The organism is Amycolatopsis sp. NPDC058986, assembly GCF_042741125.1.
GTDB lineage: Bacteria > Actinomycetota > Actinomycetes > Mycobacteriales > Pseudonocardiaceae > Amycolatopsis.
The window spans coordinates 1-57,671 of the sequence record NZ_JBHYJW010000007.1 but is presented as its reverse complement, the minus strand read 5'-3'; the positions used below and the strand labels follow the sequence as shown (position 1 = coordinate 57,671).

The 57,671-nt window shown below is 69.3% G+C and carries 49 protein-coding genes, 1 tRNA gene and 1 pseudogene (1 of these 51 running past the window's edge); 26 read left to right on the top strand and 25 right to left on the bottom strand.

Annotated elements, in window-relative coordinates; genetic code table 11:
• The 7 genes from ACFW0G_RS09000 to ACFW0G_RS08970 form a co-directional block, all read right to left on the bottom strand.
• A protein-coding gene (locus tag ACFW0G_RS09000) for a S1C family serine protease (protein WP_378324335.1) crosses the window boundary here: on the bottom strand, positions 1–606 show its 5' portion. It extends 864 nt beyond the left edge of the window; the window shows 606 of its 1,470 coding nt (coding positions 1–606); it begins with the start codon at positions 604–606; its stop codon lies off the left edge, out of view.
• Between the two features lie 73 nt (positions 607–679).
• Positions 680–1,762 (bottom strand): galactose-1-phosphate uridylyltransferase, encoded by a 1,083-nt coding sequence (galT, locus tag ACFW0G_RS08995; protein ID WP_378324334.1) that lies wholly within the window; start codon positions 1,760–1,762, stop codon positions 680–682.
• Entirely contained in the window at positions 1,759–2,559 is an 801-nt protein-coding gene (locus ACFW0G_RS08990; protein WP_378324333.1) for a DeoR/GlpR family DNA-binding transcription regulator, read from the bottom strand. The genes galT and ACFW0G_RS08990 overlap by 4 nt, the downstream gene beginning before the upstream one ends.
• 153 nt (positions 2,560–2,712) lie before the next feature.
• Positions 2,713–4,107 (bottom strand): sensor histidine kinase, encoded by a 1,395-nt coding sequence (locus ACFW0G_RS08985; RefSeq protein WP_378324509.1) that lies wholly within the window; start codon positions 4,105–4,107, stop codon positions 2,713–2,715.
• A 26-nt stretch (positions 4,108–4,133) separates the two neighbouring features.
• Positions 4,134–4,826, bottom strand: coding sequence for a response regulator transcription factor (locus ACFW0G_RS08980; protein ID WP_378324331.1), 693 nt, complete (start codon positions 4,824–4,826; stop codon positions 4,134–4,136).
• An 82-nt stretch (positions 4,827–4,908) separates the two neighbouring features.
• Positions 4,909–5,520 (bottom strand): trimeric intracellular cation channel family protein, encoded by a 612-nt coding sequence (locus ACFW0G_RS08975; RefSeq protein ID WP_378324329.1) that lies wholly within the window; start codon positions 5,518–5,520, stop codon positions 4,909–4,911.
• Position 5,521: 1 nt separating this feature from the next.
• On the bottom strand, positions 5,522–6,175 hold the full coding sequence (locus ACFW0G_RS08970) for a response regulator transcription factor (protein ID WP_247058120.1): 654 nt from the start codon (positions 6,173–6,175) through the stop codon (positions 5,522–5,524).
• A gap of 224 nt (positions 6,176–6,399) precedes the next feature.
• Between ACFW0G_RS08970 and ACFW0G_RS08965 the strand changes: the two genes are divergently transcribed.
• A tRNA-Arg gene (locus ACFW0G_RS08965) sits at positions 6,400–6,472 on the top strand.
• A 201-nt stretch (positions 6,473–6,673) separates the two neighbouring features.
• On the opposite strand, the gene ACFW0G_RS08960 is transcribed toward ACFW0G_RS08965, so the two are convergent.
• The 3 genes from ACFW0G_RS08960 to ACFW0G_RS08950 all read right to left on the bottom strand — a co-directional run bounded on the left by ACFW0G_RS08960 (position 6,674) and on the right by ACFW0G_RS08950 (position 11,956).
• Positions 6,674–8,437: an SWIM zinc finger domain-containing protein gene (locus tag ACFW0G_RS08960; RefSeq protein WP_378324327.1), complete on the bottom strand. Its 1,764-nt coding sequence runs from the start codon at positions 8,435–8,437 to the stop codon at positions 6,674–6,676.
• 493 nt (positions 8,438–8,930) lie between these two features.
• On the bottom strand, positions 8,931–9,944 hold the full coding sequence (locus tag ACFW0G_RS08955) for an SEC-C metal-binding domain-containing protein (protein WP_378324326.1): 1,014 nt from the start codon (positions 9,942–9,944) through the stop codon (positions 8,931–8,933).
• Positions 9,945–10,447: 503 nt separating this feature from the next.
• Positions 10,448–11,956, bottom strand: coding sequence for a hypothetical protein (locus ACFW0G_RS08950; protein ID WP_378324324.1), 1,509 nt, complete (start codon positions 11,954–11,956; stop codon positions 10,448–10,450).
• 152 nt (positions 11,957–12,108) lie between these two features.
• On the opposite strand from ACFW0G_RS08950, the gene ACFW0G_RS08945 reads away from it, so the two are divergent.
• From ACFW0G_RS08945 to ACFW0G_RS08925, 5 genes are all read left to right on the top strand, one after another.
• Positions 12,109–13,275: a TIGR02679 family protein gene (locus ACFW0G_RS08945; RefSeq protein WP_378324322.1), complete on the top strand. Its 1,167-nt coding sequence runs from the start codon at positions 12,109–12,111 to the stop codon at positions 13,273–13,275.
• A 53-nt stretch (positions 13,276–13,328) separates the two neighbouring features.
• Positions 13,329–14,867: a TIGR02677 family protein gene (locus ACFW0G_RS08940; RefSeq protein WP_378324321.1), complete on the top strand. Its 1,539-nt coding sequence runs from the start codon at positions 13,329–13,331 to the stop codon at positions 14,865–14,867.
• A complete protein-coding gene (locus ACFW0G_RS08935) occupies positions 14,864–16,108 on the top strand; it encodes a TIGR02678 family protein (protein ID WP_378324320.1) in 1,245 nt (414 codons plus the stop codon). Before ACFW0G_RS08940 ends, ACFW0G_RS08935 begins: the two co-directional genes overlap by 4 nt.
• A complete protein-coding gene (locus ACFW0G_RS08930) occupies positions 16,105–20,148 on the top strand; it encodes a TIGR02680 family protein (protein WP_378324319.1) in 4,044 nt (1,347 codons plus the stop codon). Before ACFW0G_RS08935 ends, ACFW0G_RS08930 begins: the two co-directional genes overlap by 4 nt.
• Positions 20,149–20,226: 78 nt before the next feature.
• On the top strand, positions 20,227–21,111 hold the full coding sequence (locus ACFW0G_RS08925) for a diiron oxygenase (RefSeq protein WP_378324318.1): 885 nt from the start codon (positions 20,227–20,229) through the stop codon (positions 21,109–21,111).
• On the opposite strand, the gene ACFW0G_RS08920 is transcribed toward ACFW0G_RS08925, so the two are convergent.
• The 4 genes from ACFW0G_RS08920 to ACFW0G_RS08905 all read right to left on the bottom strand — a co-directional run bounded on the left by ACFW0G_RS08920 (position 21,108) and on the right by ACFW0G_RS08905 (position 27,626).
• Positions 21,108–21,971 carry a class I SAM-dependent methyltransferase gene (locus ACFW0G_RS08920; protein ID WP_378324317.1) on the bottom strand — a complete coding sequence of 288 codons (864 nt, stop codon included), beginning with the start codon at positions 21,969–21,971 and terminating at the stop codon, positions 21,108–21,110. The genes ACFW0G_RS08925 and ACFW0G_RS08920 overlap by 4 nt on opposite strands.
• A 4-nt stretch (positions 21,972–21,975) precedes the next feature.
• Positions 21,976–24,768 (bottom strand): BTAD domain-containing putative transcriptional regulator, encoded by a 2,793-nt coding sequence (locus ACFW0G_RS08915; protein ID WP_378324316.1) that lies wholly within the window; start codon positions 24,766–24,768, stop codon positions 21,976–21,978.
• A 275-nt stretch (positions 24,769–25,043) separates the two neighbouring features.
• Positions 25,044–26,114 carry a glycosyltransferase family 4 protein gene (locus tag ACFW0G_RS08910; protein WP_378324315.1) on the bottom strand — a complete coding sequence of 357 codons (1,071 nt, stop codon included), beginning with the start codon at positions 26,112–26,114 and terminating at the stop codon, positions 25,044–25,046.
• A 72-nt stretch (positions 26,115–26,186) separates the two neighbouring features.
• Entirely contained in the window at positions 26,187–27,626 is a 1,440-nt protein-coding gene (locus ACFW0G_RS08905; RefSeq protein ID WP_378324314.1) for a serine/threonine-protein kinase, read from the bottom strand.
• Positions 27,627–27,860: 234 nt separating this feature from the next.
• On the opposite strand from ACFW0G_RS08905, the gene ACFW0G_RS08900 reads away from it, so the two are divergent.
• Genes ACFW0G_RS08900 through ACFW0G_RS08860 form a run of 9 tightly spaced genes read left to right on the top strand, consistent with a single transcriptional unit; the run spans position 27,861 to position 37,093 of the window.
• Positions 27,861–28,721, top strand: coding sequence for a TetR family transcriptional regulator C-terminal domain-containing protein (locus tag ACFW0G_RS08900; protein WP_378324313.1), 861 nt, complete (start codon positions 27,861–27,863; stop codon positions 28,719–28,721).
• Positions 28,722–28,723: 2 nt separating this feature from the next.
• On the top strand, positions 28,724–29,617 hold the full coding sequence (locus ACFW0G_RS08895; protein ID WP_378324312.1) for a 3-keto-5-aminohexanoate cleavage protein: 894 nt from the start codon (positions 28,724–28,726) through the stop codon (positions 29,615–29,617).
• The gene (locus tag ACFW0G_RS08890; RefSeq protein WP_378324311.1) at positions 29,610–30,554 is read left to right on the top strand and encodes a 3-hydroxyacyl-CoA dehydrogenase NAD-binding domain-containing protein; all 945 of its coding nucleotides are present in this window, start codon (positions 29,610–29,612) and stop codon (positions 30,552–30,554) included. The genes ACFW0G_RS08895 and ACFW0G_RS08890 overlap by 8 nt, the downstream gene beginning before the upstream one ends.
• Positions 30,547–30,981, top strand: coding sequence for a thioesterase family protein (locus tag ACFW0G_RS08885; RefSeq protein ID WP_378324310.1), 435 nt, complete (start codon positions 30,547–30,549; stop codon positions 30,979–30,981). The genes ACFW0G_RS08890 and ACFW0G_RS08885 overlap by 8 nt, the downstream gene beginning before the upstream one ends.
• A gap of 38 nt (positions 30,982–31,019) precedes the next feature.
• On the top strand, positions 31,020–32,603 hold the full coding sequence (locus ACFW0G_RS08880) for an ABC transporter substrate-binding protein (RefSeq protein WP_378324309.1): 1,584 nt from the start codon (positions 31,020–31,022) through the stop codon (positions 32,601–32,603).
• Complete coding sequence (locus ACFW0G_RS08875; RefSeq protein WP_378324308.1) at positions 32,600–33,556, top strand: ABC transporter permease; 957 nt, start codon at positions 32,600–32,602, stop codon at positions 33,554–33,556. The genes ACFW0G_RS08880 and ACFW0G_RS08875 overlap by 4 nt, the downstream gene beginning before the upstream one ends.
• Positions 33,553–34,446, top strand: a complete 894-nt coding sequence (locus tag ACFW0G_RS08870) for an ABC transporter permease (protein WP_378324307.1) — start codon at positions 33,553–33,555, stop codon at positions 34,444–34,446. The genes ACFW0G_RS08875 and ACFW0G_RS08870 overlap by 4 nt, the downstream gene beginning before the upstream one ends.
• Entirely contained in the window at positions 34,443–36,008 is a 1,566-nt protein-coding gene (locus ACFW0G_RS08865) for an ABC transporter ATP-binding protein (RefSeq protein ID WP_378324306.1), read from the top strand. The genes ACFW0G_RS08870 and ACFW0G_RS08865 overlap by 4 nt, the downstream gene beginning before the upstream one ends.
• Complete coding sequence (locus ACFW0G_RS08860) at positions 36,005–37,093, top strand: serine hydrolase domain-containing protein (RefSeq protein ID WP_378324304.1); 1,089 nt, start codon at positions 36,005–36,007, stop codon at positions 37,091–37,093. Before ACFW0G_RS08865 ends, ACFW0G_RS08860 begins: the two co-directional genes overlap by 4 nt.
• Positions 37,094–37,095: 2 nt before the next feature.
• On the opposite strand, the gene ACFW0G_RS08855 is transcribed toward ACFW0G_RS08860, so the two are convergent.
• Together ACFW0G_RS08855 and ACFW0G_RS08850 are read right to left on the bottom strand one after the other, a co-directional pair.
• A complete protein-coding gene (locus tag ACFW0G_RS08855; protein ID WP_378324303.1) occupies positions 37,096–38,037 on the bottom strand; it encodes an alpha/beta fold hydrolase in 942 nt (313 codons plus the stop codon).
• 91 nt (positions 38,038–38,128) lie between these two features.
• A complete protein-coding gene (locus ACFW0G_RS08850) occupies positions 38,129–38,968 on the bottom strand; it encodes a helix-turn-helix domain-containing protein (RefSeq protein ID WP_378324302.1) in 840 nt (279 codons plus the stop codon).
• A 175-nt stretch (positions 38,969–39,143) separates the two neighbouring features.
• Between ACFW0G_RS08850 and ACFW0G_RS08845 the strand changes: the two genes are divergently transcribed.
• Positions 39,144–39,404, top strand: coding sequence for a hypothetical protein (locus ACFW0G_RS08845; RefSeq protein ID WP_378324301.1), 261 nt, complete (start codon positions 39,144–39,146; stop codon positions 39,402–39,404).
• A 37-nt stretch (positions 39,405–39,441) separates the two neighbouring features.
• On the opposite strand, the gene ACFW0G_RS08840 is transcribed toward ACFW0G_RS08845, so the two are convergent.
• A complete protein-coding gene (locus tag ACFW0G_RS08840) occupies positions 39,442–40,227 on the bottom strand; it encodes an inositol monophosphatase family protein (protein WP_378324300.1) in 786 nt (261 codons plus the stop codon).
• A 74-nt stretch (positions 40,228–40,301) separates the two neighbouring features.
• Here ACFW0G_RS08840 and ACFW0G_RS08835 point away from each other — a divergent pair, with 74 nt between their 5' ends.
• Together ACFW0G_RS08835 and ACFW0G_RS08830 are read left to right on the top strand one after the other, a co-directional pair.
• Complete coding sequence (locus ACFW0G_RS08835; protein WP_378324299.1) at positions 40,302–41,003, top strand: creatininase family protein; 702 nt, start codon at positions 40,302–40,304, stop codon at positions 41,001–41,003.
• Positions 41,004–41,197: 194 nt separating this feature from the next.
• On the top strand, positions 41,198–41,878 hold the full coding sequence (locus ACFW0G_RS08830; RefSeq protein ID WP_378324298.1) for a DUF4232 domain-containing protein: 681 nt from the start codon (positions 41,198–41,200) through the stop codon (positions 41,876–41,878).
• Between the two features lie 91 nt (positions 41,879–41,969).
• Here the strand turns inward: ACFW0G_RS08830 and ACFW0G_RS08825 are convergent, their stop codons facing one another.
• Positions 41,970–42,956 (bottom strand): LysR substrate-binding domain-containing protein, encoded by a 987-nt coding sequence (locus ACFW0G_RS08825; RefSeq protein WP_378324297.1) that lies wholly within the window; start codon positions 42,954–42,956, stop codon positions 41,970–41,972.
• Positions 42,957–43,095: 139 nt separating this feature from the next.
• Here ACFW0G_RS08825 and ACFW0G_RS08820 point away from each other — a divergent pair, with 139 nt between their 5' ends.
• From ACFW0G_RS08820 to ACFW0G_RS08790, 7 genes are all read left to right on the top strand, one after another.
• A complete protein-coding gene (locus ACFW0G_RS08820; protein WP_378324296.1) occupies positions 43,096–44,349 on the top strand; it encodes a CaiB/BaiF CoA transferase family protein in 1,254 nt (417 codons plus the stop codon).
• 47 nt (positions 44,350–44,396) lie between these two features.
• The gene (locus ACFW0G_RS08815) at positions 44,397–45,704 is read left to right on the top strand and encodes an MFS transporter (protein WP_378324295.1); all 1,308 of its coding nucleotides are present in this window, start codon (positions 44,397–44,399) and stop codon (positions 45,702–45,704) included.
• The gene (locus tag ACFW0G_RS08810; protein WP_378324294.1) at positions 45,701–46,501 is read left to right on the top strand and encodes an enoyl-CoA hydratase family protein; all 801 of its coding nucleotides are present in this window, start codon (positions 45,701–45,703) and stop codon (positions 46,499–46,501) included. The genes ACFW0G_RS08815 and ACFW0G_RS08810 overlap by 4 nt, the downstream gene beginning before the upstream one ends.
• A gap of 10 nt (positions 46,502–46,511) precedes the next feature.
• Positions 46,512–47,321: an enoyl-CoA hydratase/isomerase family protein gene (locus tag ACFW0G_RS08805; RefSeq protein WP_378324293.1), complete on the top strand. Its 810-nt coding sequence runs from the start codon at positions 46,512–46,514 to the stop codon at positions 47,319–47,321.
• Positions 47,322–47,326: 5 nt separating this feature from the next.
• Entirely contained in the window at positions 47,327–48,403 is a 1,077-nt protein-coding gene (locus ACFW0G_RS08800) for an acyl-CoA dehydrogenase family protein (protein WP_378324291.1), read from the top strand.
• The gene (locus ACFW0G_RS08795) at positions 48,400–49,356 is read left to right on the top strand and encodes an acyl-CoA dehydrogenase family protein (protein WP_378324290.1); all 957 of its coding nucleotides are present in this window, start codon (positions 48,400–48,402) and stop codon (positions 49,354–49,356) included. The genes ACFW0G_RS08800 and ACFW0G_RS08795 overlap by 4 nt, the downstream gene beginning before the upstream one ends.
• A gap of 331 nt (positions 49,357–49,687) precedes the next feature.
• Entirely contained in the window at positions 49,688–50,095 is a 408-nt protein-coding gene (locus tag ACFW0G_RS08790; RefSeq protein WP_378324288.1) for a hypothetical protein, read from the top strand.
• Between the two features lie 34 nt (positions 50,096–50,129).
• Here the strand turns inward: ACFW0G_RS08790 and ribA are convergent, their stop codons facing one another.
• From ribA to ACFW0G_RS08765, 5 genes and pseudogenes are all read right to left on the bottom strand, one after another.
• The gene (gene ribA / locus ACFW0G_RS08785; RefSeq protein ID WP_378324287.1) at positions 50,130–51,740 is read right to left on the bottom strand and encodes a GTP cyclohydrolase II; all 1,611 of its coding nucleotides are present in this window, start codon (positions 51,738–51,740) and stop codon (positions 50,130–50,132) included.
• 5 nt (positions 51,741–51,745) lie between these two features.
• Positions 51,746–52,561 (bottom strand): methyltransferase domain-containing protein, encoded by an 816-nt coding sequence (locus ACFW0G_RS08780; protein ID WP_378324508.1) that lies wholly within the window; start codon positions 52,559–52,561, stop codon positions 51,746–51,748.
• A 12-nt stretch (positions 52,562–52,573) separates the two neighbouring features.
• A pseudogene (locus tag ACFW0G_RS08775) lies at positions 52,574–53,629 on the bottom strand (glycosyltransferase family 4 protein); the annotation flags it as partial.
• Between the two features lie 8 nt (positions 53,630–53,637).
• Positions 53,638–54,036, bottom strand: coding sequence for a 6-pyruvoyl tetrahydropterin synthase family protein (locus tag ACFW0G_RS08770; RefSeq protein WP_378324286.1), 399 nt, complete (start codon positions 54,034–54,036; stop codon positions 53,638–53,640).
• 28 nt (positions 54,037–54,064) lie between these two features.
• Positions 54,065–55,033, bottom strand: coding sequence for a zinc-binding alcohol dehydrogenase (locus ACFW0G_RS08765; RefSeq protein ID WP_378324284.1), 969 nt, complete (start codon positions 55,031–55,033; stop codon positions 54,065–54,067).
• Positions 55,034–55,086: 53 nt separating this feature from the next.
• On the opposite strand from ACFW0G_RS08765, the gene ACFW0G_RS08760 reads away from it, so the two are divergent.
• Positions 55,087–55,794: a CDP-alcohol phosphatidyltransferase family protein gene (locus ACFW0G_RS08760; RefSeq protein ID WP_378324283.1), complete on the top strand. Its 708-nt coding sequence runs from the start codon at positions 55,087–55,089 to the stop codon at positions 55,792–55,794.
• Here the strand turns inward: ACFW0G_RS08760 and ligD are convergent.
• Together ligD and ACFW0G_RS08750 are read right to left on the bottom strand one after the other, a co-directional pair.
• Positions 55,791–56,744, bottom strand: coding sequence for a non-homologous end-joining DNA ligase (gene ligD / locus ACFW0G_RS08755; protein WP_378324282.1), 954 nt, complete (start codon positions 56,742–56,744; stop codon positions 55,791–55,793). The two genes, ACFW0G_RS08760 and ligD, sit on opposite strands and share 4 nt — an antisense overlap.
• A 55-nt stretch (positions 56,745–56,799) precedes the next feature.
• Positions 56,800–57,387, bottom strand: a complete 588-nt coding sequence (locus ACFW0G_RS08750; protein ID WP_378324507.1) for a phosphatase PAP2 family protein — start codon at positions 57,385–57,387, stop codon at positions 56,800–56,802.
• Positions 57,388–57,671: the final 284 nt, after the last annotated feature.

Here is a 57,671-nt window from a genome sequence, read left to right as displayed (position 1 = left end):
CTGGAGTTCGACCACGCTCGGCGAGAGCTTCTTCGCGACGGACTCGACCGAGCCGGCGGGGGCGGCCGCGGTCTGCTGCGCGGGCTTCGGCGCGTCGAGCGCGTTGACGGCGGGCCCCTTGTTGGTGCCCGAGGTCAGGTAGCCGACGGTGCCGCCCGCGACGCCGCCCACCAGCAACGCGATGGCCGCGACTCCGGCAAGCAGCTTGCCCGAACCGGACTTCGCGCGCCGCGGCGCGGCCGGGACGTTGTAGATGGAGGTGTCCCCCGGCAGCCCGTGGGCACTGGGCGGAGCGTAAGGGTTGGGCGGTGGAGTGGTACCTGGCTGCGCGTACGTGCCCTGGGGCGTCTGGGCTCCCTGGGCCGACCACGGGCTCGGCGCGCCGTACGCGGGGTCGGCACCAGTCACCGTGTGGTACTGCGGCTCGCTGGGCTGGGTGTACTCCGCAGGGGCCGGGTACTGCGCCGCGGGACCGGGGTCGGCGGCCGCGCCTGGCTGGGCTGTGGCCCCGGACCAACCGCTCTGACCGGTTTCCGGCTGCGGCTGACCACCAGCGGCATGACTCTGAGCAGCGGGGTCGTGCGCACTGGGGTCTTTCTCGGTCATGTCCTCACCTTGCGCGACGGTCCTGAGAGGTTCCTGAGTCGAACCTGTGCATCGCTGGTGAGTATGCCCCGGGCTACCCGGCCTCGCGAAGCCTTTGGGCGATCTGCTCCGGTGTCGCGTCGTTCACCCACACGGCCATCCCGGATTCCGAGCCGGCGAGGTACTTCAGCTTGTCCTTGGCCCGCAGCACCGAGAACAGCTCCAGGTGCAGCCAGCTCAGGTCGCGGTCGCGGTGCACGGGCGCCTGGTGCCACGCGGCGATGTAGGGCAGCGGCCGGTCGTAGAGCGCGTCGCAGCGACGCAGGACGTCCAGGTACACCAAGGCGAAATCGTCCCGCTCCGCCTCGCTGAGCGCGGGAATGTCCGGCACCTGCCGGTGCGGCACCAGCTGGACCTGCACCGGCCACCGCGCGGCCGGTGGCACGAACGCCGTCCAGTGCTCCCCCCGCGCGACGATCCGCGCGCCGGAGTCCCGTTCCGCGGCAAGGACGTCGCCGAGCACCGGACGGCCGTGTTCGGCCTGGTAGGCGCGGGCGACGTCGAGCATCCGCGACGTGCGGGGCGTGACGAACGGGTAGCCGTAGATCTGCCCGTGCGGGTGATGCAGCGTGACGCCGATTTCCTCGCCGCGGTTCTCGAACGGGAAGACCTGCTCGACGCCGGGGAGCCCGGACAGCTCGGCGGTGCGGTCCGCCCAGGTGTCGACCACCGCGCGGACCTGCTTGGCGGTCAGGCGCGCGAACGAGCCGTCGTGGTCGCTGGTGAAGCAGACGACCTCGCAGCGGCCGCGGCCGGGCGCCACCGGCACCAGCCCCGCACCATCCACAGTGGACGCTTCGCCGAGGACGTTCTGCGCGAACGACGGAAAGCGGTTCTCGAACACCACGACGTCGTAGTCGGCTTCGGGGATCTCGCTCGGTTTCCCCGGCTTGCTCGGGCACAGCGGGCACAGATCCGCGGGCGGCTTGTAGGTGCGCGTCTGCCGGTGCGCGGCCATGGCGACCCATTCGCCGGTCAGCGGATCGCGCCGGATCTCCGACGCGGCGGCCACCGGGGCGAGGTCGCGGGTGTCCTCGGCGACCCGCTCGGGCGCGCCCGGCCGGTCGAAGTAAATGATTTCCCGGCCGTCGGCCAGGTGCCTCACGGTGCGTTTCACGCTTCTTCTGCCTCGGCCGTCCCCGCCGTCTCGGCGATCATGAGTTCTCCCGCGCGTTCGGCGAGAATTTCCCTTGCCTGGTCGGGAAGATCGTCGTCGCTGACGACGACGTCGGCTTCGTCGAGCCCGGCGATGGTGGAGATCCCGACGATGCCCCACTTGGTGTGGTCGGCGAGCACCACCAGCTTGCGCCCCGCCTCGACGAGCGCCCGGTCGGTCTCGCTCTCGGTGAGGTTGGGCGTGGTGAAGCCGGGGCCGTCGGCCATCCCGTGCACGCCGAGGAAGACGACGTCGAGGTGCAGCGACCGCAGGCTGTGCACGGCGACCGGGCCGACCAGCGCGTCCGACGGCGTCCGCACGCCGCCGGTGAGCACCACGGTGCGGTCCTGCTGGCTGGCCCCGCGCAGCACGTCCGCGACCTGGATGGAGTTGGTGACGATGGTGAGCCCTGGGACGTGATCGAGTGCCCGCGCCAGCGTCCACGTCGTGGTGCCCGCCGAGATCCCGATCGCGGTCCCCGGCCGGACGAGGCTCGCCGCGAGTTCGGCGATCGCTTCCTTCTGTGTGCGCTGCCGCACGGACTTGGCCTCGAACCCGGGCTCGTCCGTGCTCTTGCCCATCACCGACGTCGCGCCGCCGTAGACCTTCTCGACCAGGCCACGCCCGGCGAGCACGTCGAGATCGCGGCGCACCGTCATATCGGATACGCCCAGCCTCGTCACGAGGTCACTCACCCGGACCGCGCCGGTCCGGCGAGCCTCCTCGAGGATCACCGCCTGTCGCTGCCGCGCCAGCACTGCAACTCCGTCCTCAACGCACTGTCCTGAATCGACTGCGTTCCCCGCATGAACGCCCCAACCACACAAAATCCTACACGATTCAACACAGGATTCGCAGGGGTTGCCAACGCGTTGAGCCACGAATGGCTGCCGTCCGTAACGGTGACAGGGTCAGCCCGGCGCTCCGGGCAGGCGGATCGTCAGCAGCGCGCCACCCTCCGGCGCTCGCGACGCGTAGACGGTACCGCCGTGGCGTTCGGCGGAATGCTTGACAATCGCCAGGCCGAGGCCCGAACCGGGCAGCGTCCGCGCCTCCGACGAACGGTAGAACCGGTCGAACACCTTGGGCAGGTCCTCGTCGGCGATCCCAGGACCGGAGTCGGCCACCTCGACGACCGCGGTGCCGTCGCCGAGCGGATAGAGCCGGACTCGCACGGTCGACCCGGACGGCGAGAACTTGACCGCGTTGTCCAGCAGGTTGAGCACTGCCCGCTCGAGCGCGCTGTTGTCCCCGGTGAGCACCCACGGCTGCAGCGCGACGTCGAACTCGATCTCGCCCGCACGGCGCCGCGCCCGGTCGAGGGCGCGTTCGATGACATCCACCATCTCGACCCGTTCGAACTGCTCCTGCGGGACGTCCTGCCGGGCCAGTTCGACCAGGTCCCCGATGAGCTGGGTCAGCTCGTCGATCTGCCCGCGAATGTCGGCTTCGATGTCCGCGCGGTCCTCGTCCGACAGCGCCCGTGCCCCGGACCGGCTCGCCGCCAGCAGCAGCTCCAGGTTGGTGCGCAAGGAAGTAAGCGGTGTCCGCAGCTCGTGCCCCGCGTCGGCGACCAGCTGGCGTTGCCGTTCCTGCGACTCCGCGACCGTGCCGAGCATGGTGTTGAAGCTCTGCGTGAGCCGGGCCAGCTCGTCGTCACCGCTGACCGGGATCGGCCGCAGATCCCCGGTGCGCGCGACGCGTTCGGTGGCCGTCGTCAGCCGATCCACCGGCCGCAGCCCCGCACGGGCCACCGCGGTCCCGGCGGCCGCGGCCACCAGGATCCCGGCGCCGCCGATGAGGAACAGCACGACCGCGAGCTCGTTGAGCGCGCGTTTCGTCGGCGCCATCGACTGCGCCAGCACCATCGCCTGGCCGTGTCCCGACGGCAGCGCGACGACCCGGCTGTCGGTGGCGACGTCGGTCCGGATCGAACTCGCCCGATCGCCGGCGGCGACCTCGATCTCGGTGCTCCCGTACGGCGGCGCGACGCCCGCCTGCGGGTAGGTCAGGGTGATTTCCTTGCCGATGTTCAGCTGCCCGATCTGCAGGTCCGCGCTCGCCAGGAAGGCGCCGGGAACCTGCTTGAGCTGCGTCTGCACCTGCGGCGACTGGACCGCCGCACTGGCGCGGGCGACCAGGTTGTCGTCGAGCTGCTGGTAGAGGTTGCTCTGCACGACCAAATAGGCGCCGAGTGACACCAGCGCCACGGCGCCCGCCACACAGGCGGCGGCCAGCAACGTCACTCGTCCGCGCAGCGAAAACCGGCGGGTCCCCCAGCGCGTACCGCGCGGATCGTCCTCCATCACGTCGATGGTCGGGACGGCACCGGTCACGGCGGGGTTTCCCTCAGCACGTAGCCCACTCCCCGAACCGTGTGGATCAGCCTCGGCTCGTTCTCCGCCTCCGTCTTGCGGCGCAAATAACCGACGTAGACCTCGAGAGCGTTGCCCGAGGTCGGGAAGTCGTATCCCCATACTTCCTCCAGGATCCGGCCGCGGGTGAGGACGTGCTTCGGATAGGAGAGGAAGAGCTCCAGCAGCGCGAACTCGGTGCGGGTAAGACTGATCTCGCGGTCGCCGCGGCGGACCTCGCGGGTGCCCGGATCGAGCGTGAGATCGGCGAACGAAAGCACTTCGGAGGCCTGGTCGCCCTGACCTTCCGGGAGGGCGCGGCGCAGCAGCGCGCGCAGCCTGGCGAGCAGCTCCTCGAGGGCGAACGGCTTGGGGAGGTAGTCGTCGGCGCCGGCGTCGAGACCGGACACCCGGTCGGACACTGTGTCGCGCGCGGTCAGCACCAGGATCGGCAGGTCGTCCCCGGTGCTTCGCAGCCGGCGTGCCACCTCGAGCCCGTCGAGGCGGGGCATCATCACGTCCAGCACCATCGCGTCCGGCCGGTTGGCGACGATCGTCTCGAGGGCCTGCGCACCGTCGCTGGCGAGTTCGACCTGGTAGCCGTTGAACTCCAAGGACCGCCGGAGGGATTCACGGACGGCGCGGTCGTCGTCCACCACAAGGATGCGCATGGCGACAGTCTTACTCAGCGTGCTGAGACTCGCCTAAGAACACACACAGAACCCACAAAGGATTTTCCCGCTCCGGATCGTCTCAGCCCTCTCCGGACCCGCGTGCTACCGGGGCGTTCCACCGCCGCCACAACGCCAGCATCCGGATCGCGACCACCACCGCGGCCGCCACGACGGTCACCGGCCCGGGCGGCAGTAACAAAGCGTGACCGACCCCGACGAGCGCCGCACCGGCCAGCGCGGCCACGGCGTAGATCTCCTTACGCAGCACGAGAGGGATTTCCCGGAGCAGCAGATCCCGCAACGCGCCGCCACCGATTCCCGTCGTCATCCCGATCAGACACGCCGCGTACACGGTCGCCCCGCCCGCCAACGCGATCGTCGTCCCCGCCGTCGCGAACACCCCGAGCCCGATCGCGTCGGCGAGCAGTACGGCGCGCCGCAGCCTCGCGACCTGTGGATGGAACGCGAACACGATCAACGCCGTCGCCGCGCACACCGCGAGGTAGGGCCACTTGCGCAACGTCGTCGGCGGATGGATCCCCAGCAGGACGTCCCGGATGATCCCACCGCCGAGCGCCGTCGTCAGCCCCACCACGACCACGCCGAAGACGTCCAGCCGCGCCCGCACCGCGGCGAGCGCTCCGGACGCCGCGAACGCGACGAGCCCCAGGAACTCGAGCGCGGTGAGCACGCTACTGGTCGAGCAGGCCGCCCCGGTAGGCCAGCAACGCGGCCTGGACCCGGTTGGCCGCGCCGATCTTGGACAACACGGCCGAGACGTACCCCTTGACCGTCGCCTCGGAGAGGTGCAACCGGCCACCGATCTCGGCGTTGGAAAGCCCTTGCCCGATCAACGCGACCACCTCACGCTCCCGTTCGGACAACGAGGCCAGCAGCTTACGCGCCGGCTGGGCCGCTCGCTGCTCGTCGCGATGCGACTGGACCATCCGCGCCGCGACCCCCGGGTCGAGCACCGCGCCGCCCTTGGCCAGGTCACGCACGGCCCGCAGCAACGCCGCCGGGTCGATGTCCTTGAGCAGGAAGCCGTTGGCGCCGAGCCGCAGCGCGAGGCTCACGTACTCGTCGATGTCGAACGTGGTCAGCATCGCCACGGTCGGCGGATCCGGCAGCGCCAGGATCGCCCGCAACGCCCGGATCCCGTCGTCCGGCGCGCGCATCTTGATGTCCAGCAATGCCACGTCCGGGTGATACCGCCGCGCTACCTCGACCGCCGATCTACCGTCGCTCGCCTCGCCCACGATCTCGATGTCCTGCGCGCCCGACATCATGGCGCGCAGCCCCGAACGAACTAGTTCCTCGTCGTCGGCGAACATGAGCTTGATCAACGAAGCCCTCCGGCAGCCGGTGGAGCGATTTCCGCATCCCGTTAACGAAGGTTACCTACTGTTGTTCAGCAACCCGACACCAGACACGACCGAGTGACAGACTGCGCCAACCAGCTCAGACGCCCCCACCACCCACACGGGTGACAACCTACGTATGGCCACCCTTCACCCGCCCCCTGCACCACGTCCGCCCCGGGCCCGCTAGAGTGAGGTCGGCAGCACATGCCCTCGTAGCTCAGGGGATAGAGCACCGCTCTCCTAAAGCGGGTGTCGCAGGTTCGAATCCTGCCGGGGGCACCCAACAGCAGCACAGCGCACATTTCGATCAAACGGTCAACGTTCCTGGTCGGGGCGTGGTCCACGAATGGTCCACTTTGCCGGACGGCCACGCGTGCGGCGATGCGAGATGACAGACCGCCAAACCCGTCCGTATCGGGCGGCCAGCAGGCTCAGATCACCTTATTCCGGAGAAGCCGTACACCGCGATGGGCTGTCGAGTCACGGCAGTCCCGCACGGTCGAGCTCCTCTCGGAGGGCTCGTTTGGGCTTGTGCGTGGCGCGAAGTGCGGTCATATGAGCCTTGAAGTCCGCCGTGCGGCCGACACGTTTGAACAGGGGACGGGCCTCCGTCAAGTACTCGGCTGCGCGGGCATACCAGGCACGGTCCTGCCAGCCGATGGCTTGATTGGCCGCCGCGAGCAGAACGGGAATGGCATCCGAGGGATGCTTGGCGGCGCGCTTACGGGCCAGACGGAGCCAGAGTTCGTCGGAGCAGCCGCCCGCGTTCGCGGCCTGCCATGCCCCGTCGAGGTCCTGTTCCCACAGCAGGACTTCCACCAGTCGCGAGCGGCCGGGCAGGCTAAGCCGGGACTTCGTGAAACGGGCCTGGAGCGGCGCGTCCTTGGCCAAGCGATCAAGCGCTTTCCGACGCCAGGCGGCGAATTCATCAGCAGCCGCCGTGGCGAGCGCGATGTAGTTGTCCAGGCTGGGATGGTTACGGAAGTTGCCCCACAGCAGCTTCGCGGCCTCGGCGGGTCGACCGGCGCGGACGTGGCACTCCGCCGCCAGAGACCGTAGGTCCGGATCCGCTGGGAAGTCCGCGACGCCGCGGGTCAGCCACTCCAGAGCTTCGTCGTCGCGGTCGTCGTGGCACAGACGTAGCGCGATCCGGAAGACATCATGGGCACTGGACACGTCTTGCGCCAGGACATCGATGAGGGCGTCCGTGCCACCCTCCGACTCGGCGACGTGTTCCAGGAGAACACGCTCGACGTACCCGGCCTCGACCGCATAAGCCTCCCGTACCAGCACGCCATAGCGGGCGAGGCCTGTCGCGCCCAGCACGCCGGCATAGGCGGGGAGAGCATCGAGGAAGGCTCCGTGGTCGCTGGCCAGTGCCGTGTCCACCAGATATTGCGCGAGTTGTTCCTGGTCGGGCTCGCCCGCCTCGCATGCGGCGAGGTGAATCTCCGCCGCACGGCCCAGCAATTCGCTCGCGTCGCCGCCGACTTCCTCGAGTTCGTCAGCCACGTCGTCAAGCAGTTCGAAGGCGAATTCGACGAGGCCACGAGCAGTATCCGCGAAGCCGTACCCGACCAGGTCCGCGATCTCGTCCAGGACCTTCACGACTTCATGGAAGTAGGCTTGCTCCTCGCGTTCATCGAGGTAATCCGGAACTTCGATAGCTTCTTCGAGACGCTCACGAAGTGGCTGATCGTCGAACGCTCCTTGCGCACCTGCCGCGCTCTCGAGCCGAGCACGAAGCAAGGGGTTGGTATCGGCGGCCTTCAACAGCTCCGCTACCAGCCAGGACGTTTCCTGGGTATGCAGAAACCTCTCGAGCTGCTGCTGCGGCATAAGCTCCGGGCTCGGCCTGACGGACTCGGCACCGCCGTCGAGCCAGGCCAGAGCCGTCGCGACACAATGCTTGCAGAACATCCCCTTCTCCCCGTACGGGCAGGTGCACGAGCCGCCAAGGCGGCCACGGCCGACGGCGAGGCGGACCCGGTAGAGACGGCTGCCAGCCACCGTGGCCGTCACGGTTTTCCCGTCGGCTTTGATCTTCTGCACATGCCCGCCGGCGAAGTAGGCCTGGCCACGTTGGTACGACCGCGAATCCGTCGCGACCCGAACGGAGTATTCGTTCAGCACTGCAACCACTAGGAATTTCTCCTGGAGATCTTCGAGCAGGACGAGGGGCAGGCGTTCTTCCCTGATCACCCAGCCCGTGCTGGGCGTCGAGGCTACCAGCGCCGGATCCACGGACTTGACGCCGGAGTGCTTTCCAGTTCAGTCACATAGTCCTGAATAGACACCCGCCAGGGAAGGGCCTAGTGACGGGTGATCCCAGAAGTCCGTCGTGCACAAGCCGCTCCAGCCGAAGTCGCCACGCCAACGAGCCCCTGCCGCGGCGTGTCGAGATAAGCCGGTGGCAGGCTGCTGGCAACCGGCTCTTGGCGCGGATTCGGGGCGGAGTACTCGCCTGCCTCGCTTGCCAGGGCACAGCCCATCAACTCCGCATCGTCACGGCGCGCCAAGCGGGTCACGGTGCCGTCGGCCGACAGCTATTCGTACCAACACTCGAACCAAACGGCTCTGACGTGGGCGGGAGCACAGCGCCCGGTGATCGGCCAAAGCAGCGGTTTTGCTTCTTCCTCCGACTCATATTCGACTGTCCGGTCGCGGATTTGTCCATCCCTCGCCGTGCTGTCCGGGCAGGGACGAAGCTCCACAAAGCGTGCCGAACCTGGCTACGTCATGCCGAGTCCGCAGTGAAACCGGGGGTGCCACAGCATTTCTTGTACTTGCGCGCCGATCCGCACCAGCACGGGTCATTTCTCCCCGGCGGCCAGGCGATACCTTCACCGTTGACGCGGGACACCATCGCGAGCCGCTGGTGCGTCTCCGCGCTGTCCGGCTCAACCCCCGTGCGCTCGGCGTGAGCGTACACATCATCAACGTTGAGCGGCACGACGGCGAGGTCGAAGGCGGCGTCGGCAGCTCGCAGCGCGGTCTCGACCATGCGGCGATGGACGAGGTGGGGGTCCTCGGAGTCCCTCCACTCGGCGAATACCTCAGGAAAAGCGGCCAACGCACGGTCGAACTCCGCGCGCGGCCAGTAGGGAAACGTCTCCGGGAGTGAGCCTGGCCGAAATGTGCGCAGGATCGCGTTCTCATCTTGCAACCGCGCGGTTTCCTGCTGCATCTCGGCAAGGTGCTCGTAGGTCCACAGCTGGTCGGCCTTCTTGCCGGGATGGGTTCGCTCGTACCGTTCGAACCAGACCCGATCCCAGTCATCCGGTGTTTCGCCACTGACCTTGCGCACCCTGGAACGCGATTTCAGCAACTGTTCCAATGACGGATCGCCCTCGAGCTGCCGGGAACCCACGACCGCGCCGTAACAGCGAATCACCCCGGCGGTGAACCAGCGGAGGGCGCCGGGCGAATCGCCCTGGTCTATCAGCAAATCGCCGACGCTCTGATACACATCGGGGTCCTTTGGATGGCTGGCCCACAACCCGGCCAGTACCTCGCGCGCACGATCAGCGTCCTCGTGCTCGAACAGAAAATCGGCATAAGCTGTCCGCGCGTCACCGTGTACAGAACCACCGTCCGAGATCGCCGTCAGGTACAACCGCTCGGCACGCTGGACATCGCCGGCGCGCGACCATTGATACGCCGCTTCGACCAGTAACTGTGCCCGCTCGTCCGGCACCTGCTCGGCCAGGTCCTCGAACTTCCGCGCCTCGTCTGCCGCAGCTTCCACCACGCCTGCCACTCTACGACACCGGGCAGTGACAGCGATGCGTGACTGGCCGGAACTTCCTCTTCACAGCCCTACTTGGGTAAAGCGCAGCAGGCATCGGCTTACGTCGACGCTCTTCTTTCAGACGCTCGTAGCGTTTGACGAAAGCCGCCACGCCACTATTTCGAGCATTGACCGCCTTGAGGTCGACGAGCAGGGTGACCGCGCTGTCGTAGCCCTCGGGACACTTGGTCCCGATCAGGGCATTCACCCTGTTCACACGCCTCGGACCTGCTTTTCTCAAGGCGAGCATACTGAGCCGCGACTTTGCGGACTTCCCGTCCTTCTCGTTCAGCCCGCCGCTTCGAAGCCAACTCCCACAGCTCAATAACATATAGAAAGGCATCGAAGTAGCGCTCCATTACGGTCGGAGGGTTACCGCGAAAATCGCCCCAGTGGTACTCGCTGACGAACCTTGTCGCGGTGATGTCGGCCTGGGGCGGCAACTCGCGGAGTTCTGCCGACGATCACCGAGTTCCTGATCCACCGCGAGGAATTCGCAGTACATCGGCAGGCTCCTTCTCAAGCCGGTTCAAGTAGAGGCGCGTCACTTCCTCGGCCAGGAGGTTCCGGCGGACGAAGTAGCGGCCGAGTGAGGTCAGTTCGGCACGGGCGTCCAGGATGGGGAGGACAGCCCACGACGGCTCGCCGAGCAGTGCAGCCATCTGGACGGTCGTCCGTTCGTGGTCGGTGTCAGGAGGCAAGGCAACTGTTGCGGCGCCCGCTTCGACCGCGGCCAGCAGACCGGTGCGGACGGCCGCGCCGGTCAGGGCGATGAGGGTTTCGGAGACGTCGGGGTCGTGGTGCTCGTCGATGAGATCATCGATCAGATCTTCGAGGCCGATCGGTGCTTCGGCGCGGTACATCTCCCCCAGAGCGCGGGGACCCCATGGGCGGAGGAACGCTTCGAGTTCGCGGGTACCCTCGTCACGTTCGTCCAGCTGGGCCGGGCCGGCAACCGCGACGTCGACGACTTCCTGCCAGAGGCGCAAGGTTTCCTCAGCGTCGGCCGTGCCCGCCACAACCCGTTCCAGCGCGGTGAACGCCGGTCCGGGGACTACCTGGGTGCGGTGCAAGCGCAGGACTTCCACGTCCAGGGCCAGCCGCCAAGCGCGGGTCAGCGGCACCTGGTCGCGAGGGTCACGAAGGCGCTCACGGGGGTTGATGCCCAGCGTCTCGGCGAACGACCGAGTGTCGGCAGGGGACGGGAAGCCCTGCTTCGTCACCTTGCGGCCCTCGACTGCCCACTGTCCACAAGAGACCAACCTGCGCAGCAACGCCGATTCGCGAGCAGAAACAGCGAGCTGGTTGGTCGGTGGCAGCGAGACCGGTGGGTTGGCCGGGCATGGTTCCGCCGCCGGCTCGTCGCGGCGGAACTCGGGCGGGATAGGGGCGTCCGGCGGGAGTGCGGCGACGACGGAGTCCCTGGCGACGAATCGAGCCGTCGCGAGTTCCGGCGTCTGATCGAGTAACGAGCCGAGGACGGCACGGCGCCGCGGCCGGACCGACCGGTTGAACTTCTCGAGCCAAGCATCGGCCGCGTCGTCGTCATCGATATCGACCCCGGCTGCGAGCATCGCGGTGTAGATCCGTTTGGCCAGTCGCCACCTCGATTCGTCCGCCATCGCTGCGGGGAACCTCGCGGTGGCCCGATCCAGTTCCTTGCGCAGCGTCATGATGCGCGTGCTGGCCGGATGGAACCGATCGGTCGCGTCGAGGAAGTCGATCAGCACTTGCAACGCTGCCGGACCGTGCGCGCTCAGGCCGTACCGGTCCGTCAGCCGTGGCGCGGCGGTGTCGATCAGCAGCCGATGCGCGTCACCGGTCCGCCACAACGTCGGGTCAGCACAGTTCAGCCAAGTGTCCCGGGCGTCGAGCAACAGCTCCAAACAGGTGATGACGTCGTCCGTGCCTTGGTCATCGGCGAGCCACACCCGGATATCCCGGACCATCTTGACGACAGCGCGATCAGCCATGGGCGCAGGAGGCCCCCATACAGTCGAATTTGCCTGCCTTTACGCCCTGTAGGAGGGCTTGCCGTTCGACGCCGGATTTCACTCCTGATCCGGGGAGCACTCCTATGATGTGACCCATTGTGGAACCTGTTGATCGACTCTCGCGTGGTTTGATGCCGTTGTGGCGGGCCGTGCATGGCAGGTTGTCGTCCGGGCTGCCGGTGAGCAGGGTCAAGATCGGGCCGCTCGACGACGACCAGCGGGCTGCGGTCGCGGATCTGCTCGGGTTGGAGCGGCTGCCCGGTGAGTACGCCAGCATCGCGCTGGACAAGCTTGACCAGGCGCTTCGTGAGGTGACCGGGCTGGAGACCCGGGACGTCGTCGCAAAGCTCGTAGGCCCGGTCGGCAATCGCGCTGGGGAGAGGCGGCGGGCTGCGGCGGAGCGGGAAGAGCTGTGGGCGTGGCTGGCAGAGCATCCGGTGGTGGTGGCGCAACCGGCACTGATGGATTGGGTAGCTGCAGTACGTCGAGCCGGACTTGTCGATAAGTCGATAGTGCGGACGCGTGAGGAGCTGAGCACGGCGTTGCGGGTGTTGGGTGAGTTGCCTGCGGCTGGGGTGCCGCTGCCGGTGTTCGCCGACGCGGTGCTGGGTGAGACGCACGCGCTGGATGAGGGCACGAGGTGCGCGGGCCTCGTCACCAGGGCGTTGGCCGCGATTTACGACGTCACGCCGCCGGTGGACGCGCCCGAGCGACGGGCGTTGTGGGAGCGGGCCGGGATCGCGGATGACGAGTTGTCCTCGACGGTGCTCGCCGCTGGGCTCCGCCTGCCTGGCGACGACACAGCGAGCCGGATTCTACGGGCGTGCGCGGAATCCGGGACGGCCGCTGTGCTGACATTGCAGCAGCTCAGGGCTGCCAAGAGCATAGAAGCGCCCGAACAAGTGTGGGTGTTCGAGAATCCGAGTGTGCTGGCGCTCGCGCTCGACAGGTTCAGTACCGGGTGTCCGCCGATGATCTGCACCTCAGGCTGGCCCAGTAGCACGGGGATTCTGCTGCTCAGGCGCCTCGGAGAGGCCGGTGCCCAGCTGCTTTACCACGGCGACTTCGACGGGGAGGGGCTGCGGATCGCGGCAAACGTCGTGGCCAGGACCGGGGCGGTACCGTGGCGGATGGCCAGCGCCGACTACCTCGCCGCGGTCGGGGACGGTCCGCCGGTCGGGCGGGTCACGCCGGCGCCATGGGACGCCGAGTTGGCTGGGCACCTGGTCAGGGTGGGTAAGACGGTTCCGGAGGAGCGTGTCGCGTCGGCGTTGCTCGACGAAATGGCCCAAGCCTGAAACTGTCGGTGCCGACCCGTACCGTGGTCGGCGACCAGACTGTGGGAGGCAGGATGGACCCGATCCGTGTTCCGCCCGAGATGTTCCGCTTCACCAGCGGCGACCGGGCCGAGCTGTACGTGTCGGTGCTGCATGCCTTCGGCGAGGCCAACGAGCGGCTCGAAACCGCGCTGGGGCTCGACGACGTCCGCGCGCGGTTGAGGTCGGTGGGCTGGCTCGACGCGTTGGAGGACGACGACCTCGCCAGGGCGCTCGACCAGCTCCGCGACTGGAACCTCGTCGACGTCATCCAGAATCACTCCGAGAACTACCGTACGGCGACCGAGTACGAGCGGCGTAACCTTCAGTATTCCCTTACGCGGCAAGGTGAAGCGGCGTTCGCCGGGGTGGTTCACGCGCTGAGTGTGCTGGCCTCGACGGGTGCGTTGCAGACGGCGGTGCTCGACGCGATCTCCGATCGGCTCGGCGATCTCGTGCGCGAGTTGGACGGCGGGTCGGATCGGCGTGTTTTCAGCACGCTGACCGAGTTGGAGGGGCATCTCGAAGCGTTACGCGGGAACACCAAGCAGTTCAACGGCGAATTGCAGCGGCTCCTGCGTGCGGACGGTGCGAATCTGGCCACCTTCCACGAGGTCAAGGCCTCGACGGTCACCTATCTCCAGGAGTTCCTGACCAACCTCGAACACCGCACGCACGGGATCGCGGTCCGGATCCGGCAGGTCGAGGAACACGGGGTCGGGCTGATGCATCAGCGTGCGCTGCTCGGTGCCGATCTTCCTCAGCTGTCCGGCACGGATCCGGGGCCGGAGTGGCTGGCGCATCGCCGGGCCCGCTGGGAGGGGCTGCGGGCCTGGTTCCTGCCGTCGGACGGCGCGCAACCGCGGGCCGAGCAGCTGCATCTCGTGGCGCGGCGGGCGATCATCACGCTGCTCCAGGTGCTCGACCGGATCACCGAATCCCGGCGGCGGGCGAGCAGTGCGGTCGCCGATTTCCGTGAGCTGGCAAGGTGGTTCACCGTCGTGCCTGCCCAGGACGACCTGCATCGGTTGTGGTCGACCATGTTCGGGCTGAGTTCGGCGCGGCACGCGCATCTCGCCCATCCCGATCCCGAGCTGGTCAGCTCGACGTCGTCGTGGCGGGACGCGCCGCCGGTCGAGGTGTCGCCTTTGCTGCGCACAGCGGGGAAAACCGAGCGGTTCGCCCGCACGGGGCGGGTGCGTGACGTCGCCGCGGTCCGCGCGGCCAGGGCGGAGCAGGCGCGTGCTGAGCGGGCGGAACTGGAAGCCGCGTGGGACATGCTCGACACCGGCGGCGCGGTCCGGCTCTCCGCGTTCGCCCGGCTCGATCACGCGGTGTTCGAGCGGTTGCTCGATCTGCTGGGCAGGGCGCTCGGCAACGCGCCGGAGCGCAATGGCGTGCGGCGGGGCACGACGTCCGACGGGCGGATCGAGATTCTGTTGTGGCCGCCTCAGGACGGCGCGGTGGCCAGGCTGACGACGCCACGGGGGCAGTTTCACGGTCCTGATTACGAACTCGAGATCCGGGCCGACGGTGGGCGTCGAATACAGCGCGCGAGTGGGGGCCGGTCATGAGCCAGCTCGCCAACCAGCTGGTGATCGCTGAGAAGGAGGAGGTCGCCCGCGGCATCCGGCAGTTGCTCGCCACGCCGTTGGTCACCGAGCGAGGCCAGCCCGAGGCGTTCGAGCTGGTCCGGCGCCGGCGCGAGCCGATCCGGCAGTGGTTCGACTACTACTGCGGCTGGACGCTGACCGTCGAACCGCGCCTCGGCTACGCCCGGCTGGTCAAGGTTCGTGTCGCCACCGATCCCGGTCGTCCCGCTCGCCGGCTCCGGTCGGGTCGAGCGCCGTTCGATCGGCGGCGGTACGTGCTGTTGTGTGTGGTAGCGGCCGAGTTGCTCGCGACGCCGGTGACCACCATCGGTCTGCTGGCCAAGCGGGTCAGCCTGGCCGCCGGCTCCGATGAGGTCGTCGCGGCCTTCGACACGTCGAGCCGCGGTGAGCGGATGGCGTTCGTCGATGTCCTTCGGCTGCTGGAGTCCTACGGTGTGATCGAGGTGGTCGACGGCACGACCGAGGCGTTCGTGGAATCGGCGGACGCCAAGGTGCTGTACCAGATCGACGCGACGTTGCTGCTCCGTCTGCTCGCCGCCCCGGTCGGACCGTCCCGCCTGGCGGTGCCGACCGACGAAGTGGCGCTGCGCTTCGAAGAACTCGTCGCCGCGGTGTCGCGCGAGCGTCGCTACGGCCTCGCTTCGGGTGCGCATGACGATACGGCGAAGCGCTCCGAGGTCCAGCGGAATCTGTGGCTCAGACACTCGGTGTTCCGGCGCCTGGTCGACGACCCGGTTCTCTACTTCGACGACCTCTCCGCCGACGAGTGCGCCTACCTCTCCTCCCCTACCGGACGCCAGCTTCTTCGCCGCGCCGCCGAACAAGGTGGCTTCGCACTGGAAGAGCGCGCAGAGGGCGTACTGCTCGTCGACGTCGACGGCATCGCGACCGACACGCGATTCCCGGACGACGCGAGCAACGCCAAGGTCGCCGCCCTTCTGCTGCTCGATGCGTTGACCGGGCCGATGACGTTCGAACAACTGCAGGCGGCCGCTGCGGAGCTACTCGAACGCTTTCCGCGCTGGGCCAAGAGTTACCGCGGCGAGGACGGCGTACGGCAGCTCACTACCGACGCGCTGGCAGTGCTGACGGCGTTCGGCCTGGCGCAGCTGTCTTCCGGTCTTGTTCGCCCCCTTCCGGCCGCGGCGCGCTACGCCGTGCGCGACGCCAGAACCTCCGACGCCGAGGAGAATCCGTCATGACAGTGACCGAACTTCCTCGCCCCGCGCACGACGGCGAGACCGCCCCACCGGCGCCTCGCTGGGTACCCACCCGCGCCGGAATTCTCAATGTCTGGCGCTACTACGACGAGGTCTTCGAGTTCCACCAAGGACGTCTGCTGCTCCGCGGTCCCAACGGGAGCGGCAAATCGAAGGCGCTCGAACTGTTGTTGCCGTTCCTCTTCGACGCGAACCTGCGGGCCAACCGCCTGTCGACGTTCGGCACCGGTGAACGCACCATGCACTGGAACCTCATGGGCGAAGGCGCTTCCGGTACGACACGCGTCGGCTACGTGTGGCTGGAGTTCCGGTTTCCCGGGCGCTGGTTCAGCTGCGGGGCGCGGCTGCAGGCGAGTTCGCACACCACGACAGTGCATCCGGATTACTTCACCACCGAGCAGCGCATCGGCATGCCGGATGGGCTCAGTCTGGTCAACGACGCCGGTCAACCGCTGACGAAGAAGGCACTGGAGGAACAGCTCGGCTCCCACGGGACAGGGCACGCGAACGCCAGTGACTACCGCGCGGAAGTCCGGTCGACGCTCTTCCCCACCTTGACCGAGCAACGTTTCGACGCCTTGATCACCGCGTTGCTCCAGCTGCGAACGCCCAAGCTGTCGCAGCGGCTCGACCCCGCGTTGTTGTCGACGTTGCTCTCACGCGCACTTCCTCCCTTGGGACAGCAGGAAATCGCCGAACTCGCCGAGGGGTTCGAACGGCTGGACAAGCAACGCGAACGACTTGCAACACTGGAAGAAGAGGTCACGGCCACCCGGACATTGGCGTCGCGGCAACGGACCTATGCCCAACGCGTGCTGCGAGCGAGCGCGGCCGAAGTGACCTCGGCAACCAACGAACTGGAGAAACTGTCCAAAGCCGCGCGACAGTCCGCCGAGCAGTACGAAATCGTTGCCCGGCAAAAGGAAGACGCCGAGCATCGCATCGAAACCCTCGCGCAAGAAATCAGCACGGCCGAGGCCAGGAAGACCGGGCTGACCGAAAGTGAGGCCTACAAACAAGGTCAGGAGCTGGATCGGCTGCGGCAGCGTACGGCCGAAGCGCGAGCGCAGGCCGGGAAGATCCGGGACGACGCGGGCAAGAAACGAACCTATGCCGACCGTGACGAGCAGGATCGCCACGACGCCGAACGGACCGCACACCGGCAAGCCGAGATCGTCCGGACGCAGGAAATCGAGACACGCCAAGCCGCTGCCCGCGCCGGTCTGACAAGCGTGCACGGCGAAATCACGGCGCACCTGGACACCGAGCCGGGTTCCGCGCGGCCCTTGCTGCGCGCGGCGGTGCGTGGCAAGGAGGAGCAGCTGCACACGGTCGGCGAAGCCCTCGACAACCACGAGCGCGCGATCGAGCGACGTCAGGAGGCGGAGGAGGACCTCGACAGCGCGAGGTCGGCGTACTCCGCGGCGCAGGAACAGCTCGACGCCGCAGCACGCGATCGGGACGCCGCGCTGAACGACCTGAGCATCCGGCTGGTGGAGTGGGCGGAGGCCTGCGCTGAGCTGGTGTTCCCCGAGCCCACGGTCCTGCTCGACCACCTCGAATCCGAAACCGCGCTGCTCACCGCGGTGGATGCGGTCGCATCGCCGATCCTGGAAGAGATCACCCGCCAGGAAACGACCCGGACGACGGCATTGGCCGCGGCTCGCGAACAGCGGGATCACCTCATCGCCGAGGTGGATCGGCTGCGCACCGAGGAAGATCTCCCGCCAGCCGCGCCGCCGACCCGCACGACCGACCGGGAAGCGATGACGGGCGCACCGTTGTGGCGTTTGGTCGACTTCGCGGCGGCAACGCCCGAGAGCGCGTACGCGGGGATCGAAGCCGCACTCGAAGCATCCGGTCTGTTGGACGCCTGGGTGGGGCCGCGCGGAGACGTCCCGGGCCACGACATCTTCGCAGAGCCCGAGGCGTTGGGCCCGGTGGCCGGTCGATCACTCGCTGACGTCCTCGTGGCCGAAGCCGATGCGGAAGTCCAGGCTCCGGTCGTACGCAGACTATTGGAAGCGGTGGCCTTCGGCGACCGGTTGCCGCCGGAAGAATCCGCGGCCATCGGCGCGGATGGCACGTGGCGTCTCGGCAATCTCGCTGGGAGCTGGCAGAAGGACCATCCGGCCTACATCGGCGCGCTCGCGCGCCGACGCGCCCGCGAACGCCGCATCCACGAGCTGAGGGCCCAGATCTCCGAACGCGAGGCGGACATGGCGCGGCTCGAAACCGAACTCGCCGCCCTCGCCACGCGTCGGCAGGTGATCAAGGCCGAGCGGGCGGCAAGGCCCAGCTACGCGGTACTCGACGCTGCCACCCAGCAGATGACCAGGGCGGAACTCGAACTGGGGACGGCCGACCGGATCGTGCGTCAGCGCGTCGAAATCGTGTCGGCGCGGGAAAAGGACGTGGCTCGGACGCTGCTCGGTTTGATCGGCCTGGCGGCCGAACATGGTGTGCCCACCGAGCGGGCAGCCTTGGCGACACTGGCGACATCCGTCAGCACGTTCGCCGATCAGGCCGAGAACTGGTTGGAGCAGCACGACAAACTCCTCACCGCCCGGCAAACACTGGCTTCGTTGACAGCCCAGGCACAACGGTCGGTGGACCACGCGGTTCAACGCGAGGGCGAAGCGCGGGAAGCCGAAGAAGAGCACCGGAAACTGGTCGCCATGCTCGAGGCGATCGACAGCACGTTCGGCGTCGACTACCGAGAAGTTCTTGCCGAAATCGAAGGACTTCGCACCAAGATCACGGAACTCGGCGACGAACAAAAACGAACCACGGGCAAGGTGACCGAACTCGCGACGCAGCTCGGCAGGCTGGAAACTCAGCGGGCAAACGACGCGAAGGTCCACGAAGAGGCGTCGGCCCATCGAGACAATACAGCCCAGCGGTTCCGCCGCTTGGCCGCCGGAACTTTCCCGGCGGACAGCGGAATCGCCGACCTCACGAAGTTCGAGGCCACCCTGGGGTCGGGCGACGGTGTCCGTGCCGCGCTGGACGCGGCGCGGCTGGTCGCGGCCGCCTGGCCGTCGGTGCCCCACAGCGCCAGCAACATCGGGGACGCGCTGCACCGGCTGTCCGAGTCCGTGCACACCTGCCGGGACGCGCTGAGTTCCCGCGCCGACCTCGACCTCGAAACCGACGAGGACGTCCAGGTTTTCACCGCGGTGGTGGACGGTCTCCGGGTCGGCGCCGCGGAACTGCTGAACATCCTCCGCACCGAAGCCGACCAAAGCCGCGACGAGATCACCGAGCGGGAACGAGAACTGTTCGACCAGACGTTGACCGGGGACACCCGCCGGCATCTCGCCGCGCGGATCCGCCAGGCCAACGAGCTGGTCGACGGCATGAACGCACGCTTGGAAAAGGTCCGCACCGCCTCGAAAGTCGCGGTACGGCTGGTCTGGCAGGTCGCGCCGGATCTGCCACCGGGGACGAAAGCCGCCCGGGATCTGCTGCTCAAGGATCCGGTGCGCCTGACCGACGCCGATCGCGAGTCCCTGCACCGGTTCTTCCGCGACCGGATCGAACAGGCCAAGGCCGACGACACCGCGACCAGCTGGGAACAACAGCTCGCCCAGGTCTTCGACTACACGGCATGGCATCGCTTCGTGGTGAAGGTCGACCGCGCGAACGGCGACGGCTGGCAACTGCTGACCCGCAAACTGCACGGCGCGCTTTCCGGTGGTGAGAAGGCCATCGCACTGCACCTGCCGCTCTTCGCCGCGGTCGCGGCGCACTACCAGGCCGCGCCGGAAGCACCGCGCGTCATCCTGCTCGACGAGGTGTTCGTCGGCGTCGACAGCACGAACCGGGGCCAGGTGTTCGCCTTGCTGTCGGCACTCGACCTCGACCTGATGCTCACCTCCGACCACGAGTGGTGCGTCTACTCGGAGCTGAGCGGGATCGGCATCCACCAGCTCATCACCGGCGCCGACGGCGACGACGCCGTGACCACCGCCCGCTTCACCTGGGACGGCCACGATCTCCTGCCCGCGGAACCGGACTGAGTGAGCCGCGGTCGAACAGCGGGTGACGTTTACCCGGGCCGCCCGGAGCCGGGAGCGCGGCGCGCTAGCGTGGAGCGTATGGATCGGGATGCGACAGCGCGGCGGTTGTTGAAGTCGTCGGCAGCGCGGAGTTACGACCCCGCGGTGGACATCGACTGGGACGCGCCCTTGGTCGAGGGCAAGCTGTACCACCTGGAGCACCGGATCTCGTTGTACGGCACGGCACTGTGGGACCGGATGTCCGCGGTGCAGCGAGCGGAGCTGGCCAAACAGGAGATGATCACGTTCCTGTCCGTGGTCATTCACGCCGAGTTGAGCCTGATGCGCACCATTCTCCGCACGGTCCAAGAAGGCGAACCCGCGACGGACCCCGCGTTGTACGCGCTGACCGAGGTCGCCGACGAATGTCGTCATTCGACCATGTTCGCGAAGGGGATTTCGCGGTTCGGTGGCAAGGTGGTGCCCCAGTCGAAACTGACGACGCGGCTGTTGAACGTCGTGTCCGCGCTGGTGCCGTTGGGGCCGGTCTTCTGGGCGAGCGCGCTGTTCTTCGAGGAGCCCGTGGACCGGCTGCAGCGCGAAACCATGGACGACGAACGGGTCCAGCCGTTGCTGCGGATGATGAACCGGATCCACGTCCTGGAGGAGGCACGGCACGTCGCCTACGCGCGCGAGGCGATGGTGCGCACGATGACCGAAGCCGGGTGGCTGTCGCGGAAGCTGAACCGGTTCGGCGTCGCGTTGCTCGCGTGGTCGATGAGCCGGGCGTTCATCCGGCCGGAGACGTACCGGCGAGTGGGGTTGAACCCGAAGGAGGCATACCAAGCGGCGTTGACGAATCCGCACTATCACGAGTCATTGCGGTGGATGTCGCGCCAACTGGTCGGCTTCTGCCGGGAAAACGGGTTCATCAAGGGACACTTCACGACGGCCTTGTGGCGACGCTCCCATCTGCTCGGTTAGCTCGTCTTCGCGTGCACGAAGCCGCCGAATGTCCACACTGGACCTTGGACCGTGCCGTCCGCTCGCTGCAGATACCGGCTTTGCGCGGTGGGGATGTCCAGGTCTTCCACGAGACGAAGTCCTTGCGCGGTCAGGAATTCCGCCGCCTTACCGCGCCGGATTCCCCACAGCCACGGTTCACCCCTTGACGCCACCTCTTGAGCGGCGGCGAGCGCGTCGGGTGTCAGGCCCGTTCCCTCGATGACTTCGCGCCAGCAGTAGTCGAAGACGACCGAACTCTCCGGCGCCTGCGCGGACAACCACCGGAGCGTCGCCTCGACACCGGTTTCCTCCAGATACTGCGTCACGCCCGACCACACGACCACCGTGCGCGCCGTGGGGTCGTAGCCACCGCGTGCCAGCGTCGCGGCGAGATCGTCGTGGTTGAAGTCGATCGTCAGATAGTGCACATTGGACACTCGTGGCAGCGCCCGGACGCGAGCGCGTTTGCGGGCCGAGATGTCCGGCTGGTCCACCTCGAACACTGTTGTCCCGGCGAGTATTTCCCGCAGGCGATGCGCCCGGGAATCGAAGCCGGCGCCCAGCAGGACGAGCTGGGTGGCGCCCGCCGCGACCTCCGCGCGGACAACGTCGTCCATGTACTTGGTGCGAATGACCTCGAACCACAGCGCCCCCGGCCAGGAACGCCGGAGCGCCCGGAGGACCATGCCACGCAGGCCGGGCACTTTGATCATCGCGGGACCGAGAGGCCACCACGGAATCAGCCGCGCCGCCAGGACGTCGGGCCCCCGGAGTTCCGGCTCGGTGACCACCGCGCCCGCCGCTCGCAACAACGCCGCGGTCTCCGCGGTCGAACTCACCGGCTCAGCTCCTCTTCCCGTCGAGCGCTTCCAGTTGCACGCCGACCCCGTGCTGCTCAGGCACCCCGAGTTTGCCGAACAGCGTGAAAGCCTGCCCCCAGCGTCGCCTGGCCTCGGCAAAGTCGCCGCGGTCGTGGTGCGTGTGCGCGAGGCCGTTGTACGCGTGCGCTTCCTCGTAGCGGTTCGCGGTCTCTTCGGCGACGGTCAACGCCTCCGAGTACGCCGCGAAGGCATGGTCGTACTCACCCCGCCGCCGGCGAATCTCGGCGAGAGTGCGCAAGGCGCGGTTTTCGATATTGCGGTTTCGGTTCGCCCTGGCCAGTTCGAGCGCCCGCAGGCATTTCGTGAGGGCTTCGTCGTGGTCGCCCCGCAGCGAATCGACTTCGGCGAGCCCACGCAAGGAATAGCCTTCGATGGTGGTGTTCCCGATGGAACGAGCCACCGAGATCGCCTGTTCGTAGGCGTCGACGGATTCGGCGATCCGGCCCATGTGGTGGTACACCTCGCCGATTCCCCGCAGCGCGTAACCCTCCAATACCGGGTCGTCAGTGTCCTTGCCCGCCTCGAGGGTCCGCCAGAGCACGGTGCGCGCCTCCTCCAGCGAACCCAGCCGAGTACAGACCAGGCCGAGTGCGTGCAGGGCGCGTCCTTCGACACGGCGGTCGCGCAGGTCGACCGCGAGACGCACGCCCTCGTCGCAGTCGGCGAGCGCCTCCTGGTACCGGCCGAGCCACCAGTTGATGTAACCCCGGCTGGCGAGCGAATCCGCCTGGTAACCAAGATCGTTCGCCCTGCGTGCCGCAGCGAGACCCTGCGTGTGCAGGATCAGCGCGTCGTTGTGGTTGCCGATGATGTGGAAGAACCGCCACAACGTCGCGGACAGGTGGAAGGTGTGCGAAGGCCAGCCGTGGACGGCGGCGTGCCCGGCGACCGAAAGCAGATTCGCGCGTTCGGCCTTCAGCCAGCTCAGCGCGCGATCGTAGGTGAAGAGGTGGTTGTCCTGGGACACCGGCGGTTTCAGGCGCGGACGATGCGCTCGCTCGGTAGGCGCCACGACGTCCATGGCCGTCGCGGCGGTGAGCAGGTAGTGGTCGAACAGCCGGGTCAGGGCCGCGCGCCGATCGGTTTCACCGTCGGTGTCCGCCGCGAGCCGCGCCGCGTAGGTGCGCAGCAGATCGTGGAAGCGGTACCGGCCGGGGCCCGGCTGCTCCAGCAGATGCGCGTCGACGAGATCCTCGAGGATGTCTTCACTGGCCATCGGACGTTGCTCGGTCAACGCGCCCGCGGCGGTCGGATCGATGTCCGTGCCCGGAGTCAGTCCCAGTGCCCGGAAGAAGCCCTGGTGATCGGGCTTGAGCTGGGCATACGACAACGTGAAGGCCGTCGCGACGCTGCGGTTGTCGGTCCGCAGTTCGGTGAGGCGGTGGCGTTGATCGCGCAGCCGGGAAGCGAGGTGTTCGACTGTCCACGATGGACGGTGCCGGAGACGCGCGGCGGCGATCCGCAACGCGAGGGGGAGGAAGCCGCAGAGCTGGAGCACGTCGTCGGTCGCCGCCGGTTCGGCCAGCGGCCGGTCGTCCCCGACGACTCGCAGGAACAGCTCCCGCGCGTCCGCGGCAGGCAGGATATCGACGGTGATCGGATCCGCGTCCAGGTCGGTGAGACGCCGCCGGCTGGTGACGATGGTCAGGCACTCCGGCGCGCCCGGCAGCAGGGGCCGCAGCTGGGCGGCGTCCACCGCGTTGTCCAGCACGATCAGCGCGCGCCGCTTCGCCAGCTGCGCCCGCCACAACGCGGCCCGGTCCTCCAGCTCGATCGGGATGCGTTCGTTCGCGACCCCCAAGGCGCGAAGCAGCTTCTCGAGCGCGGCGGACGGCGTGAGCGGTTGCTGTCCTGGCGTGTGGGCGTGCAGGTCGATGAACAGCTGCGCGTCCGGGAAACGCTCGATGAGCCGACGCGCGGCGTGCACGGCCAGGGTGGTTTTCCCGACGCCTGCCATGCCGTCGAGCGCGGAGATCACCATGGTGGTGCCCGTCCGGTCCCCGGCCGCTTCGAGGATCCTGCCGAGTTCGGCGTCCCGTCCGGTGAAGTAGCTGGCGTCGCGCGGCAAATCGCACCGCGGTACCCAGCTCTCCGGGGCCGCGAGGGCCGGGTCGTCGGCCAGGATCCGCGCGCGAAGGCGGCGGAGGCCGGGGCCCGGCTCGACGCCGAGTTCCTCGCGCAGGGCGCCTTGAGCGCGTTCGTACGCGAGGATCGCCTGCGCCGGCGCTCCCGCCCGGTGCAGGGCGAGCATCAGCTGTTCGGTGAGCCTTTCCCGGAGCGGGTTCTCGTTCGCCCATTCGGCCAGCTCGCCGGTGAGCCCGCGGTGCCTGCCCAAGCCGAGTTCCAGCTCGACGCAGTGCTCGAACGCCGCCAGCCGCTCTTCGCCCAGTCCTGCGAGCTGGGGTTCCAATGCGGGACATCCCAAGCCCGCGAGCGCCGGACCGCGCCACAGCTCGAGAGCGCGCCGGAATCCGGCTACCGCGTCCGATGGCCGGGATTCCGCCGCGTCCTTTCGCGCTCGTTCGACCATTTGCTGGAATGCGGCGGCGTCCAAATGCGCGCCGGCGTCCAGCCGATAACCCGACACCGCCGAAACGATCGTCGTATCGTCGAACGGCAGGGAACGCCGCAAATCCGAAACCGCGTTGCGCACCTGTTTCTCGGCGGTCGCGGGAGGATCCGTCTCCCACACCGCGTTCACCAGTTCATCGAGCGGAACCGCGCGGCCGTATCCCAGCAACAGAGCGGCGAGCACCTTTTGCTGCTTCGGCCCGCCCAACGGCAGTACCCGTTCCCCATCACGCACTTCAAGTGGGCCAAGGACCCCGAATCTCACGCACCCTCCCCCGCGTTTCCGCCGGTAGCGACGTTATCACGCACAGCAAGGCGTCTTCGAGGACGAAATGAGGACGGGGTGGGCGACACTGCGCCCGCAGTGTCCGCGGGAAGGGATTCCCGCGGCCTGGGGGAAGCCTGTCGCCGGACCGCCTCGCAGGGAGGGAGAGGTACGGTCCGGCGGCGGTTTCACAGTTATGTGGTCAACGCCGTGGGGCGCGCGGGGCGGCGGGACAGGGGAACGACGACTTCGGGCGGCGCGGTCTGGAGGCGGGCCAGGACGTCGGCGAGCCGACCAGCCGTGGCGGGCCACGTCGGTAGCGAGCAGCCGCGTGCGAGGGCGTCGGTCCGGAGGGACCGGCGGAGTTCGGGATCCAGCGCCCAGCGACGGAGGGCCATGGCGAGCGCGGCGACGTCGTCGGGCGGGATCAGCAGCCCGGGGAAGTCCGCGACATCGGCCGCGGGTGAGGTGTCGGTGGCCAGCACGGGAATGCCGCGAACCAGGGCGTCGGTGACGACGGTCGCCTGCGTCGGCAGGACGACGAGGTCGGCGGCGTCGTAGACCGCCGCGAGGCCGGGCGGGGAGAGCAGCCGGGAGCGGTGGTCGAGGGACCGCCGGAGCGCGGACACGAACGCCGGATCGTCCCCCGGCGAACCGACGAAGTCACAGGTCAGACGCAGGTCACGCACGGAATTGAGCGCCCGCGCCAGCACGTCCTGACCATTGCCCTCCACCAATGGCGACACGCACACCAGGTGCGACACGCCGTCGGTGCCGACCGCGAGCGGCGCGCGATCGGTGCCGGGGCGGGCGACGTGGACACGGGCCGGGTCGAGGTCGTGGCGGTCGATCAGATGGTGCGCCAGGCCGGGACCGGTGGCCACCACGGTGCTGACCATGCGCAGGGTTTCCCGTTCGGACGCGTCGAGTTCCAGCGCCCGCGAGTGGTCCGGACCAGCACCGTCGGCCAGCGGCGAGTGCACCAGGACGACCAGCCGCAGACGGCGCGAATGCGGGACGACGACCTCGGGGACGGCGCTGGCGATCTGGCCGTCCAGCAGCACGACCGTGCCATCGGGCAGGGCGGACAACGAGCGGGACAGCCGGGTCGCCGAGGCTATCGGCAGTTCCAGCACCGGCAGGCCCGCGGCGGGCAGGTACTGGCACAGCCGCCGGTTGTAGCGACCGGGGTCCCCCTCGGCGCCGGGCAGCACGAAGACCACCGGGTCCGGCGATCTCCCAGCCGTCGATACGGAGTTGAGCACCACTGCCTCCTCCTGCCGCTGCCACTGGGGGATACGGCTCGGCGGGCCCGCCGGTTCAACGGCGGTGAGGAATCAGCCCTGCGAGTCCAGCATCCACATCCCGTCCTTCTGAACGAGCGTGAGCGTGTCGCGTTCCTGTGTGTTCCCGCCCGACTTGTAGACGTAGCTGACGTCGACGGTCACGGTCGAGCCGTTCACCGTGATGTTGGACGCGGTGACGGATTGGAACTGGCTCCACCACTGTGCGTACGCGGCGAAGGTTTTACTTCGCGCGTCCTTGAATCTCTGGGTCAGCCGCGCGTACCCCGCTTCGAGGTTCCCGGGCAGCAGCCCGTAGTAGGCCGCGACCGCCTGAGCCGGAGTCTCCGCGGCTGGCGGCGGCGCGGAGGAGGACGACGACGTCGATGGCGTCGGTGTGGAGGACGACGGTGTCGTGGGCGGCGGCGGAGCCGCCGAAGGCGTCGTGGCCGGGGTCGGCGACTGCGACGTGAGGGGCGGCGGCGCGGCGGTGGTCTCCGGGGCTGATTTGTGCCGAGTCACGAGGATCACGACGATGACGGCGACAATGAGCAGCAACGCTCCGGCGCCGACGGCAATCAGCCCACGGCGGTTCCGCGACGGGGGCGCGGGAGCCACGGGGACGGTGGGCTCGGCGGCGTCGGCCACGGGAGGACCGGCGGGCAGCGTCGCGGCGGGGACCGCGACCAGCGCCTTCAGCTCGCGCTCGACCTCGCCCATCGACGGCCGCTCGGCCGGATCGGTCGCCAGCATCCGCAGCAGCAGCGGGGTGAGCCGTTCGGTCTTCGTGGGCGGCACGATGTCGCCGCTGGACGCGCGGTAGAGCAGCGCGATCTGGTTGTCCGATTCGCCGTAGGGCGGGGTGCCCTCGACGGCCGCGTAGAGCGTGGCGCCGAACGAGAAGACGTCGGAGGCGAAGCTCGCGTCCTCGCCCCGCGCGACCTCGGGCGAGAGGAACGCCGGCGTGCCGAGGATGTCCCCGGTCGCGGTGAGCTTGACGTCGCCCGCCGCGCGCGAGATGCCGAAGTCGCTGATCTTCGCGGTGCCGTCCGGGCCGACCAGGATGTTGCCCGGCTTCACGTCCCGGTGCACGATCCCGGCGCGGTGCGCCGCGGCCAGCGCCGAGCTGACCTGCGCGCCGACGTTGACAGCGTCGTCCACGGAGAGCGGTCCGTCCTCGAGCTTCTGCGCGAGGCTGGTCGACGTCAGGTGCTCCATGATCAGCCAGGGCCGATCTTCCTCGTCGAGGACGGCGAACACGGTGATGGCGTGCGGGTGCGTCAGCCGCGCGGCGATCCGCGCCTCCCGCATGGCCCGCTGCTTCGCCTCGTCGGTGCGCTTCTCGTCGTGGTCGTCGGGGAGCACCAGCTCCTTGATCGCAACGGTCCGGCCGAGCGTCTCGTCCTTCGCCCGCCAGACGGTGCCCATGGCTCCGCCACCGATCGGCTCGAGCAACCGGTACCGATCACCGATCCGGCGATTCTCCACGAACATCCACCATCCTGGCCAAAGATCGAGCGTGACCGACCCAGCATGCCAGGACACGGACCGCGACGATCAGCGCGACGGACCGCGAAGGCCGGCGGTCCGCCCTGTCTTGCGAGTCGACTGATCTGTCAGTCAGTTTTCAGCCGCAAGATCGTTGTCTCTCAACAAAATCCGTGTTCAGACGTCTCCTTTCGGGCGATTCCTTGCGATTATCGCAACCCCAGGTTACCGTCTCCTGGCATGGACGAGACGGACGAGTTGCGAGCCAGGGTTCGCGAGCTGGTCAGGTCCATGCCGGGAGCCCAGCGGGAGTTCGCCGCCGCCATCGGGCTCGACGAGACGAAGCTGTCCAAGGCGCTGACCGGCACCCGCCGGTTCTCGCCGCACGAACTGGTCCGCGTCGCCGAGTACTGCGGCGTCACGGTCAACTGGCTGCTCAACGGCAGCGACGACGCGAAGACCGTCACCGCGGTCCCCTCGCCCGCCGCCGGCTCCGCGAGCGACCCCGAACACCTCACCCAGTCCGAACCCCGCCGCCGCATCCTCGAAACCGCCTGGCAGCTGATCGCCGAACGCGGCTACCACCGCGTCCGGATCGCCGACATCGCCAAGGCCTGCGGCACCAGCACCGCCACCATCCACTACCACTTCCCCAGCAAGACCGAGGTCCTCAACGAGGCGCTCCGGCGCAACGTCAAGCTCGCCTTCGACCGCCAGGTCGCCGAGCTGCACACCATCGACGACGCCCACGAGCGGCTGCTCCGGCTCGTCGAACTGCAACTGCCCGCCGACGGCGTCCTGCGCGCCGAATGGTCGGTGTGGCTGCAGGTGTGGAACGAGGTCTCGCTCGACCCCGCACTCCGTTCCCTCTACACCGATTCCTACGACCGCTGGCTCCGGACGATCGCGATGACCATCCGGACCGGCCAGGAGCAGGGCGTGTTCCGCGACGTCGACCCGGACGACGCGACGACCCGGCTCACCGCCCTGATCGACGGCCTCGGCATACAAGTGCTGACCGGACGCCCCGGCAGCACCGTCGCCACCATGCGCCGTCATCTCAACGACTTCATCGCCGCCACGATCGTCGGAGGAGCTTGACCGTGAACCACGAGGTGATCGTCACCTGCGCCCTGACCGGCGCGGGAGACACCGTCGGCCGGAGCCCGCACGTCCCGGTCACGCCCGCGCAGATCGCCGCGAGCGCCGTCGAGGCGGCCAACGCCGGTGCCGCGGTGGTGCACATCCACGTCCGCGACGTCGACACCGGGGCGCCCTCCCGTGACGTCGCGCTGTACCGGGAAGCGGTCCGGCTGGTCAAAGAGTCCGATGTGGACGTCGTGGTCAACCTGACCGCGGGCATGGGCGGCGACCTGGTCATCGACCAGGAGGACCCGCTCAAACCGGTCGACGGCACCGATCTGGTCAACGCGATGGATCGCCTGCCGCACGTCGAGGAACTGCTGCCGGACATCTGCACGCTCGACTGCGGATCGCTCAATTTCGGCGAGGGCAGCCAGTTATATGTGTCCACTCCGGACATGCTCCGCGCCGGGGCGAAACGCATCCAGGAACTCGGCGTGAAACCCGAACTGGAGATCTTCGACACCGGACATCTGTGGTTTGCTTCCAAAATGGTCGAAGAGGGCCTGATCGACGCGCCGCCGTTGTTCCAGCTGTGCATGGGAATCCCGTACGGCGCTCCCGCCGATCCCGGTCTGTTGCAGGCGATGGTGCGGATGCTGCCCGACGGCGCGCAATGGGCGTCGTTCGCGATCGGCCGCGACCAGATGCCATGGGTGGCGCAGTCGGTCCTGCTCGGCGGGCACGTCCGCGTCGGACTGGAGGACAATCTGTACCTCGCCAAGGGCGTCAAGGCGACCAACGGGCAGCTCGTCGAACGAGCCGTCGGGATCGTGCAGGACCTCGGCGCGACAGTCGTGAGCCCCGCGCGGGCCAGGGAAATCCTCGGACTCAAGGAGCGCGCCCGTGTCTGATACGTCTACTGTGGACACTGTCGCGTGCGTCGGCGCAGGGGTCATCGGCGGCGGCTGGGTCGCGCACTTCCTCGCCCGGGGATTCCGGGTCCGCGCCTGGGATCCGGCACCGGACGCGGCGGCCAAGCTCACCCGGCTGGTCGACGCCGCCTGGCCCGCCCTCACCCAGCTCGGCCTCGCCGACGGCGCGAGCCGCGACAACCTCACGGTGACACCCACCCTGGCCGAAGCCGTCGACGGAGCGGGCTTCGTCCAGGAGAGCGCGCCGGAAGACCTTGCGCTCAAACAGAAACTCCTCGCCGACATCGACGCCGTGACCCCGGCCGACGTCGTCATCGCCTCCTCGACCTCGGGCTACGGGATGACGGAAATGCAGGTCGCCGCCGCGACACCGGAACGCCTGGTGGTCGGGCATCCGTTCAACCCGCCCTATCTCATCCCGCTCGTCGAGGTCGTGGGTGGGTCGCTGACAGCTTCCTGGGCCGTCGAGCAGGCGTCCGAGTTCTACCGCCGGGTCGGGAAAACCGTGATCACCATGGACCGCGAGGTGCCGGGGTTCATCGCCAACCGCCTCCAGGAGGCGCTGTGGCGCGAGGCGCTGCACATGGTCGCGAACGGCGAGGCGACGGTCGAGCAGATCGACACCGCCATCACCGACGGCCCCGGGCTTCGCTGGCCCGCGCAGGGACCGTGTCTGACGTTCCACCTCGCCGGTGGCGAGGGCGGGATGGCCCACATGCTCGACCACTTCGGACCGTCGCTGAAATCGCCGTGGACCCGTCTCGACGCACCCGAACTGACGCCCGAACTGCGCGACGCGATGGTCGACGGCTGTCTCGACGAAGCCGACGGGCGGTCGATCGCCGATCTCGTCGCCGAGCGCGACCGCGCGATCATCGCCGTCCAGCGTGCCGTCAAGGAGAGCCGCGATGGCTGAACTGTCCTATCGCGACACTGTCCGTCCGGAGTGGATCGACTACAACGGACACTTATCCGAGCCGTATTACGTGCTGGTGTTCGGCGACGCGACCACCAACCTGATGGACGTCGTCGGGATCGACGAGAGATACCGCGCCGAGACGGACTCCTCGCTGTACACGGTGGAAGCCCACATCCGCTATCTCGCCGAGGTCGGGCCGGAGTCCGAATTGGACGTCACCACGTCCGTCCTCGACATCGGCGCCCGCAAGACACGGATCTGCCACGAGATGCGGGTCGGCGGCGCGCTGGTCGCCACCGAGGAGATCCTCGCCGTGCACGTCACCGGAAGCAGAGCCTCGCCGTTCCCCGACCCGGTCGTCGAACGGCTCGAGCAGTACCGCGCTACGAAGGTCCCGGACTACGCGGGGCGCGCCATCGCCTGATCCCGAACACACCGCCCCCGCCACCGGAAGTCCCCACCATGGAAGAGCGATGTAGGCCGAATCCCCTGTCCCGGCGCCGGTTCCTGTCCGCCACCCTCGGCGGAGCCGCTCTCGGCGGCGCCGCGCTCCTGCTGGCCGGCTGCGGCACCACCTTCGCCGCGTCGGCCCCCACCGGGCCGCCCCGCCGAGGCGGCACGCTGCGCGTCGGCGTCACCGGCGGCGGTGCCGCCGACACCCTCGATCCGCACAGCCCGGCAACCAACCCGGACATCGCGCGGGTCATCAACCTGTACGACCCGCTGCTGATCCGCGACCACGATTACCGGCTCCAGCCGGTCATAGCCGAGTCCGTCACCGCGTCAGCGGACGGCCGGACCTGGACGGCGGTGCTGCGCGACGGCGTCCGTTTCCATGACGGCCGCCCGGTCACTCCGGCCGACGTCGTCGCGACGTTCAAGCGGATCACCGACCCCAAGTCGCCGAAGAGCGGCGCGACGTCGTTGTCGATGCTCGCCGAAGTGGTCCCGACCGGCGACAGGACCGTCGAATTCAGGCTCAGCGCACCGAATGCGGGCTTCGACGACCTGCTCGGCCAGTACTCGCTCGGGATCGTCCCGGCGGACTTCGACCTGAAAAGACCGATCGGCACCGGCCCGTTCAAACTGGCCCAGTTCACGCCGGGCCTGCAAAGTACCTTCACCCGCAACGAACACTACTGGCGTCCGGGCGAGCCCTATGTGGACGAACTGGTGCTCATCAACTTCACCGACGACGACGCACGGATCAACGCGTTGCTTTCGTCCCAAGTGGACGCGATCGACCAGGTACCGGTGGCACTCGTCGACGTCCTGCGCAGCGATCCGCGTATCCGCGTGCTCACCGCGGAAACCGGCAGCTGGCTCCCGTTCACCATGCGGGTCGACCGGCCGCCGTTCGACGACGTCCGCGTACGCCAGGCGCTGCGTCTCGTGGTCGACCGCGAACAGATGATCAATCAAGTCCTCAGTGGACAAGGAAAACTCGGCAACGACCTCTACGCGCCGTTCGATCCCGGATACGCCGGCGAACTCCCGCAACGCAAGCAGGACATCGAGACCGCGCGGAGGCTGCTCGCCGAGGCAGGACACCGGAATCTCGACATCGAACTCGTCACCGCGCCGATCCAGGCCGGTGCGGTCGAGGCCGCACAGGTGTTCCAGCAGCAGGCGAAGCAGGCCGGGATCACCGTCCGGATCCGGAAAATCGACACCACCACGTTCTACGGAGACAACTACCTGTCCTGGGATTTCGCGCAGGACTTCTGGTACACGCGGAACTACCTCCCACAGGTCGCCAACGGCTCGCTGCCGAAGTCGCCGTACAACGAAACGCACTGGCACGACCCCGAATTCGCCGAGCTGATCAGCCAGGCGAGCAAGACCATGGACACCGCGGAACGGACGAGGCTGCTCAAACAGGCACAGAAGATCGAATACGAACGCGGTGGCCTGATCGTGTGGGCCTTCGAAAACCGCGTCGACGCGCATCAGTTCTACGTCTCCGGCATCGTCCCGGATCGGACCGGGATTTCGCTGGGTGGCTACCAGTTCCGGCAGGCCTGGATCGGGAAGGAAACAGCGTGAGCAAGCTGATCCTCCGCAGGCTCCTGGTGAGCGTCGTCGTGTTGTGGCTCGTCTCGCTGCTGGTGTTCGTCGCGACACTGCTGCTACCCGGCGACCCCGCCCGCGCGATTCTCGGCCAGCAGGCCACACCCGAGCGGATCGCCGCTCTGCAACACCAGCTGCATCTCGACGACCCGGTCTGGAAGCGCTATCTCGATTGGCTCGGCGGTCTTTTCACCGGCGACCTCGGCACCTCGACGTCCACGCAGGGCCCGGTGACCGCGCTGCTCGGTGACCGGATTTCGGCCACGCTGGTACTGCTGATTCTCGCAGCGGTTCTGGCCGTCCCGATCGGGCTCGCGCTCGGCACGTGGAGTTCGGTGCGCCGCGGCCGTGCGACCGACCAGACGATCTCCGGGGTCAGCCTGGTGATCGCCGCACTGCCCGAGTTCGTCATCGGCGTCGCGTTGATCCTGTTGTTCTCCACCACGGTGTTCAAGCTCTTCCCCTCCGTCACCCTCGCCACACCCGGCGAAGCCGTCTGGCGGCATCCGGAGCAACTCGTTCTGCCGGTGGCGACGCTGGTGCTCGTGGTGACGCCCTACATCACCCGCATGATGCGGGCGACGATGAACGAAGTGCTCGACAGCGGTTACGTCGAGATGGCACGGCTCAAGGGCGTCCCGGAGCGGGTCGTGCTGCTGCGGCACGCCTTCCCGCACGCCATCGGACCGGTCGCCCAGGTCGTCGCGATCCAGCTGGCCTGGCTGGCCGGTGGCGTCGTCGTGGTCGAATTCCTGTTCCGCTACCCGGGAATCGGCCAGGCGCTGATCGACGCGGTGGCCAAACGGGACGTCGCCGTCGTGCAGGCGGTCACCCTCCTCATCGCCGCGGTGTACATCGTGGTGAACCTGCTCGCCGACGTCGTCGGCATCCTCGCCAACCCCAAGCTGCGCACGGAGGCAGGCCGATGACCGCCGTCGAAATCCCCCGCGCCGTCACCGAAGAGGATCCGCCGACACGGCCCTCGGGGCTGTTCCGGACGGCATGGACGTTCCCCCAGGCCAAGATCGGCGCGATCCTCACCGCGCTGGTGGTACTCGTCGCCGTACTCGGGCCGTGGCTCGGCCCGCTCATCACCGGGCACGAACCGACCGAGTTCGCGGGTAAGCCGTTCAAGCCCGTGGGGATCGCCGGGACGGACGGGCTCGGCCGCGACGTCCTCAGCCGTTTCCTCGCCGGTGGCACAACGTTGCTGCTCTACGCCGTACTGGCGACAGCACTCGGGATCGTGCTGGGCGCGCTACTCGGTATGGTCGCGGGCTATCGCGGCGGGCTGCCCGACAGCCTGCTCATGCGCGGCAACGACGTCCTGCTGTCGTTCCCGCAGCTGGTCATCGCGCTGCTCGCGATTGCGGTGATCGGCCCGAAGGGCTGGCTCCTGGTGCTGATCATCGGCCTGACCCACGCGCCACGCACCGCACGGGTCGCCCGCCAGGCCACCGTCGCCGTGCGCGGCCACGACTACATCCGCGCCGCCGAGATGTACGCGGTGCCGCGTGGGCGGATCCTGCTGCGCGAGATCCTGCCGAACATCACCGGCCCGCTGATGGTGGAGGTCGGGCTGCGGCTGACGTATTCGATCGGATACATCGCGTCGCTGTCGTTCCTCGGCCTCGGCATCCAGCCGCCGACGGCGGACTGGGGCCTGATGATCAACGAGAACCGCATCGCGCTGATCGTCCAGCCCTGGGGCGTGGTCCTGCCGGTGCTGGCGATCGCGCTGCTCGCCGTCGGCACCAACCTGCTCGCCGATTCGCTCGCCTCGGCCGCGGCCGGACGCACCCGGGAGACCCGCTCATGACCCACGCGCTGGAAGTGTCCGGGCTTTCGGTGGAAACCCATACCGGACAAGGAATTCTCGACGACGTCTCGTACGCGATCGCGCCCGGCGAGGTGCTGGCATTGGTCGGCGAATCCGGCTCGGGCAAGACGACGGCGGGGCTCGCCGCACTGGGGCACTTCCGGCGCGGACTCGTGTCCACCGGCGGCAAGGTCCTGCTCCGCCATCGCGACGACGAGCCCATCGACGTCCTCGCGTCGACGCCTCAGGAACAGCGGAAGCTGCGTGGCAGCGCGGTCGCCTACATCCCGCAAGATCCGGCACTGTCACTCAACCCCGCGCTGCGCGTCGGCACGCAGATCGCCGAAGTCCTGGAGACACACGGATTCCCAGGTTCGATCGACGACCGCATCGGCGAAGTGCTCACCGAGGTCGGACTCCCCTCGGACCAGAACTACCGCCGCCGGTATCCGCATCAGCTCTCCGGCGGACAGCAACAGCGGGTCGGCATCGCGATGGCGTTCGCCTGCCGCCCCAGCGTCGTGGTGCTGGACGAGCCGACCACCGGCCTCGACGTGATGACGCAGACCCTCGTGCTCTCGACCGTCCGCGAACTCACCACCCAGCACGGCGTCGCAGCGCTCTACATCACCCATGACCTCGCCGTGGTCGCCGAAATCGCCGACCGCGTCGCGGTGATGTACCGCGGCGACCTCGTCGAGACCGGCTCGGCGGAGCAGATCCTCCGCCGCCCGGAACACCCCTACACCCGACGGCTGATCGACGCCGTTCCGGACCTCGACGCGCCGGGTGGCGACGCGACACCCGCTGGAAAAGCGGCGCTCGCCGCGAAGGGCGTGACCGTCTCTTATGGACAGCACCGGGTACTTCGCGGCGTCGACATCTCGGTGTCGCGCGGCGAGTGCCTGATGCTGCTCGGCGAATCGGGGTCGGGGAAAACCACGCTGTCCCAATGCATTGCCGGGCTGATCCCGCAGTTCACCGGCACGGTGGCACTCGACGGCGTCGCCCTCGCCGGTTCGACACGGCAACGCAGCGACGACGAGCGCCGCCGCATCCAGTACGTGTTCCAGAGCCCGTTCTCCTCGCTCAACCCACGCCGCAGCGTCGCGAAGTCGATCGAAGTCCCGTTGACCCGGCTGACGACGTTGTCCCGCGCGCAACGCCGTGAACGCGTCGCCGAGATGCTGGACCGGGTCCGGCTCGGCCACGCGGTCGCGAATCGGCTGCCGGACCAGCTCAGCGGCGGCGAACGCCAGCGCGCGGCCATCGCGCGGGCGCTGGTGACCACCCCGGACGTGCTGGTGTGCGACGAGGTGACCTCGGCGCTCGACGTGTCCGTGCAGGCGACGATCGTCGAGCTGCTGGGCGAACTGCGGCGGGAACTCGGGATGGCGATGCTGTTCGTGACCCACAACATCGCGTTGGCACGCGAAGTCGCCGACCGGATCGCGGTGCTGCGCGGCGGCGAGATCGTCGAACTGGGCGACGTCGACACGGTGCTGACGCGGCCGTCGCACCCATACACGCGTGAACTCCTGACGAACACCCCGCGGCTGTGAACCCCGTACAGGGCGAGATCCGCCCAGGCTTCGAGGCGGTGCGCGAGGCGTTCGGCGACATCCTGGCCGGGACGTCGGGCGGAGCGGCGTTCAGCGTCGTCCGCGACGGCGAGGTGCTCGCCGAACTGTGGGGCGGTTCGGCGCGCCCCGGCGTGGCTTGGACGCGGGACACGCTCGTGGTGTTGTTCTCCGGCACCAAGGGCGTCGTGGCCACCGTGGCCGCGATACTCGCCGCGCGCGGACTGCTCGATCCGGACGAGCGAGTCGCGACGTACTGGCCCGAGTTCGCACAGAACGGCAAGGACGACGTCCGCGTCTCGCACGTGCTCTCCCACACCGTCGGGCTCCCCTACGTCGAGGCGGACCTGCCGACGCTCGACAACGCGGGCAACGCCGACGCGCTCGCCCGGCAACGTCCTTTGTGGACACCGGGCACCCGCGTCGCCTATCACGCGCTGACCTACGGCTATCTCACCACCGAGTTGATCCGCCGGGTCACCGGCCGGAACGTCGGCGCGCTCATTCCCGAACTGCTCGGCGACATCGACGTCCACCTCGGCACGCCGGAGTCCGAAGACCACCGGCTGGCCGTCGTCGCGCGAGCGCCCGGCTACCGGATCAGCACGTTCCTGCACGACCCGGCCCGCCGCGCGATCGTCGAACGGATGTACCGGGGCCTGCTCGACTCCGGCGAATCCTTCAACACAGCGGAATACCGGCGCGCGGAGCTGGCCGCGGGCGGCGCGACCGGGACCGCGGCCGCGATGGCGCGGCTGTACGACCGGCTCGGCTCCGGCCTGGTGCCCGCCCCGGTGCTGGCCTCGGCGACGCGGACGTGGTCGGAAGGCCTGGACGCGGTCAACGACCGGCCGCTGCGATTCGGCCTCGGCTACGAACTGGCCGATCCGATCGGGACGTACGGCCCCGTCGACGTCGCCTTCGGCCACTCCGGAGCGGGCGGCGGGCGCCACGGCGCGTGGCCCTCGGACGGGCTCGGCTTTTCCTTCACCACCAACGAACTCCTGGCCGAAGACGTCGACGAACGCGCGTCCACTCTGCTCGCCGCACTCAAGACCTGCCTGTGACCTCAGGCCGCGGGCAGTTTCGTGGCCCATGCCGTCAGGACCGCGGCGTAGCGAGCCGGTTCGGTGGCGTGCATGACGTGCGCCGCTTCGGGGAAGGACTGGTAGTCCACGGGGACGCCCGCCGCGCGGATGATCGCCTGTGCCCGTTCGGCCTGCAGGTCCGATAGGGCACCAATCGCTTCGCCGGTCTCCGGATCGGTCATGTGCGCGTGCTGGGTGAGCAGCACCGGTGTCTTCACCTGCGACAGCATCCGATCGTGGGGGCAGTGGAGCCCGACCGTGCCCTCGAAGAACACGCGGGCCCACTCCGGGTCGTACTCCTTCAGGTTCTGCGGCGGCTCCTCGGGCAGCTTCACCGAGCTCAGCATCGTGGCGGTCGATGCCTGGGCGGCCGCGACCAAGCCTGCCCAATCGCCCACCGACCACTGGTCACCGAGATAGTCGCGGTACAGCCGGAAAATCGGGCCCGCGCCCTGGCGGATACCGGGCCCGTGCGCGGGGGCGAGTTCGGCGGCGAACAACGGTGCGTCCTCGCAGAGCGCCCCCCGGATCTGCCCTGGCAGCGCGTAGGCCGAGAGCCAGGCGGCGAGCACCCCGCCCGAGGAGCAGCCCGCCACGACGACCGGCCGCCGGATGGCGAGCGCGATGAACCGCACCAGGTCGTTGCCGAAGTTGTCGAGGCTGTAGCGCCCGGGAGTCCAGGTGCTGCGCCCCTGACCGCGCAGGTCGACCGCGAACACGTGGAAGTGCTCCGCGAGCAGGCCCATGGCGGCCTCGTAGCTCCACCACGACCCGGTCTGCTCCGGCAGCAGAAGCAGCGCGGGCTTGCCGGGCTCGCCGGCCTCGGCGTAGTTGAGGACGACCTCGCCGAGGTCGACCTGCTTTTCGGGGAAAGCGTGCGGGACGAAGACGTTTCGGGCCGACGGCGTCACCGGTACGGACATCATTTTCTCCTTCTTGTCGGCGAGGACACGGGTGGTCTCTTCGATTCACCGCTGGGACACCGAGTACGCGACCGTCGCGGGTGCGCGGTCTTCAGACGGAATGGTGACCCGATGACTCCTGGGTGGCGTGCAGAGCTCCCAGCAGCGAAAGTGCTTCCGCGTCGGAGCTTCCCGGCTCCGCGTGGTGGACGATCAGCTGCAGGCCGGGGTGGTCGCGGACGTCGAAACCGTGGCGGTACAGGCTGAGGACGCCGACCTCCGGGTGCCGGAACCGTTCCGCGCCACCGGTGGTGCCCCGCACCTGCCTGCTGCTCCACAGGCCGGCGAACTCCCGGCTGTGCCGGGTGAGGATCGCGACCAGCTCCAGCAACCGGTCGTGCCCGGCCTCGGCCACGCACGCCCGGCGCAGATTCGCCACCGCGGCGTGGGCGGCACGCTCCCACGGCTGGTGGAACTCGCGCGCCGCGGGGTCGAGGAAGACCATGAGCGCGAGGTTGTCCAGCCTGCCGAAGGAGGAGTACAAGGCGCGGGCGAGCACGTTGGAAGCCAGCACGTCCATCCGCGAATCGAGTACGAGAGCGGGTCCGGACACCCCGTGCTCCAGCAGGGCCACCAACTCCGGGGAGAGCGGCTTCGTCCGGGCTGGGCCGCCAGGAGCCACCGTGCCCGCCAGGCGGTGCAGGTGGACACGAGCCTCCTCGTCGAGGAGAAGCGCGCGGGCCAGGGCTTCGACGACCTGGACCGAGGGGTTGCGCTCACGGCCCTGCTCCAACCTGGCGAAATAGTCCACGTTGATCCCGGCGGCCGCCGCGACTTCCTCGCGCCGCAAGCCCGGAACCCGGCGGGCCCCGGAAGAGGCCAGGCCGAGTTCGGCGGGGCGCACCTGCGCACGACGAGCGCGCAGGAATCCGGCTAACGGGCTGTCGGTCACGAATCCAGCCTAGGCCGCCGAGCCGGATGTGCCAGGACATGTGACACCCAGGCTCTCACCTGCTCGCTTCGCGCACGCCGGCAGGCGAGTGGACTGTCTACACGAGACCGGGCCTTGTCGCTCGCCCCTGGCCAGGGGCGAGACAACCGGACTCGCCTGCCCTAGGATCGCACAGGTGTCCGAATCCATTCGTGACGAAATCAGGAAACTCCTCACCGGCCTGACCGAAGGAACAATCGCCCGCGACGAAGCCGCCCAGTGGGCCCGTCCCTGGCTCGCCGAGGAAGCCGGAGACGCCCAGGACGAGGCGGTGTGGGACACCATCGACGCGCTGAGCGCCGCCGACTCCGCCACCCCTGATCAGGGATTTCTGTACGGGCCAGAGGATTTCCGGGCCTGGCTCGCCGAGTTCGACGCCCGAGTGGCCGGCCAGTAGTCCTGCGATCGAGCGCTGCGAAACGGGAAGCGCCAGGTCAGGAGTTCCGGCGCAGCGTAGCCATGATCTCGTCACGCACCCCGGGGCTGAGCGCGATGGTCACCGCAGAATCCGCCGAGTGCCCGGTGCCGTCTTCATCGAGAACGGCACCACCGGCTTCCCGGACCAGCAGGACTCCCGCCATCGTGTCCCACGGATGGTTGGACAGGTTGATGGTGCCGTCGAGCTTGCCGTGCGCCACCCACGCCAGATCGATCGCCGAGGTGCCGATCATGCGGACCCGCTGCGCGCGGGCGCCGAGGTCGCGCAGCAGGCCGAGCCGCACCCGGTTGCGATCGCTCTCGTGCTCCTCGAGTGCGAAGTCGCCGAGCGAGATCACCGCGTCGGCGATGTCGGTGACCTCCGAGCAGCGCAGCCGTTGCTCCCCTGCCCAGGCACCGTGGCCGTCCACTGCGGAGTATTCGACGTCGAGGAACGGCGCCGAAATCGCGGCGAGCACGCTGCGGGAGCCGTCGACGAGGGCGAGCGACACGGCGCAGAGCGGGATGCCGCGGGCGAAGTTGGCGGTGCCGTCGACCGGATCGAGCGTCCACCACAGCCCGCCGGCGGCCCGGCCACCGCGTTCCTCGCCCACGACCGGGATCTCCGGGGTTTCCTTGCCCAGCAGGCCACGCACCGCGTCCTCGACGGCGAGGTCGACGTCGGTGACCATGTCCCGATCTCCCTTGGCGGCCACCGAAAACGAGCCACGCGAGAGCACGATCTCCCGGGCGGTGGACATCGCCGCGCGGGCGATCGGCAGCAACTGCGCGTAGTCGTTCATCGGTGCTCACGGTAGCCGCCGCCCCCGCCGCCGATCAATAATCGACGCCCGGCCGACGACGAGAAGGCGAGCCCATGACCACGCACTTCCTCCCGCGGAGCACCACCGTCGACGAACGGGATCGCGGCGCGACGGTCGCCGTGCTCCCGGTCGGCAGCTTCGAGCAGCACGGCGAATTCCTGCCGCTGGCCACCGACACCGCGATCGCCGTGACGATCACGCAGGCCATCGCCGAGTCCTACCCCGTGCTCCAGCTGCCGCCGATCACGATCTCGTGCTCCCACGAGCACGCGACCTGGCCGGGGACGGTGAGCATCTCGGCGAAGACGCTCTACTCGGTCGTCGGAGACATCGCGGACTCGCTGCGGCGATCCGGGGTCGGCAGGCTCGTCCTCATCAACGGGCACGGCGGCAACTACGTACTGTCCAATGTGGTCCAGGAAGCCCGCGGCTCCCTCGCCCTGTTCCCGATGCCGGAGGACTGGCAGGCGGCGCGCGCGGACGGCGGGCTGGAAAGCTCGATCGACGAGGACATGCACGCGGGCGAGCTGGAGACCTCGGTGCTGCTGCACGCCCATCCGGATCTGGTCCGCGCGGGCTACGCCACCGCCGACGTGGTCACCGGCGACCGCCGCCACCTGCTCACCACCGGACTCGCGCACTACACCGAATCGGGCGTGGCCGGGCGTCCCTCTCTCGCGTCGGCGGAGAAGGGACGTGCCGTCATCGCGAGCCTCGTGGCGTCGTTCGCGGACTGTCTTTCGGTCATTCGCTGACGCACAAACAGGCAATACTAGCGCCAGATAGGCCGTCGACCTGCGTAAACAATCCACGGACATTTACCGATAACGTCGTTGCTTTACGGTGATCCAGATCACAACGACAGCACCTAATCGCCCCCTCGAACATCTTTGCTGGTGACTTCGAAAAACGCTCCGCAAATACACAAGCACTATTCAAGGGGACTGAAATGGGTATCAACGCGAAGATCATCCGGCGCGGCGGAATGGCGATCGCCGCGGTGGCGGCGGTGGGTGCGCTGGGGGCCTGCTCGACCGGCCAGGCGGGCAACGCGGCGCCTGCTCCGCAGGGCTCCGGCGGCGTCGGCGGCGGGATCGGCGCGGCCCCCAACGGCGGAGCCCTCCAGGGCACGGGCGCGAAGGGCGCCCCGGTCGCCGACGGCACCGGCGTCGCCAACGCCGGCGGCCACCCGAACTGCTCAAACCTGAAGGTGACGTCGACGGCGCCGGATCTGGTCCCCGGCACCACCACGCAGATGCGGTTCCAGCTCAAGCTGACCAACCAGAGCGCGGTGCCCTGCGTGGTGCGCGGCTTCCCCGGCGTCCGCCTCGACGGTGCCGACGGCACCAGCTGGGACCTGGCTCGCACCAACGCGGCCGTCATGCCGGTCCTGCTCGCCTCCGGCGAATACGCCACCGCCGATCTCACCTACTCCACCTCCGCCCCTGTCACCGGTGACGGCGCCGACGGCGGCACCGGCTGGAACGTCACCAGCATGGCCGTGACCCCGCCCAACACCACCAACACCCAGACCCTGCCCTGGGTCGACAGCGTGGGCCTTGCCAAGCAGGACGGCGCCACCCACCCCGGCACCTACATCGCCCCGGTCCAGCCCAGCACCCCCAAGTAGCGAAGAGAACACACCGAAACGAACTGCGAAATCGCCGTGGGAACCAGAATTCCCACGGCGATTTCGCTGTCCGGAATTCACACCGCCGGCGTCACGTGATTCTTTTTTGGTTCACATCGGGGCTGATTGCCGTGGAATCCCCGGCGTCGCCGGGATGGTCGTCCCGCAGCAGGGCCAGTACCCGGTGCACGGCCGGGTCCCGCTGCCCGGCGCGGGTGGCGGCGATGATCGTCAGGGTCAGGTCGTCGGTACCGCCCGCGTCGTCGTCGTGTCCTTGCGGCCGCGTGGTTTCCAGCGTCCGGAACACCACCCCGGGCAACGCCCCGGTCTGGACCTGTGCGGGCACCAGGCATACGCAGGTCGCTGCCGCGACATGGCTGATGAGGCCGGGAAGGCTGTCCGCGCGGGCGCCGTCGCGCGGAGCGAAACCGGCGGCGCGGCAGGCGGCGGTGACCTGCTCGGCCAGGCCCGCGAGCGCGGTCAGGGACGGCAGCGCGAAGCTTTCGCCGGCGAGATCGGCCAGGCGCAGGGCCGTGCGTTCGGCGAGTGGATGGTCCGCGGGCAACGCGACGGCGAGGCGTTCGGCCGCCACCTCGTGCAGATCGAGCCCGTCGGGGTCGGCGAGCGGTCCACGGACGAAGGCGAGGTCGAGGCGGCCCGAGCGGACCATCGAGGCCAGTTCGACCGACGTGTTCTGGTGCAGGTGCAGCCGCAACGCGGGAAAGCGGTGCCGCGTCAGCCGGAGCACGCGGGGCAGGAAGGTGTAGGTGATACCGCTGATGAAGCCCAGGTGCAGTTCGCCCTCGGTGCCGTGGGCGATGCGCCGCGCGCGTCCGACGGCGGCCTGCTGCGCTTCGAGCAGGTGCCGGGCGTCGCGGGCGAAGGCGGCTCCGGCCGCGGTCAGCCGTACGGCGCGGGTGCTGCGCTCCAGCAGCCGCACCCCCAGAGCGCGTTCGAGGCGCTGGATCGCCTGGCTCAGCGGCGGCTGGCTCATCGAGAGGCGCTCGGCGGCTCGCCCGAAGTGCTCTTCTTCGGCCAGGACGACGAACTGCTCCAGCAAGCGCGTGGTCAGATCCATAGGCCCAAGCATATGAATAATGGGCCAGAAAGTATTGGCGATAGATCAATGATGTCGCTTTGACTGTGTTCACCAGCACGGTCCCGATCGTCGACGCCGACGAGGCCGGGCCGCCGGAGGACACAGGAGGTGCGAGGCGATGTCGCCTTACCAGGTGGACGAAGTCGCCGGAGACGGCGCGGCCGCGGCGCCCACCGGCCCGCTGGCCGGACTGCGGATCGTCGAGCTGGCCACCGTGATCATGGGCCCGTACGCGGGTGCGCAACTGGCCGATCTGGGCGCGGACGTCGTCAAGGTCGAGGCGCCGGGCGGGGATCCGACCCGGCACTTCGAGCCGCGCCGCCACCCCGGGATGGCGGGCGCCTCGCTCAATTTCAACCGCAACAAGCGCAGCGTGTCCCTCGACCTGAAGACCGGCGCCGGGCGCGAGGCGCTCCTCGCACTGCTGGCCACCGCCGACGCCTTCATCACCAACATCCGCCCCGGCGCGCTGGGCAGGCTCGGGCTGGGCTACGAGGACCTGGCGGACGGACTCCCCGGCCTCGTCTATGTCAGCGCACAGGGTTTCCGGAGCGATTCCCCGCTCGGCGACAACGCCGCCTACGACGACATCCTCCAGGCCGCCTCCGGCCTGGTCTGGCTGAACGAGCAGGTCACCGGCGAGGCCTACTACGTGCCGACGGTCCTGGTGGACAAGGTGTGCGGCCTGGTCATCGTCCAATCCGTACTGGCCGCGCTGCGGCACCGCGACCGCACCGGCGAGGGCCAGCACGTCGAGGTGCCGATGGCCGACACGATGATCGCGTTCAACCTGGTCGAGCACCTCGCGGGCGCCTCACTCGACCCCACCGAAGAACCCGGATACGGCTACCCGCGTGTCCTGAGCAAGGAGCGCAGGGCCTGCCGCACCGCCGACGGCTGGATGTGCGTCCTGCCGTACAACGACCGCAACTGGCGCGACTTCTTCGCCCACGCGGGCCGTCCCGAACTGGCCGCGGACCCACGCTTCGCGAGCATGCCGGCCCGCATCGCGCACGCCGACGAACTGTACGGCCACGTCAGGGAGCTGACTCCGCAGTTCACTTCCGCGCAGTGGCAGGAGTTCTGCGACCGCGTGAGCATCCCGGCGCATCCCGTGTACAGCCTCCAGGAGGCGGCCGAGAGCGAGTACGCCCGCCAAGGCGGCCTTGTCCGCACGGTCCGGCACCCCACCGAGGGCGCCTGCCGCCTCGTCGCCCCGCCGGTGCGCTACTCCCGCACACCTGCCGGGATCTACCGGCATTTCCCGCCCGTCGGCGCGGACACCGACGAGGTGCTGGCCGAGGCGGGCTTCGACCCGGCCCGGCTCGCCCGGACACCGGCACCGGCCCCCGCCCCGACGCGGTGCGACTGAGCCCGGGGCTCACCCCAGCGACAACGTCGTCGTCCCCAGGAGAACCCATGGCACCCTCCGAACACTTCGTCCCGCCCCGCGCTCGAACCGGCCGGGCCTGGACCGTCACCGTGCTCGTCCTGCTCTTCCTGCTGATCAACTACGCGGACAAGACGGTGGTCGGCCTCGCCGCGGAGCCGATCATGAAGGACCTCGGCCTCGGCGAGCGGCAGTACGCCCTCGTCCAGTCCAGCTTCTACTTCCTGTTCAGCGTCTCCGGGATCGTCGTGGGTTTCGCCGCGGCGAAGCGTCGTTCGACCCGGGTCATGGTCGTGCTCGCTCTCGTCTGGGGTGTGACGGCGCTGCCCGTGGCTGCGGGGCTCGGCCTCGCCGCCCTGATCGCCTCGCGGATCGCCCTCGGCGCTGCCGAAGGGCCGGCGGTGCCCGCCGCGACGCATACCGTCTACGGCTGGTTCCGGGCACGCGACCGTGCCCTGCCCAACGCCTTGGTCCACATTGGACCCACCCTCGGTGTCGTGGCGAGCGCGCCGCTGCTCAGCTGGATCATCGCGGACTTCGGCTACCGGACCGCGTTCGGCGTCCTGTTCGCCCTCTCCGTGGTGTGGTCCGCGGTGTGGCTGCTGATCGCGCGCGACGGCCCCTACGCCGGGACCGCCGCCGAAGACAGGCGGGCCGCATCGCCGCGCGAGGGCGCTGCTCCGGTGCCGTACCGCGTGCTTTTCCTGTCGGGCACGGTGATCGGCGCCGTTCTCACCGGTTTCGTCGCCTTCTGGGCGACCACCACCGCGCTGGGTTTCCTGCCCCGATATCTGTCCTCCGGTCTCGGCATCGGGCGTCAGCAGGCGGGTACCCTCACCGCGCTGCCCCCGCTGCTCGCCACCGTCGTAATCCTCGCGATGGGCGCCGTGGCCACGCGGCTGCGCCGCGGGGGCATGGACAGCCGCCGCGCTTACTGCCTGCCGGGCATGGCGCTGCTCGCTGTCTCCGGCGCCACGATGATCCTGTTCCCGCACACCGAAAAGGGCATGGCACTCGTCCTGATCACCGTGGCCTTCGGCCTGCCGAGCGCGTTCTATCCGATGATCTGGCTGCTCATCGGCGAGCTGGTACCGCCGGAGCGCCGCCTGGCCGTCACCGCGGCCACCACCGCCATCGCCACGTCCGCCGGTGTGTTCGCACCGCTGGTGATGGGCGGCTTCCTCACCGCGGATCGCGGCTACGCGGCCGGGTTCGGTGTTTGCGGCGGGCTGTTGCTGGCGGGAGCAGTCCTGGGCGCCGTACTGATCAATCCGGCGAGAGACCTGCGGCGGCTCACCACCCTCGCCCCGGCCGACGAAAGCACGAGTCCCGCATGATCCACGGAACCACCACGCCGCTGGTGCGCCGCACCGACGACAGCGGCATCGCCACCCTCACCCTCGATTCGCCCCACAACCGCAACGCTCTCTCGATCCGGCTCGTCGACGACCTCGCCGCGCACCTGAACCGCGCTGCCGAGGACTCCGGCATCCGGGCCGTGCTGCTCACCCACACCGGCGAAGCGTTCTGCTCGGGCATCGACCTCACCGAAGCCCGCGCGGGCACCGGCGTCACCGCCGAGCGGCTGGCCGATCTGCTGCGCACCGTCGTCGAAGCACCGAAACCCGTCGTCGCCCGTGTGACCGGACCTGCACGGGCGGGCGGGCTCGGGCTGCTGGGCGCCTGCGACATCGTCGCGGCGGGCCCTGCCGCGAGTTTCGCCTTCACCGAAGTGCGCATCGGCCTCGCGCCCGCCGTCCTGTCGACGACCGTGCTGCCCCGCCTGGACCCGCGCGCCGCCGCCCGCTACTACCTCACCGGCGAACCGTTCGACAGCGCCGAAGCGGCGCGCATCGGCCTGGTCACGATCGCCGACGACGACGTCGACGCGGCACTCGAACCCGTGCTCGCCGGGTTGCGGTCCGCCGCTCCCGGTGCGCTCGCCGCCGCCAAACACCTCACCACAACGAACACGCGGCAGTTCTTCGCTGCCTACACGAGCGAGCTGATCGCCCTCGCCGCGCGGCTCGCCGGTGGTGCCGAAGCCGGGGAAGGCATCGCGTCCTTCCTCGAACGCCGCAGCCCGGTCTGGAAGTCGGCCTCGTCCGAAACCTCTTGCGCCCCAACACAATAAAGGAGCCGTGATGACCTCCCCGCCCACCGCGTTGCCGTCGGTGCCCGGCCTTGACGTCCGCGTCGAAGACCACGTCGGCTGGATCGTCCTGGACCGTCCTCGGCACAAGAACGCTTTCACCGGCGAAGTGCTGCGCGCCTGGGCCGAGGCGTACCGCGCGTTCCAGGCCGACGACCACGTGCGCGCCGTCGTCCTCACCGGCACCGGCGACGCCTTCTGCGCGGGCGCCGATCTCGGCGACCTCGGCCAGACCCGCTCGCCGCTGGGCAGCCGCCGCCTGATGACCGAACACGTGCACCCGGTGGCCAGAGCCGCCGAAGATCTCACCAAGCCGCTGATCGCCGCCGTCAACGGAGTCGCGGTCGGCGCGGGCATGGACATGGCCCTGATGTGCGACTACCGGATCGTCTCGGACCGCGCGCGGTTCTCCGAGGGCTACGTGCGGGTCGGCCTGGTACCCGGCGACGGCGGTTGTCACTACCTGCCGCGCATCGTGGGACGGTCTCGAGCACTGCGTCTACTGTGGACAGGAGAGTTCGTCGACGCGGATCGGTCGCTGGCGTGGGGACTGGCCGACGAAATCTGCGCGCACGACCGGCTACGGGCGCGGGCCGGTGAGTTCGCCGCGACCCTCGCGTCCCAGCCACCGATCGCGGTCGAACTGATCAAGCGCGCGGTACAGGCGGGCGAGCACGCCGACCTGCGCACCTCGCTGGACCTGATCGCCTCGCACCAGGCCGTCGTCCAGGCGACCGCCGACTCCGCCGAAGCGCTCTCGGCCTTCCTCGACAAGCGTCCACCGCACTACACCGGAGAGTGAGGCAGATGACCACAACCGAGGCCCTGCGAAACAGAGTCCGAGACTTCCTCGGCACCCATCCGTTCACACCACGATGCGATTCCTGGGCAGGCGCGTACGACGCGAGTTTCAGCCGCGAACTCGGCAAAGCCGGGCTGCTGGCCGTCTCCTGGCCCGGGCACCTGGGCGGCGGTGGCGGCACCGCCGTCGACCGTCTCGTGGTGACCGAGGAACTTCTGCGCGCGGGAGCGCCACTCGCCGCCCACTGGGTGGGAGAGCGGCAGATCGGCCCGACTCTGCTCCGGCACGGCACGCCGGAGCTGCGCGAGGAGTTCTGCCCGCCGCTGGCCCGCGCTGACTACACCTTCGCGCTGGGGATGAGCGAGCCGGACGCGGGATCGGACCTGGCCTCGTTGCGGACCTCCGCCGTCCGCGACGGCGACGGCTGGCGCATCACCGGGCGCAAGATCTGGACCAGCGGCGCCCACCTGGCCACCCACCTGTACGTCCTGGCCAGGACATCCCGCGAACCCGACCACCACGACGGGCTGACGGAGTTCATCGTCGCCATGGACACACCGGGAATCACCGTCACGCCCATCCTGGATCTGCGCGGTGAGCACCACTTCAACGAAGTCGCGCTGGAAGACGTGCACGTTCCGGACCGCTGGGTGATCGGCGGGGTCGGCGAGGGCTGGCGGCAGGTCGTCGGCCAGCTCGCCTTCGAACGGGGCGGCCCCGAACGGTTCCTGTCGACCTACCCGCTCCTGTCCGCGGTGCTCACCGCGGGCCTCGTGGACGACGCCGCCCGGCGCGAACTGCGGGGACTGGCCGCACGTCTGCAGATCCTGCGTGCCTGGGTACTGGAGACCGCGCGAACGCTCGACGCCGGCGGCGCCCCGGTCGTGCAGGCCGCCATGAGCAAGTACCTCGGCAACCAGTTCGAGCTGAGCGTCATCGAGTGGGCGCGGCCGCTCATGCCGCGGGCGGCCCCTGCCGTCCGCGCGCTCTACGACCAGGCCCTCGCGGCCTCGCCCGCCTCGGGCATCCGCGGTGGCGCGGCCCAAGTCATGCTGTCGATGATCGCCAAGGACAACCGATGACCAGTCAAATCGAACACACTCTGGAAAAGGATCTGGACGACGCGGTCAGCGAGGTGATCGCGGGCTGGGAACGGCCCGGCGACCCGCGCGAGCACTGGCGGATCGCGGCCGGGCTCGGCTGGACCACCATCCTCGACGACTTCCGTGCCGACGGCACACAGGAGCAGAACCAGCGAGAACTCGCCGACGCGGCCTGCGGCGCGGTGACAGCTCTCGCGCGCGGCGGGATCGCGCTCCCGCTCCGCCAGACGCTGGTCGCCCGCGCCGCGGCCAGGACTCCGGTGTCCGAAGTGGACGCCATCGCCGTTCATCCGACCGCGCAAGGACTCTGGGCACCGATCGCCGACGTCCTCGTCGCCGCCGACGGCAGCGTCAGCCACGACATACCGGGCGACGAAGCCGGACGCGATCTCGCGGGTCGGCCCTACCGTCTCGCGCCACCACCGCCGCCGGAGATCCCGCTGCGGCTGACCGCGTTGGCGGACGTCCTCCGGTGCCAGGAGATGATCGGCGCGGCACAGGGTGCCGTCGCCGAAACCCGGCGCTACGTCACCCAGCGCGTCCAGTTCGGCAGGCCACTCGTCGCCATTCCCGCGGTCCGGACCCTGCTGGGGCAGGTGAAAGTCGACCTCCGGGAACTGGAAACCAGCACCTACGAGGCCAGGCACCGCCTCTTCGGCGACGACTCGGACGCACTCGCCTTCTCGCTGGTCACCGCGCGCGAGGTCGCCAGCGCCGTCGCACCTCGGATAGCCCAGACCACCCACCAGCTCCACGGCGCGATGGGCATCACGCACGAGGCCGGACTGCATTGGCGGACCAAACTGCTGTGGGCCGGCTGCGACGAGGGCGTCCCGCGCCGCGACCACGGAGACGAAGCCGTACCGGCGGACGAGCCATCCCTCTGGTCGCTCACCACACCGGGGACTCTCCGGAGCGGTGCCCGTCCGTAGTCCACCAGCGACACGGCCTGGTACGAGCCGGGCTCACGCGATGGCGCCGGGCTGCAGGACCAGCGCGGGCTTGCCCTCGACCAGTATCAGGCCGACCTCGACCGAGGGGGATCCCCGCGCTGATCGCCGTCACGTCGCAGGGGTGTGCAGGCGCATGCACGGTTTGTAGCCCTCATTCCGGGGAGGCGCCCCCGTACCCGGCGGCGGGCCCCGTGAAGACCGGACGATCCCGTTCGAGTGGATCAGGAGCGCACCGCTCGCCGTGGTGTGCACGGCCCGGAAGCATGGGAAGCCGGGATCGCCAAGGGGCGGCGGGAGTCATGGAGGAGCATTGAGGACAACGAAGTACGCGGCCGCGGCGGCGGGGCTGGCGTTGATCGCGAGCACCGTCGCCACGGCGACACCGGCCATCGCCGGGCAGAGCGGCCGGGTCGTGCTCACGAACACCGACAACGGCCGATCCGTGCGCGCGAATATCGGGGACACCATCGCGGTCCGGCTCACCGGCTACCGAGACCAGGGGCTCACCTACTCTTGGGGTATCCCGCAAACCAGTGAGCCACAGGCTCTCGGCCGGACCACGGGCACGACCACACCGGGCGGTGGCGCCTCGGCGACCTTCCACGCCGCTGGGGAAGGCACCGTCACCATCTCCGCGGTACGGACCTGCCGTCCCGACGCCGGCCGCGTCTGCCCGCACGTCGTCACGCCGTGGAAGGCCACCGCGACCATCAAGTGATCCGGCGGTACGAGCCTTACTTGTCCAACGCGGCCTAGGTGCCGACCTCGTCGAGATGCGGCAGGTAGTGGTCGAGCCGCTCCCGTTTCGCCCGCAGATACCGGAGATTCTCGGCGTTCGGCGGCACCAGCAGCGGCACCTGTTCCACGACCTCGATCCCGTCGCGCTGGAGCGCGTCCAGCTTGTCGGGATTGTTCGAGAGCAGCCGGACCGAGAGCACACCCAGGTCACGAAGGATCTCGGCGGCGGGCCGGAAATCCCGGGCGTCGACCGGCAGTCCCAGCGCGAGGTTCGCGTCCACGGTGTCGAGCCCCTCTTCCTGCAGCCGCATGGCTTTCAGCTTGGCCAGCAACCCGATCCCCCGTCCCTCGTGACCCCGCAGGTAGACGAGCACGCCCGCGCCTTCCGTGACGATGGCGTGCAACGCCGTGGCGAGCTGATCCCCGCATTCGCAGTGCGTCGAGGAGAAGGCGTCGCCGGTGAGACATTCCGAATGGACCCGCACCAACGTCCCGTATCCGCTGACATCGCCGTGAACGAGCGCGACGTGCTCGTCTCCGCTCCGCCGGTCCAGATACCCGACGGCGCGGAAATCCCCATACGCCGTGGGAAGCCGGGTGCCCACGATCCGCTCGACGAGGCGTGCCCCGGTGCGTTCCGACTCGGTCATCGCCCTCGTCCCATCCTCGCCGTTCTCGTCCTTCTTGCGCTGTTCCCAGAAGTCCGCCAGAGCACGGAGGACGAGCACTCCCGCGCCCGGCAGGCTCGCGACGAGCACGAGCACGCCGTAGACGACCGCGACGGTGAGCCCTTGCGCGGCACCGAGCCCGGCGGCACCGAAGGCCAGCGCGGCGACGCCCTCACGCGGTCCCCAGCCCCCGATGTTCACCGGCAAGCCCATCGCGAGCAGCACCAGTACGAGCAGGGGCAGCAACTCGTCGATCGGGGCGGTGGAGCCCGCGGCCCGCGCGGCGACCAGGAACATCGCGAGGTACCCGGCCAGTGTCAACGCGGACAGCACCGCCACACCGGGCCAGGAATCGCGCGAAAGCAGCCCCGCGCGGATGTCGGTGAGCGTGACGCCGAGCCCGCGGCGCCACTTCGACGTACTGGCCGCCCACCGCCGTCCCACGGTGAAACCGGCGGCGAGCAGGCACCCCGCGGCGAACACCACCACGACGCCGCAAATCGTGACGACGTCGCGGAATTCGGCGGGCACCACCGACGGGCGGAAGAGCAGGACGGAGAGCCCGGCGCCGATCATGACGACCTGGCCCGCGGTGCGTTCGAGCACCACCGCGCGCACGCCGCGCCCGACGTCTCCGGCACCGCGTCCGTGCTGAACGGCGCGGTGGACGTCGCCGAGTACCCCGGCGGGCAGGACGGCGTTGAGGAACAACGCCCGGTAGTAGTCGGGAACGGCCGTACGCAAGGAAAGCCGCAGGCCGAGACGCCGCGCGACGAGGCACCAGCGCCAGGCGCTGAACACGGTGGTCACCGCGCCGATCGCCAGGGCCGCGAGCACCGCGCGGCCGTCGATCACGTGCAGCGCGGCCAGGAACGCCGCCGAGCCCAGTTGCCACACCAGGATCCCGATGATCGCTGGCGCCGCGAGGGCCCGCAGCCACGGCAGGAACGCCCGCATCGTCCTCACACCCCGGCCGGCAGGGCGAGCAGATCGCCGTGGTGGACGACGGCGCACAGCACACCGTCCGCGCATTCCGCCAGCCGTCTGTCCAAATAGGACTCAGCGGCCACGGTCAGGCCGGGCCGGTGCGCACAGGCCGCCGCGACCCAGCCGCGGAGCCATTCCACCAGCAGCGGCGCCTCCGCCGCGCCGAGCCGCCACGGGCTGGCATACCGGTGCACCACCGCGCCCCGGCGTTCGAACTCCCCGGCCGCGAAGTCGACGGCGTCCGGGCCGAGCAGATCGCGGCCCTCGGTGGTGCGGCGCTGATGGGCGTTGAACGCGGCCTCGATCTCACTGTCGAGCGGATCGGGCGGGGTCAGCTCGACCCGGCCCTCGACCGACAGCGCCAGCAGCGTCGGATGCTCGGCGCAGGCGTCGGCCAGTGCGGTGACCTCGGCGGCGGTGAGCAGATCCAGCAACGCGGACGCCGTCACCAGCGACGTGTCGGCGAGGTCGTCCGCGTGCAGCTGCGTGATGTCGCGGCGTTCGGTCTCGACCGTGACCGGCTCGCCGCCCATCCCGGTGGCGGGCAGGCTCTCGCCCGCGTGCGTGAGCAGGACGGGATCGCGGTCGTGCAGGATCCAGCGTTGCGGCCCGGGAAGCCGCCGGGCGAGCCAGCGCCCCATCGCCCCGGTGCCGCAACCGAGGTCGCGGATCACCAGCGGTGCACGGGCCGGCAGACGCGTCCGCAGCAGCTCGACGAGTTCGTCGGCACGGGCGGCGGCGTCCGCGCTTTCCCGCAGCCGCAACCATTCCACCGAAAACCCGCCCCCGATGCCGGTCGCTTCGAGCCGCTCCAGCACTTCCGCGAGCTGCCGCGTCGTCGAGCCCCAGCCCCGCAGCGAACGCTGCCGCAGCCGTGCCGACTCCCGCAGCTGATCACGCAGGCTCGGCGAGGCGAACCAGCAGCGGAGGGTGTCCGCGAGGATGTCGGCGTTTCCCGGCGGGACAAGGATTCCCGGCATGGTTCCGTCCGGCGCGAGACCGAGCGTGTCCGGGACGCCGTCGGCGGTGGTCGCGAGCACCGGCAGTCCACGGGCGAGCGCCTCGGTGATCACCATGCCGTACGTCTCGGCGTGCGAAGGCAACACGACGAGGTCAGCGGACGCGTACGCGGCGTCGAGATCGGCGCCGATCCGTGGCCCGGCGAGGGTGATCCGATCCCGTAGGCCGCGCCTTTCGATGAGCGCGCGAAGCCGTTCGACGTACCCGGGATCGCGTCGCAGCGGCCCGACGAGTTCGCACGTCCACGGCAGATCTTCCAGCGCTGCCAACGCTTCGACGAGCACGTCCTGCCCTTTGCGCGGCGTCGCGGAACCGACGCACAGCAGCCGCGACATCCCGTCGGTGCCCGGCGCGGGCGGCGCGGGGTCGGTGCCCGGCGGGACGACGTGCACCCGGTCACGGTCCAGCCCGTGACGTTCGATCAACCGACGGGCCGCAGCCACACCTGTGGTGATGACCGCACTCGCCGCCCAGAGCGTTTCCCGTTCCGCGGCGTCGAGGCGAGCGGCCGTGTCGGGCGCGAGTCCGGTTTCCTCCGCCAGCGGCAGGTGCAGCAGCACCGCGATCCGCAGCCGCCGGGCCTCCGGCACGACGATCTCGGGGACACCGCAGGCCACCAACCCGTCCACGAGAACCACCGCGTCGTCCGGCGCTTCGGCCAGAGCCTTGGTCAGTTCGGTTCGCGCGTCGTCGTCCGGCCGGGGCCAGTCACCCGCGATGGCGATCTCGCGCACTCGCCATCCCGCGACCAGCAGGCCCTGACAGACGCGGCGGTCGTACTGGTTACCGCCGCTGGGCACCGAGACGTCGTCGACGTCGCCGGGCAGGACGACGAGCACCTCGCCGGTCACAACGCACGCTCGTAACTGGCCCAGGCGACATGGGACTCACGCAGTGTGACGACGATGCCGTCGATCCTGCGGGCGCCCTCCCCGAGCGAACCGGCGTGCACACGCTCGGCGAGCCGGTCGGCGACGACCTTGGCCAGGAACTCGGTGGAGGTGTTCACGCCCGCGAACTTCGGCTCCTCGTCGAGGTTGCGGTAGTTGAGATCGCCCAGCACAGCGCCGAGTTCCCGGGTGGCGAGGCCGATGTCGACGACGATGCCGTCCGCGTCGAGTTCCGCCCTGCGGAACGAGGCGTCGACCACGAACGTGGCTCCGTGCAGCCGCTGCGCCGGGCCGAAGACCTCGCCGCGGAAGCTGTGCGCGACCATGATGTGGTCGCGGACGGTGACAGTGAACACCCGTTCCCTCCAGAAACGTCGGCCGTGCCTAGGTCCCCTCGTAGAGGACACGGTGACAAAGCGCGGACGGTTCACTGTTCGTCAGACGCGTCATCACCGCGGGGAGGGTTTCGAAGCGGGATTCCCCGGTGACCAGCACGTCGAACGCCGGATCGGCGAGCAGTTCCAGCGCCAGCGCCATCCGGTCGGCGAAGTCACGCCCCGGCCGCGCCACGGTGCCGACCTGGCTGCCGCGCACCGTCAGCCGCCGCGAGTGGAAGAACTCGCCGAGCGGCAGGCTGATCTTCCGGTCGCCGTACCAGCTCAGCTCGACGACGACGCCGTCCGGCGCGAGGAGTTCCAGCGACCGGGCGAGCCCTGCCTCGGACGCGCTGGCGTGTACGACGAGGTCGCAGCCACCCTTGGCCTGCGCGGGGCTGGTGAACTCGACGCCGAGCCCGGCCGCGACCTCCGCCCGCGCCGGTTCGACGTCCACGAGCTGCACGCGAACCCCGGGAAAACCCGCCAGGAGCTTCGCGACGCAACAGCCGACCATCCCGGCACCGACGACCGCGACCCGGTCGCCGATCAGCGGTTTCGCGTCCCACAGCGCGTTCACCGCGGTCTCGACCGTGCCGGCGAGGACGGCGCGTCCCGGAGGCACGGCGTCCGGCACCGGCGTCACCGCGGCGGCCGGGACGACGTACCGGGTCTGGTGCGGGTAGAGGCAGAACACCGTCCGGCCGAGCAGCTCGCGCGGCCCTTCCTCGACGACTCCGACGTTGAGATAGCCGTACTTGACCGGCCAGGGAAACTCGCCTTCCTGGAACGGCGCGCGCATCAGGTGGTACTGGCTTTCCGGTACACCACAACGGAAAACCAGCGTCTCGGTGCCGCGGCTGATCCCCGAGCAGATACTCCGCACCACGACGTCGCCGTCCCCGGGTTCGGGCAGCTCGACCGGCAGGATCTCGCCGTGGCCGGGGCCAGTGAGCCAGAAAGCGTTCGCGGCGCGCATGGATACCTCCGAGCTACTCTCGATCGCACCCTACGCGGTGAGAGGAGCCGAGCATGGCGATCCGGATCCGCTGTGGCGCCGTCACGTTCGGGTGGGGACCGTTCGCGGGAGCGGCGCTCCAGCTCGTTCTGCTGGCGCTGGTGTGGAAAGTGGACGGCCTCGGTCTCGCGGGCTGGCTCAGCGGATTGGCGTACGCGATCGCGCTGTGCGGACTCCTGCTCGTCGCTCTGCGAGCGACACGACTTGGGCCCGCAGACGTCGTCACGCTCACGCGAGCGACGCTCGTCGGCTGTGTCACCGCGCTGGTCGCCGACACCGTGACACGACCGGCCCCGACCACGACGCTCGTCGCGCTCGCCTCGATCGCACTGGCGCTGGACGCCGTCGACGGACAGGTGGCGCGCCGCACCGGCACCGCGTCCCCGCTCGGCGCGCGGTTCGACATGGAAGTGGACGCGTTCCTCATCCTGGTGCTGAGCGTCTTCGTCGCGCGGTCGCTCGGGCCATGGGTACTGGCGATCGGCGCCATGCGGTACGTCTTCGTGGCCGTGTCCTGGTTCCTGCCCTGGCTGAAGGCGCCTTTGCCGCCGAGCATGGGCCGCAAGACCGTTGCCGCGGTCCAGGGCGTCGTGCTCGTCGTCGCGGCGGCCGACGTCCTGCCGCAAACGTTTGCGGTGCTGGTGACGGGGCTGGCGCTCACGTCGTTGTGCTGGTCGTTCGGCCGCGATGTGACCTGGCTGGCGCGGCACCGCGCGGGCTAGTTCGCGCGGCGGGCCCTGGCGCGGCGTTTGCCCTCGTGCATCGCCTGGACCCGGGCGATCGGGATGGTGTGCCCCTCCTCGACGAGATCCGCGGGCAACTGCTGCGGCTCGGGCATCTCCTCGGCCCACGGATCGCGATCGCCGAGCCGCTCGACAGCGGTGTGCAGCGTGAAGTCGGCCGGGGTGACGTCGTCGATTTCGGACCACGCGAGAGGGAAGGAGACCGGGGCGCCGGGACGGATCCGCGGGCTGTAGGCGGCGACAACCGTCGCGCTGCCCGCGCGGGTCGAGTCGAGGAAGACCTTCCCACCCCGGTCCTCGCGGATGAACGCCGTGGTGGCGAGCGCCGGGTCGATCCGCTCGGCACGGGCTGCGACCGCGCGGGTGGCCGCCGCGACGTCGTCGATCGCGAGCCCCGGCACGATCGGCACGAACACGTGCACGCCCTTGGCGCCGCTGGTCTTGACCGCGCCGGCGAGCCCGTCGTCGGCCAGCGCCGCACGGATCAGCTTGGCCGCCTCGACCGCCTTGCGGAAGGCGTCGCCGGGCGGCGGGTCGAGGTCGAGGATGAGGTGCGTCGGGCCCTGGGAGTAGTCGGCGAGCAGCAGCGTCGGGTGGTATTCGACCGCACGCTGGTTGCCGAACCACAGCAACGTCCGCACGTCGTCGCACAACGCGTACGAGACCTGGCGATGGGAGGACTCGGCCCAGATCGAGACCCGCTTGACCCAGTCCGGCGTGTACTTGGGCAGGTTCTTCTGCATGAACGGTTCCTGCCCCGGCCGGATGCGGACGACCGAGAGCGGCCTGCCGCGCAGCTGCCGGACAAGCCGGTCACCGACGACCTCGAGGTAGTCGACCAGATCACGCTTGGTCGCCTCGGCGCCGTCGAACAGCGGCTGGTCGAGATTGGTCAGCGTCACGCCCTGCCGGGCCTCTTCGCCGCTCATGCGATCGACCCTTGCCCACCAGTGGGGCCACAGTCAACTCGGTGAATGCTCGCGCTCAGGCGAGCGCCGCCGCCAGCGCGAGATAACCGCCGCCCCCGACCACGAGCCCGAGGACCAGTCCCACGACGACCTGGGGTGTCGTGTGGTCCTTCAACGCGACGCGGGACCAGCTCACCCAGCCGACGAGCGGGAACAGCAGCGCGGGCCATGGCCCGTAGACCGCCATGAGGATCACGACGGCCCCGGCCGCGACGGCGGCGTGGATGGAGACCTTGAACTTCAGCCCGAACGTGACCGCGAGCGCCACGACCAGACTGGCCAGCTCGGCCGCGGCCAGCGCGATCATCTCGTGCGGCGCGCCGCCGGCGAGCAGGATCACGAACCCGGCGCCGAGCGAGCCGATACACACCGCGAACGGCACGAGCCGCCCCGCCCGATCGGTGACGTGGTGGCCTTCCCAGCTGCCCCGCTTGGCGCCGCGGACGATCACCGCCATCGGGATCAGCGAACCGGTGACACCGACCACCAGCCCCCACAGCAACGCCCGGCCGAGGCTGTACCCGGTGACCTGCCACGCCACGACCAGCGGCAGCCCGAGCACCCACACCCACGGCGCGAGCACCTCGGTCGCGATACGGGCCATGCCCCGCGACGTCGCCGCACTCTCTTGCCGCACGGACGACTCGGCGCCCTGCCCTGCACCCTGCCCGTTCGATTGCCCGACGGATGACTCGGCCGACGAAAAACTCACCCGCCAACGCTACCGACTCGCCTCCTGGCCCCCTGCGCCCGGCCGGTCCCGTACCTCGGGGCATCCCCCTCCCACCCTGGGCAGGGTTCCGGCAAAGTCGTTGTGGGGTTAGGGGTGGATGCCGAGCAGGGTGAGTGGTCGGTTGATGTCTCGGGTCATGTGGCGTAGCCCTTTGG

Bases quoted from the DNA above. Each gene is read 5' to 3' on its own strand.
- ACFW0G_RS08985 (WP_378324509.1), bottom strand. From the start codon at position 4,107: ATGGAGGACGATCCGCGCGGTACGCGCTGGGGGACCCGCCGGTTTTCG.
- ACFW0G_RS08980 (WP_378324331.1), bottom strand. From the start codon at position 4,826: ATGCGCATCCTTGTGGTGGACGACGACCGCGCCGTCCGTGAATCCCTC.
- ACFW0G_RS08950 (WP_378324324.1), bottom strand. From the start codon at position 11,956: ATGGCTGATCGCGCTGTCGTCAAGATGGTCCGGGATATCCGGGTGTGG.
- ACFW0G_RS08945 (WP_378324322.1), top strand. From the start codon at position 12,109: ATGCCGTTGTGGCGGGCCGTGCATGGCAGGTTGTCGTCCGGGCTGCCG.
- ACFW0G_RS08940 (WP_378324321.1), top strand. From the start codon at position 13,329: ATGGACCCGATCCGTGTTCCGCCCGAGATGTTCCGCTTCACCAGCGGC.
- ACFW0G_RS08935 (WP_378324320.1), top strand. From the start codon at position 14,864: ATGAGCCAGCTCGCCAACCAGCTGGTGATCGCTGAGAAGGAGGAGGTC.
- ACFW0G_RS08930 (WP_378324319.1), top strand. From the start codon at position 16,105: ATGACAGTGACCGAACTTCCTCGCCCCGCGCACGACGGCGAGACCGCC.
- ACFW0G_RS08925 (WP_378324318.1), top strand. From the start codon at position 20,227: ATGGATCGGGATGCGACAGCGCGGCGGTTGTTGAAGTCGTCGGCAGCG.
- ACFW0G_RS08905 (WP_378324314.1), bottom strand. From the start codon at position 27,626: ATGTTCGTGGAGAATCGCCGGATCGGTGATCGGTACCGGTTGCTCGAG.
- ACFW0G_RS08900 (WP_378324313.1), top strand. From the start codon at position 27,861: ATGGACGAGACGGACGAGTTGCGAGCCAGGGTTCGCGAGCTGGTCAGG.
- ACFW0G_RS08885 (WP_378324310.1), top strand. From the start codon at position 30,547: ATGGCTGAACTGTCCTATCGCGACACTGTCCGTCCGGAGTGGATCGAC.
- ACFW0G_RS08880 (WP_378324309.1), top strand. From the start codon at position 31,020: ATGGAAGAGCGATGTAGGCCGAATCCCCTGTCCCGGCGCCGGTTCCTG.
- ACFW0G_RS08870 (WP_378324307.1), top strand. From the start codon at position 33,553: ATGACCGCCGTCGAAATCCCCCGCGCCGTCACCGAAGAGGATCCGCCG.
- ACFW0G_RS08865 (WP_378324306.1), top strand. From the start codon at position 34,443: ATGACCCACGCGCTGGAAGTGTCCGGGCTTTCGGTGGAAACCCATACC.
- ACFW0G_RS08855 (WP_378324303.1), bottom strand. From the start codon at position 38,037: ATGTCCGTACCGGTGACGCCGTCGGCCCGAAACGTCTTCGTCCCGCAC.
- ACFW0G_RS08840 (WP_378324300.1), bottom strand. From the start codon at position 40,227: ATGAACGACTACGCGCAGTTGCTGCCGATCGCCCGCGCGGCGATGTCC.
- ACFW0G_RS08835 (WP_378324299.1), top strand. From the start codon at position 40,302: ATGACCACGCACTTCCTCCCGCGGAGCACCACCGTCGACGAACGGGAT.
- ACFW0G_RS08830 (WP_378324298.1), top strand. From the start codon at position 41,198: ATGGGTATCAACGCGAAGATCATCCGGCGCGGCGGAATGGCGATCGCC.
- ACFW0G_RS08825 (WP_378324297.1), bottom strand. From the start codon at position 42,956: ATGGATCTGACCACGCGCTTGCTGGAGCAGTTCGTCGTCCTGGCCGAA.
- ACFW0G_RS08820 (WP_378324296.1), top strand. From the start codon at position 43,096: ATGTCGCCTTACCAGGTGGACGAAGTCGCCGGAGACGGCGCGGCCGCG.
- ACFW0G_RS08815 (WP_378324295.1), top strand. From the start codon at position 44,397: ATGGCACCCTCCGAACACTTCGTCCCGCCCCGCGCTCGAACCGGCCGG.
- ACFW0G_RS08810 (WP_378324294.1), top strand. From the start codon at position 45,701: ATGATCCACGGAACCACCACGCCGCTGGTGCGCCGCACCGACGACAGC.
- ACFW0G_RS08805 (WP_378324293.1), top strand. From the start codon at position 46,512: ATGACCTCCCCGCCCACCGCGTTGCCGTCGGTGCCCGGCCTTGACGTC.
- ACFW0G_RS08800 (WP_378324291.1), top strand. From the start codon at position 47,327: ATGACCACAACCGAGGCCCTGCGAAACAGAGTCCGAGACTTCCTCGGC.
- ACFW0G_RS08795 (WP_378324290.1), top strand. From the start codon at position 48,400: ATGACCAGTCAAATCGAACACACTCTGGAAAAGGATCTGGACGACGCG.
- ribA (WP_378324287.1), bottom strand. From the start codon at position 51,740: ATGCGGGCGTTCCTGCCGTGGCTGCGGGCCCTCGCGGCGCCAGCGATC.
- ACFW0G_RS08765 (WP_378324284.1), bottom strand. From the start codon at position 55,033: ATGCGCGCCGCGAACGCTTTCTGGCTCACTGGCCCCGGCCACGGCGAG.
- ACFW0G_RS08760 (WP_378324283.1), top strand. From the start codon at position 55,087: ATGGCGATCCGGATCCGCTGTGGCGCCGTCACGTTCGGGTGGGGACCG.
- ligD (WP_378324282.1), bottom strand. From the start codon at position 56,744: ATGAGCGGCGAAGAGGCCCGGCAGGGCGTGACGCTGACCAATCTCGAC.
- ACFW0G_RS08750 (WP_378324507.1), bottom strand. From the start codon at position 57,387: ATGGCCCGTATCGCGACCGAGGTGCTCGCGCCGTGGGTGTGGGTGCTC.